At 71.6% G+C, this 56,369-nt stretch carries 51 protein-coding genes and 1 tRNA gene (2 of these 52 cut by a window edge); 36 read left to right on the top strand and 16 right to left on the bottom strand.

Annotated elements, in window-relative coordinates; all coding sequences use genetic code 11:
* The 11 genes from cysD to CGQ25_RS12460 form a co-directional block, all read left to right on the top strand.
* Window positions 1-45, top strand: the end of a protein-coding gene (cysD, locus tag CGQ25_RS12510; RefSeq protein WP_208710178.1) for a sulfate adenylyltransferase subunit CysD. 921 nt of this gene lie to the left of the window's left edge; 45 of the gene's 966 nt are visible here — the last part of the coding sequence; its start codon lies off the left edge, out of view; the stop codon is at window positions 43-45.
* Window positions 45-1,451, top strand: a complete 1,407-nt coding sequence (locus CGQ25_RS12505; RefSeq protein WP_208710176.1) for a sulfate adenylyltransferase subunit 1 — start codon at window positions 45-47, stop codon at window positions 1,449-1,451. Before cysD ends, CGQ25_RS12505 begins: the two co-directional genes overlap by 1 nt.
* A 782-nt stretch (window positions 1,452-2,233) precedes the next feature.
* Window positions 2,234-2,815, top strand: a complete 582-nt coding sequence (locus CGQ25_RS12500; RefSeq protein ID WP_208710174.1) for a DUF4190 domain-containing protein — start codon at window positions 2,234-2,236, stop codon at window positions 2,813-2,815.
* A 141-nt stretch (window positions 2,816-2,956) separates the two neighbouring features.
* Window positions 2,957-3,760: a DUF4097 family beta strand repeat-containing protein gene (locus CGQ25_RS12495; protein ID WP_208710172.1), complete on the top strand. Its 804-nt coding sequence runs from the start codon at window positions 2,957-2,959 to the stop codon at window positions 3,758-3,760.
* A gap of 20 nt (window positions 3,761-3,780) precedes the next feature.
* Window positions 3,781-4,713, top strand: a complete 933-nt coding sequence (mmuM, locus tag CGQ25_RS12490) for a homocysteine S-methyltransferase (protein WP_208710170.1) — start codon at window positions 3,781-3,783, stop codon at window positions 4,711-4,713.
* A 188-nt stretch (window positions 4,714-4,901) separates the two neighbouring features.
* On the top strand, window positions 4,902-7,142 hold the full coding sequence (gene katG / locus CGQ25_RS12485; RefSeq protein WP_208710168.1) for a catalase/peroxidase HPI: 2,241 nt from the start codon (window positions 4,902-4,904) through the stop codon (window positions 7,140-7,142).
* A gap of 276 nt (window positions 7,143-7,418) precedes the next feature.
* Window positions 7,419-8,570, top strand: coding sequence for an ABC transporter substrate-binding protein (locus tag CGQ25_RS12480; protein ID WP_208710166.1), 1,152 nt, complete (start codon window positions 7,419-7,421; stop codon window positions 8,568-8,570).
* Window positions 8,567-9,292 (top strand): ABC transporter ATP-binding protein, encoded by a 726-nt coding sequence (locus tag CGQ25_RS12475; RefSeq protein WP_208710164.1) that lies wholly within the window; start codon window positions 8,567-8,569, stop codon window positions 9,290-9,292. The genes CGQ25_RS12480 and CGQ25_RS12475 overlap by 4 nt, the downstream gene beginning before the upstream one ends.
* Window positions 9,282-10,202 carry an ABC transporter permease gene (locus CGQ25_RS12470; RefSeq protein ID WP_208710162.1) on the top strand — a complete coding sequence of 307 codons (921 nt, stop codon included), beginning with the start codon at window positions 9,282-9,284 and terminating at the stop codon, window positions 10,200-10,202. Before CGQ25_RS12475 ends, CGQ25_RS12470 begins: the two co-directional genes overlap by 11 nt.
* Window positions 10,199-11,446: a uroporphyrinogen-III C-methyltransferase gene (cobA, locus tag CGQ25_RS12465; protein WP_208710160.1), complete on the top strand. Its 1,248-nt coding sequence runs from the start codon at window positions 10,199-10,201 to the stop codon at window positions 11,444-11,446. Before CGQ25_RS12470 ends, cobA begins: the two co-directional genes overlap by 4 nt.
* A gap of 67 nt (window positions 11,447-11,513) precedes the next feature.
* Window positions 11,514-12,980, top strand: coding sequence for an FAD-dependent oxidoreductase (locus tag CGQ25_RS12460; RefSeq protein WP_208710158.1), 1,467 nt, complete (start codon window positions 11,514-11,516; stop codon window positions 12,978-12,980).
* A 145-nt stretch (window positions 12,981-13,125) separates the two neighbouring features.
* On the opposite strand, the gene CGQ25_RS12455 is transcribed toward CGQ25_RS12460, so the two are convergent.
* Window positions 13,126-14,559: a PucR family transcriptional regulator gene (locus tag CGQ25_RS12455; RefSeq protein ID WP_208710156.1), complete on the bottom strand. Its 1,434-nt coding sequence runs from the start codon at window positions 14,557-14,559 to the stop codon at window positions 13,126-13,128.
* Window positions 14,560-14,683: 124 nt separating this feature from the next.
* Here CGQ25_RS12455 and gabT point away from each other — a divergent pair, with 124 nt between their 5' ends.
* The 4 genes from gabT to CGQ25_RS12435 all read left to right on the top strand — a co-directional run bounded on the left by gabT (window position 14,684) and on the right by CGQ25_RS12435 (window position 18,331).
* Window positions 14,684-16,045 carry a 4-aminobutyrate--2-oxoglutarate transaminase gene (gene gabT, locus CGQ25_RS12450; RefSeq protein WP_208710154.1) on the top strand — a complete coding sequence of 454 codons (1,362 nt, stop codon included), beginning with the start codon at window positions 14,684-14,686 and terminating at the stop codon, window positions 16,043-16,045.
* Window positions 16,046-16,153: 108 nt separating this feature from the next.
* A complete protein-coding gene (locus tag CGQ25_RS12445) occupies window positions 16,154-17,029 on the top strand; it encodes a universal stress protein (RefSeq protein ID WP_208710152.1) in 876 nt (291 codons plus the stop codon).
* Window positions 17,030-17,039: 10 nt separating this feature from the next.
* Window positions 17,040-17,474: an OsmC family protein gene (locus tag CGQ25_RS12440; protein ID WP_208710150.1), complete on the top strand. Its 435-nt coding sequence runs from the start codon at window positions 17,040-17,042 to the stop codon at window positions 17,472-17,474.
* Window positions 17,475-17,563: 89 nt separating this feature from the next.
* The gene (locus tag CGQ25_RS12435; RefSeq protein ID WP_208710148.1) at window positions 17,564-18,331 is read left to right on the top strand and encodes a hypothetical protein; all 768 of its coding nucleotides are present in this window, start codon (window positions 17,564-17,566) and stop codon (window positions 18,329-18,331) included.
* Between the two features lie 39 nt (window positions 18,332-18,370).
* Here CGQ25_RS12435 and rarD read toward each other — a convergent pair whose 3' ends face one another.
* Entirely contained in the window at window positions 18,371-19,348 is a 978-nt protein-coding gene (rarD, locus tag CGQ25_RS12430) for an EamA family transporter RarD (RefSeq protein ID WP_369802219.1), read from the bottom strand.
* 129 nt (window positions 19,349-19,477) lie between these two features.
* Between rarD and CGQ25_RS12425 the strand changes: the two genes are divergently transcribed.
* The 4 genes from CGQ25_RS12425 (at window position 19,478) to CGQ25_RS12410 (ending at window position 24,318) form a co-directional block, all read left to right on the top strand.
* Complete coding sequence (locus CGQ25_RS12425) at window positions 19,478-20,926, top strand: FAD-dependent oxidoreductase (protein ID WP_208710146.1); 1,449 nt, start codon at window positions 19,478-19,480, stop codon at window positions 20,924-20,926.
* A gap of 112 nt (window positions 20,927-21,038) precedes the next feature.
* Complete coding sequence (locus CGQ25_RS12420; RefSeq protein ID WP_208710144.1) at window positions 21,039-22,007, top strand: hypothetical protein; 969 nt, start codon at window positions 21,039-21,041, stop codon at window positions 22,005-22,007.
* 105 nt (window positions 22,008-22,112) lie between these two features.
* Window positions 22,113-23,627 (top strand): APC family permease, encoded by a 1,515-nt coding sequence (locus tag CGQ25_RS12415; RefSeq protein ID WP_208710142.1) that lies wholly within the window; start codon window positions 22,113-22,115, stop codon window positions 23,625-23,627.
* A 91-nt stretch (window positions 23,628-23,718) separates the two neighbouring features.
* On the top strand, window positions 23,719-24,318 hold the full coding sequence (locus tag CGQ25_RS12410; protein ID WP_208710140.1) for a TetR/AcrR family transcriptional regulator: 600 nt from the start codon (window positions 23,719-23,721) through the stop codon (window positions 24,316-24,318).
* Window positions 24,319-24,411: 93 nt separating this feature from the next.
* On the opposite strand, the gene CGQ25_RS12405 is transcribed toward CGQ25_RS12410, so the two are convergent.
* Together CGQ25_RS12405 and CGQ25_RS12400 are read right to left on the bottom strand one after the other, a co-directional pair.
* Complete coding sequence (locus CGQ25_RS12405; protein WP_208710139.1) at window positions 24,412-25,902, bottom strand: catalase; 1,491 nt, start codon at window positions 25,900-25,902, stop codon at window positions 24,412-24,414.
* Window positions 25,903-25,968: 66 nt separating this feature from the next.
* Complete coding sequence (locus tag CGQ25_RS12400) at window positions 25,969-26,421, bottom strand: Fur family transcriptional regulator (RefSeq protein WP_208710137.1); 453 nt, start codon at window positions 26,419-26,421, stop codon at window positions 25,969-25,971.
* Window positions 26,422-26,549: 128 nt separating this feature from the next.
* Here CGQ25_RS12400 and CGQ25_RS12395 point away from each other — a divergent pair, with 128 nt between their 5' ends.
* From CGQ25_RS12395 to CGQ25_RS12380, 4 genes are read left to right on the top strand one after another with little or no spacing between them, the layout of a single operon-like run.
* Entirely contained in the window at window positions 26,550-27,302 is a 753-nt protein-coding gene (locus CGQ25_RS12395; protein ID WP_208710136.1) for an alpha/beta fold hydrolase, read from the top strand.
* On the top strand, window positions 27,299-28,072 hold the full coding sequence (locus CGQ25_RS12390; protein ID WP_208710134.1) for a triacylglycerol lipase: 774 nt from the start codon (window positions 27,299-27,301) through the stop codon (window positions 28,070-28,072). The genes CGQ25_RS12395 and CGQ25_RS12390 overlap by 4 nt, the downstream gene beginning before the upstream one ends.
* Before the next feature lie 17 nt (window positions 28,073-28,089).
* Window positions 28,090-28,968, top strand: coding sequence for a zinc metalloprotease HtpX (htpX, locus tag CGQ25_RS12385; protein ID WP_208710132.1), 879 nt, complete (start codon window positions 28,090-28,092; stop codon window positions 28,966-28,968).
* Window positions 28,969-28,970: 2 nt separating this feature from the next.
* Window positions 28,971-29,978, top strand: a complete 1,008-nt coding sequence (locus CGQ25_RS12380) for a ketopantoate reductase family protein (RefSeq protein WP_208710130.1) — start codon at window positions 28,971-28,973, stop codon at window positions 29,976-29,978.
* Between the two features lie 23 nt (window positions 29,979-30,001).
* Here CGQ25_RS12380 and efeB read toward each other — a convergent pair whose 3' ends face one another.
* The gene (gene efeB, locus CGQ25_RS12375; RefSeq protein ID WP_208710128.1) at window positions 30,002-31,285 is read right to left on the bottom strand and encodes an iron uptake transporter deferrochelatase/peroxidase subunit; all 1,284 of its coding nucleotides are present in this window, start codon (window positions 31,283-31,285) and stop codon (window positions 30,002-30,004) included.
* A 13-nt stretch (window positions 31,286-31,298) separates the two neighbouring features.
* Entirely contained in the window at window positions 31,299-32,219 is a 921-nt protein-coding gene (gene efeO, locus CGQ25_RS12370) for an iron uptake system protein EfeO (RefSeq protein WP_208710126.1), read from the bottom strand.
* Between the two features lie 246 nt (window positions 32,220-32,465).
* Between efeO and CGQ25_RS12365 the strand changes: the two genes are divergently transcribed.
* Window positions 32,466-33,809 carry a hypothetical protein gene (locus CGQ25_RS12365; protein ID WP_208710123.1) on the top strand — a complete coding sequence of 448 codons (1,344 nt, stop codon included), beginning with the start codon at window positions 32,466-32,468 and terminating at the stop codon, window positions 33,807-33,809.
* A gap of 92 nt (window positions 33,810-33,901) precedes the next feature.
* Here CGQ25_RS12365 and CGQ25_RS12360 read toward each other — a convergent pair whose 3' ends face one another.
* Window positions 33,902-34,387, bottom strand: coding sequence for a YajQ family cyclic di-GMP-binding protein (locus CGQ25_RS12360; RefSeq protein WP_208710121.1), 486 nt, complete (start codon window positions 34,385-34,387; stop codon window positions 33,902-33,904).
* A 179-nt stretch (window positions 34,388-34,566) separates the two neighbouring features.
* Between CGQ25_RS12360 and CGQ25_RS12355 the strand changes: the two genes are divergently transcribed.
* Complete coding sequence (locus CGQ25_RS12355) at window positions 34,567-34,863, top strand: hypothetical protein (RefSeq protein WP_255405295.1); 297 nt, start codon at window positions 34,567-34,569, stop codon at window positions 34,861-34,863.
* Between the two features lie 115 nt (window positions 34,864-34,978).
* A tRNA-Tyr gene (locus CGQ25_RS12350) sits at window positions 34,979-35,060 on the top strand.
* A 69-nt stretch (window positions 35,061-35,129) separates the two neighbouring features.
* Here the strand turns inward: CGQ25_RS12350 and CGQ25_RS12345 are convergent.
* Together CGQ25_RS12345 and CGQ25_RS12340 are read right to left on the bottom strand one after the other, a co-directional pair.
* Window positions 35,130-35,627: a hypothetical protein gene (locus tag CGQ25_RS12345; protein ID WP_208710118.1), complete on the bottom strand. Its 498-nt coding sequence runs from the start codon at window positions 35,625-35,627 to the stop codon at window positions 35,130-35,132.
* A gap of 52 nt (window positions 35,628-35,679) precedes the next feature.
* The gene (locus tag CGQ25_RS12340; protein WP_208710115.1) at window positions 35,680-36,741 is read right to left on the bottom strand and encodes a glycosyltransferase; all 1,062 of its coding nucleotides are present in this window, start codon (window positions 36,739-36,741) and stop codon (window positions 35,680-35,682) included.
* Between the two features lie 87 nt (window positions 36,742-36,828).
* On the opposite strand from CGQ25_RS12340, the gene CGQ25_RS12335 reads away from it, so the two are divergent.
* The 3 genes from CGQ25_RS12335 (at window position 36,829) to trxA (ending at window position 39,055) form a co-directional block, all read left to right on the top strand.
* Window positions 36,829-37,281 carry a MarR family winged helix-turn-helix transcriptional regulator gene (locus CGQ25_RS12335; protein WP_208710113.1) on the top strand — a complete coding sequence of 151 codons (453 nt, stop codon included), beginning with the start codon at window positions 36,829-36,831 and terminating at the stop codon, window positions 37,279-37,281.
* A complete protein-coding gene (locus CGQ25_RS12330) occupies window positions 37,278-38,546 on the top strand; it encodes an MFS transporter (protein WP_208710111.1) in 1,269 nt (422 codons plus the stop codon). The genes CGQ25_RS12335 and CGQ25_RS12330 overlap by 4 nt, the downstream gene beginning before the upstream one ends.
* A 131-nt stretch (window positions 38,547-38,677) precedes the next feature.
* On the top strand, window positions 38,678-39,055 hold the full coding sequence (trxA, locus tag CGQ25_RS12325; protein ID WP_208710109.1) for a thioredoxin: 378 nt from the start codon (window positions 38,678-38,680) through the stop codon (window positions 39,053-39,055).
* A 111-nt stretch (window positions 39,056-39,166) separates the two neighbouring features.
* Here trxA and CGQ25_RS12320 read toward each other — a convergent pair whose 3' ends face one another.
* Window positions 39,167-39,445, bottom strand: a complete 279-nt coding sequence (locus tag CGQ25_RS12320) for a putative quinol monooxygenase (RefSeq protein ID WP_208710107.1) — start codon at window positions 39,443-39,445, stop codon at window positions 39,167-39,169.
* A 34-nt stretch (window positions 39,446-39,479) separates the two neighbouring features.
* Here CGQ25_RS12320 and CGQ25_RS12315 point away from each other — a divergent pair, with 34 nt between their 5' ends.
* Window positions 39,480-41,171, top strand: a complete 1,692-nt coding sequence (locus tag CGQ25_RS12315) for an AMP-binding protein (protein ID WP_208710105.1) — start codon at window positions 39,480-39,482, stop codon at window positions 41,169-41,171.
* Between the two features lie 45 nt (window positions 41,172-41,216).
* Here the strand turns inward: CGQ25_RS12315 and CGQ25_RS12310 are convergent, their stop codons facing one another.
* On the bottom strand, window positions 41,217-42,395 hold the full coding sequence (locus tag CGQ25_RS12310; RefSeq protein WP_208710103.1) for an SLC13 family permease: 1,179 nt from the start codon (window positions 42,393-42,395) through the stop codon (window positions 41,217-41,219).
* 106 nt (window positions 42,396-42,501) lie between these two features.
* Complete coding sequence (locus tag CGQ25_RS12305; protein WP_369802330.1) at window positions 42,502-43,482, bottom strand: DNA-3-methyladenine glycosylase; 981 nt, start codon at window positions 43,480-43,482, stop codon at window positions 42,502-42,504.
* A gap of 137 nt (window positions 43,483-43,619) precedes the next feature.
* Between CGQ25_RS12305 and CGQ25_RS12300 the strand changes: the two genes are divergently transcribed.
* On the top strand, window positions 43,620-44,015 hold the full coding sequence (locus CGQ25_RS12300; RefSeq protein WP_208710099.1) for a VOC family protein: 396 nt from the start codon (window positions 43,620-43,622) through the stop codon (window positions 44,013-44,015).
* Between the two features lie 15 nt (window positions 44,016-44,030).
* Here the strand turns inward: CGQ25_RS12300 and CGQ25_RS12295 are convergent, their stop codons facing one another.
* From CGQ25_RS12295 to CGQ25_RS12285, 3 genes are read right to left on the bottom strand one after another with little or no spacing between them, the layout of a single operon-like run.
* Window positions 44,031-47,627, bottom strand: coding sequence for an error-prone DNA polymerase (locus tag CGQ25_RS12295; RefSeq protein WP_369802218.1), 3,597 nt, complete (start codon window positions 47,625-47,627; stop codon window positions 44,031-44,033).
* Between the two features lie 22 nt (window positions 47,628-47,649).
* Complete coding sequence (locus tag CGQ25_RS12290) at window positions 47,650-49,257, bottom strand: DNA polymerase Y family protein (RefSeq protein WP_208710097.1); 1,608 nt, start codon at window positions 49,255-49,257, stop codon at window positions 47,650-47,652.
* Complete coding sequence (locus CGQ25_RS12285; protein ID WP_208710095.1) at window positions 49,254-49,940, bottom strand: hypothetical protein; 687 nt, start codon at window positions 49,938-49,940, stop codon at window positions 49,254-49,256. The genes CGQ25_RS12290 and CGQ25_RS12285 overlap by 4 nt, the downstream gene beginning before the upstream one ends.
* 62 nt (window positions 49,941-50,002) lie before the next feature.
* Between CGQ25_RS12285 and CGQ25_RS12280 the strand changes: the two genes are divergently transcribed.
* From CGQ25_RS12280 to CGQ25_RS12260, 5 genes are read left to right on the top strand one after another with little or no spacing between them, the layout of a single operon-like run.
* The gene (locus CGQ25_RS12280) at window positions 50,003-51,388 is read left to right on the top strand and encodes a cystathionine beta-synthase (protein WP_208710091.1); all 1,386 of its coding nucleotides are present in this window, start codon (window positions 50,003-50,005) and stop codon (window positions 51,386-51,388) included.
* Window positions 51,389-51,401: 13 nt separating this feature from the next.
* On the top strand, window positions 51,402-52,583 hold the full coding sequence (locus CGQ25_RS12275) for a cystathionine gamma-synthase (protein WP_208710088.1): 1,182 nt from the start codon (window positions 51,402-51,404) through the stop codon (window positions 52,581-52,583).
* 22 nt (window positions 52,584-52,605) lie between these two features.
* On the top strand, window positions 52,606-53,550 hold the full coding sequence (locus CGQ25_RS12270) for a cytochrome b/b6 domain-containing protein (RefSeq protein ID WP_208710085.1): 945 nt from the start codon (window positions 52,606-52,608) through the stop codon (window positions 53,548-53,550).
* Window positions 53,551-53,594: 44 nt separating this feature from the next.
* On the top strand, window positions 53,595-55,073 hold the full coding sequence (locus tag CGQ25_RS12265) for an ATP-binding protein (protein ID WP_208710082.1): 1,479 nt from the start codon (window positions 53,595-53,597) through the stop codon (window positions 55,071-55,073).
* Complete coding sequence (locus CGQ25_RS12260; RefSeq protein ID WP_208710080.1) at window positions 55,070-55,753, top strand: response regulator; 684 nt, start codon at window positions 55,070-55,072, stop codon at window positions 55,751-55,753. The genes CGQ25_RS12265 and CGQ25_RS12260 overlap by 4 nt, the downstream gene beginning before the upstream one ends.
* 25 nt (window positions 55,754-55,778) lie before the next feature.
* Here the strand turns inward: CGQ25_RS12260 and CGQ25_RS12255 are convergent, their stop codons facing one another.
* Window positions 55,779-56,369 carry the 3' portion of a hypothetical protein gene (locus tag CGQ25_RS12255; RefSeq protein ID WP_208710077.1) on the bottom strand. 228 nt of this gene lie beyond the right edge of the window, so the window shows 591 of its 819 coding nt (coding positions 229-819); its start codon lies beyond the right edge, outside the window; its stop codon occupies window positions 55,779-55,781.

Here is a 56,369-nt window from a genome sequence, read left to right as displayed (position 1 = left end):
TCCGAGGCGGCGATGGAAGACCGCAAGAAGGACGGGTACTTCTGATGAACACGCCGATTCCGCCGGCTGAGCTCGCCGAAACCAAGGCTGCCGAGACCACCCTGACCGAGGGCACCCTCTTCCGCTTCGCGACCGCCGGGAGCGTCGACGACGGCAAGTCCACTCTGGTCGGAAGGCTCCTGCACGACTCCAAGGCGATCCTCGCCGACCAGCTCGACGCCGTCGCGCGGACTTCCGAGGCGCGCGGCTTCGGCGGGGAGAAGGCCGAAGGAACTCGCCGTCTGGACCTCGCGCTGCTGACTGACGGCCTGCGCGCCGAGCGCGAGCAGGGCATCACGATCGACGTCGCCTACCGCTACTTCGCGACCGACCGCCGCACCTTCATCCTCGCGGACTGCCCCGGCCACGTGCAGTACACGAAGAACACGGTCACCGGCGCTTCCACCGCCGACGCCGTCGTGCTGCTCATCGACGCGCGCAAGGGCGTCCTCGAGCAGACCCGGCGGCACCTCTCCGTCGCGGCGCTCCTGCGGGTGCCGCACGTCGTGGTCGCGGTGAACAAGATCGACCTCGTCGACTTCTCCGAGTCCGTCTACACCGAGATCGCGGCCGACGTCGCGCGGCTGGCTTCCGAGCTCGGCCTCCGCGAGGCCGTGGCGGTGCCGGTGTCCGCGCTCGACGGCGACAACGTCGTGGACCGCTCCGACCGCACCCCGTGGTACTCGGGGCCGACGCTCATCGAGCTGCTCGAGTCGCTGCCGAGCACGGACGAGCTCGACGACGAGCATGAGGCGTTCCGCTTCCCCGTCCAGACGGTGATCCGGCCGCAGGGCGCGCTCGCGCCGGGCCTGGACGAGGAGGCGTTCCGCGACTACCGCGCGTACGCAGGCCAGGTGACCGAGGGCGTCGTGCGCGTGGGCGACCGCGTCGCCGTGGTGACCCCGGGCCAGGCCGCCCGCGAGACCACGGTGGTGGGGATCGACGTCGCCGGTCAGACGCTGACTGAGGCCGCCGCGCCGCAGTCCGTCGCGCTGCGCCTCGCCGACGAGTTCGACGTCTCCCGCGGCGACACGATCGCCGCCGCCGGGACGCTCCCCGAGAGCACGGCGGACCTGTACGGGTCGCTCGCGTGGCTGTCCTCGAAGCCGCTGCGCGAGGGCGCGAAGGTGCTCGTGAAGCACGGGACCTCGACCGTCCGCGGGCTCGTGCGGGCCGTCAGCGGCAAGCTGGACCTCGACACGTTCGCGGTCGCGCCAGCCTCCGAGCTCGCGCTCAACGACATCGGCGAGGTCCAGATCCGTCTGGCCGCCCCGCTGCCGCTCGAGCCGTACGCGACCCATCGCCGCACCGGGGCGTTCCTCGTGGTCGACCCGCAGGACGGCAACACCCTTGCCGCCGGCATGGTCCGGCAGCACCCCGGGGACACCGAGGACGAGCGGTACTGGATCTAGGGTTTCGGCTCCGCTCAACCGCCGCTGGTTGAGCGGAGCGAAGCGGAGTGGGAACCACACCACGGCTCAACCGCCGCTGGTTGAGCGAAGCGGAGTCGAAACCACACCACGACTCAACCGCGCCGCTGGTTGAGCGGAGCGAAGCGGAGTCGAAACCACACCACGACTCAACCGCGCCGCTGGTTGAGCGGAGCGGAGCGGAGTCGAAACCACACCACGACTCAACCGCGCCGCTGGTTGAGCGGAGCGAAGCGGAGTCGAAACCACACCACGACTCAACCGCGCCGCTGGTTGAGCGGAGCGAAGCGGAGTCGAAACCACACCACGGCTCAACCGCCGCTGGTTGAGCGGAGCGAAGCGGAGTCGAAACCACACCACGGCTCAACCGCCGCTGGTTGAGCGCAGCGAAGCGGAGTCGAAACCACACCACGACGGCGCCCGCCCACCTTCGCCGGTGGCGGCGGCGTCTGCATCTGCGAGTTGGTACGACCCGGGCGGATCTCCGGACGGGACCCCATAACCATCTCTGTAACGCTGGCCTAGGGCATCCCGACTAGTCCACTTCAGTCGTTGATAACAGCGGCCATGTTGAAAAGTTGTTGTGTCGTCCCAGACGCCGGAGCACCATAGTTGTGATACAGCCGACCGCCGGCGTGGGGCCGTCGGCGGCGTATCCATAAGGTTCCTAGGGGGAAGACATGTCCACGACTCCGACGCCTCCAGTCAGCGGACCCGGTAACTACGGAATGCCCGCCGGTCCTGGACCCTCATACGGGCCGCCAGTGTCCCGCCCCACCTCGACGCTCGCAATCATCGCTTTGGTCCTCGGCGCGCTCGCTCTGATCTTCAGCTTCATTCCGCTGGTGAATTTCGTGGCGTTTGCCTTGGCCATCGCCAGCATTGTCTGCGCGGTCGTGTCCCTTATCCGCCGCAGCGGCGGTAAGTCAATGGCGATCATCGGGCTGGCGCTTTCGGTAGTTGCCTTCATCTCCGCAATCGTTGTCAACATCGTGGTGGCTACTGCCATTTCTTCGGCGTCGCAGGCCATCTCGAAAGGCCTTGAGACGTATTCGGCTCAGGCCAGTGCGAAGCACACCATTGAGTACAAGGTCACTACGAATGCTCCCGCGACGGTTCACTATTGGGCGCCGGACGGAACGGGCCAGACAGATGTTTCGGCCGACTGGACGAAGGATATTTCTTCTACCGGGTTCACGTCCGCGCTAGTGTCCGTGAATTCCTCTGACTATAAGAACACGGCTGCCGCGGTCTCTTGCGAGATCATCATCGATGGGAAGAGCGTTGCCAAGAACACCGGTAGCGGTGCTAGCGCGTCAGCTTCCTGCAACGCGACGGCAGACTAGGCGAGGGGCGAGCGGCGGCCCAGACGGAACCCAGGGATTTGTAGCTATCGCTGGATGCTGAGGTGAGGGGCGCCGTCTGCATGGGCGAAACGGGACTTGCGGCCGTGGTGCCGCGACGCCGGCGGCACCTACCGTCGGAGCATGAGCACAGCGCCTCAGCCCGCGCCCCCGCGGCCCCGGCCGTGGTGGCCCTGGCTTGCCCTCGGCCTCGGCGCAACCCTGATCCTTGCCGGCGCCGCGGGCTTCCTCGCCCTGAGCTCCGGCGGAGGCGTCTTCGGGCAGTCGGCCACGACGAACCGGACCTTCACCGAGCAGATCTCGAGGGTCGAAGTCCGCGGCGGCTCCGGGACCATCGACATCCGCGCCGGCGGCACGCCCGGCCGGATCGAGGTGACCCGCGAGGCCCACTGGGGCCCCTTCAACGCCCAGCCCGCGCCCGAGGAATCGGTCGACGCACAGACACTGCGGCTCGCCGCGGGCTGCTCCGGCTTCCTGTCCTGGTGCTCGATCGACTACATCCTCTCCGTGCCAGACGGGACCGCGGTCTCGATCGACCAGGGCTCGGGCTCGGTCACGCTAACCGGACGGCTCGGGGGCACGGACGCCAAGACCGGTTCCGGCACCGTCACGGCCCGCGGGATCGCGGACTCCCTGCGCCTCGAGACGGGGTCCGGCAGCATCACCGCCTCGGACCTCCAGTCCTCCCAGGTCACCGCGCACACCGGAAGCGGCAGCATCACCCTCGACCTCGCCCGTGCCGCGAGCTCCCTCGCCGCCGAGACCGGGTCCGGCAGCATCACGCTCCGCGTCCCGCAGGGCTCCTACGCGGTGGACGTGGACACCGGCTCGGGCAGCCGTCAGGTCAACGTGACCTCCGACCCGAAGGCGCCCAACCGCATCCAGGCCAAGACCGGCTCGGGGAGCGTCAGCGTCCACTACCGCTGACCGCGCACTAGCCTCGTTCCATGGAGGCCACGCCGAACCCAGTCGCCGCCGCGCTCGCCGCGGGGGAGACCCTCGTGCTCGACGGCGGGCTCGCGACCGAGCTCGAGACCCGCGGCTTCGACCTCGCGGACCCGCTGTGGTCCGCGAAGGTCCTCCTCGAGGCGCCCGAGACCATCGAGGCCGTCCACCTCGACTACTTCCGCGCCGGCGCCCGCGTCGCGACCACCGCGAGCTACCAGGCCGCGCCGGCCGGCCTCAGGAGGCGAGGGCTCAGCGGCCAGGAGGCCCTCGACGTCGTGCGCCTGAGCGTCCGCCTCGCCGACAGCGCACGACGGCGGCGCCTCGCCGAGCGGCTTGGCTCGCCGGAGCTCTTCATCGCCGGGTCGGTGGGCCCCTACGGCGCGTACCTCGCCGACGGCTCCGAGTACCGCGGCGACTACCGGCTCACGCGTGGGCAGTTCCTCGCCTTCCACCGCCCGCGGGCGGAGGCGCTGCTCGAGGCCGGCGCAGACGTCCTCGCGTGCGAGACGATCCCCTCCGGTGAGGAGGCCCTCGCGCTCGCGGACCTCGTCGGGGACCTCGGCGCCACGGCGTGGCTCAGCGTGACCCTCCGCGACGCCGAGCACCTCAGCGACGGCACGCCAGTGAGCAGGCTCGCCGGCGAGCTGACCGGCCGACCCGGGCTGGCCGCCGTCGGCATCAACTGCGTCCCGCCCACCCTGGCGAGCCGCGGGCTCGCGCACTTGGCCCGGTCCACGGACCTCCCCTTGGCGGTGTACCCGAACGCCGGGGAGCCCTATGACCCGGACACCAAGGCCTGGGGCGCTCAGCACGACGCCGCCACGCTCGCCTCGTGCGCCGGGGAGTGGCTCGGCCTCGGTGCGCGTCTCGTGGGAGGGTGCTGCCGCACGACACCGGCGGACATCGCGGCGCTCGCCCGGGCCGTCCAATGAATGGACACCTAACAAGACGACGTGCGCCCCTCACTGCTAGCGTCAGAGGTGCACAGTACGGCGCCGCGGCCGCACCTTCTCCGAGAGCGTCCTCCGGCCGCCGTGCTCGTACCAGACGTGCTCCAAGGGGCCAGAATTCGTGACGGTTGCCCGAGTCCCGAGGCGGGCCCGGGGGAGGGAAGGAAGCAATGACTGAGAGCCAGCAGGGCGGATGCCCTGTCGCGCATGACAGCGTGACCTCGCACGGCAGCGAGAGCGAGAACCCGGCGATTGACTCGCCGAAGCCCAAGGCGCACCGCCCGCGCAAGAACTCGGACTGGTGGCCCAACCAGCTCGACCTGACGGTGCTCCACGCGCACAACCCGGCGGGCAACCCCCTCGGTGAGGACTTCAGCTACCGCGAAGAGTTCGCCAAGCTGGACGTCGAGGCGCTCAAGCAGGACATCGCGACGGCGCTCACGACGTCCCAGGACTGGTGGCCCGCCGACTTCGGCCACTACGGCGGGCTCATGATCCGCCTGAGCTGGCACGCCGCGGGCACCTACCGCGTCTTCGACGGCCGTGGCGGGGCCGGCGACGGCTCCCAGCGGTTCGCGCCGCTGAACAGCTGGCCGGACAACGCCAACCTGGACAAGGCCCGGCGCCTCCTGTGGCCCGTGAAGCAGAAGTACGGCCAGAAGATCTCGTGGGCCGACCTCATCGTCCTCGCTGGCAACGTCGCGCTCGAGTCGATGGGCTTCGAGACCTTCGGGTTCGCCTTCGGCCGCGAGGACGTGTGGGAGCCCGAGGAGATCTTCTGGGGCACCGAGGACACCTGGCTGAGCCCGGACCGCTACGTCGGCGAGAAGGAGATGGTCCCGGTGGTCGGCGCCACCGAGATGGGCCTCATCTACGTCAACCCGGAGGGCCCCCAGGGCAACCCTGACCCTGCGGCGGCCGCGGTGTTCATCCGCGAGACGTTCGGGCGCATGGCGATGAACGACGAGGAGACCTTCGCGCTCATCGCCGGCGGCCACACGTTCGGCAAGACCCATGGCGCGGCTCCCGCCGACACCCATGTCGGCCCCGAGCCGGAAGGCGCGAACCTCGAGAACCAGGGGCTGGGCTGGCTCAGCAACTACGGCACGGGCAAGGGCGGGGACACGATCACGTCGGGCCTCGAGGTCACCTGGACTGACCGCCCGACCCAGTGGAGCAATCGCTTCCTCGAGATCCTCTTCGGGTACGAATGGGAGCTCACCAAGAGCCCCGCGGGCGCCCACCAGTGGGTGGCCAAGGACGCCCCGGAGATCATCCCGGACCCGTTCGACCGCGAGAAGAAGCACCGTCCCACGATGCTCACGACCGACCTCTCGCTGCGCGTCGACCCCACGTACGAGAAGATCGGCCGCCGCTTCCTGGAGAACCCGGACGAGTTCGCGCTCGCGTTCGGCAAGGCCTGGTACAAGCTCCTCCACCGCGACATGGGCCCGGTCGGCCCGCACATGCTCGGCCCGTGGGTCCCGGAGCCCCAGCTGTGGCAGGACCCGGTCCCGGCCGTGGACCACGAGCTCGTGGACGAGGCGGACGTCGCCGCCCTCAAGTCTCGGCTCCTCGACTCCGGCCTCACGCCCGAGCAGCTCATCGCGACGGCGTGGGCCTCGGCGTCGACATACCGCAAGACGGACCGGCGCGGCGGGGCCAACGGCGCCCGCGTCCGGCTCGAGCCGCAGCGCGCCTGGGAGGTCAACGAGCCCGAGCAGCTCGCTACCGCGCTGCAGACCCTCGAGGGCGTGCAGCGGCAGTTCAACGACGAGCAGACGGGCGGGAAGAAGATCTCCCTCGCGGACCTGATCGTCCTCGGCGGCTGTGCCGCGGTCGAGAAGGGGGCCCGTGACGCCGGCTTCGACGTGACGGTTCCCTTCCGGCCGGGCCGCACGGACGCGACCCAGGAGCAGACCGACGTCCAGTCGGTGGCGTACCTCGAGCCGCGCGCCGATGGGTTCCGCAACTACCTCCGTCAGGGCGAGAAGACCCCCGCGGAGGTGCTGCTCGTGGACAAGGCCTACATGCTGGGCCTGTCCGCCCCGGAGATGACGGCCCTCGTGGGCGGCATGCGCGCGCTCGGCGGCAACATCGGCGGCTCCGCGCACGGCGTCCTCACCGACCGGCCGGGGATCCTGACGAACGACTTCTTCGTCAACCTCCTCTCGCCGGGCACCCAGTGGAAGGCCTCGGAGAGCGAGGAGAACGTCTACGAGATCCACGATCTGTCCACCGGTGAGCTGAAGTGGACGGCCACCGCGGTCGACCTCATCTTCGGCTCCAACTCCCAGCTCCGCGCCCTCTCCGAGGTCTACGCGAGCGAGGACGCGAAGGAGAAGTTCGTCAACGACTTCATCGCCGCGTGGACCAAGGTCATGGAGGCGGACCGCTTCGACCTGCGCTGATCCCCGCAGCCTGCGAGAGGCGCGGTCCCTTCGGGGGCCGCGCCTTTCGCATTCCCGCCGCACGGCGCGGACACCGCCCGGCGGTCTGTGACGCCGCGTGACGCAGCGTGAACGCCCGTGACCGGACCCTTGGCCGGCGGAACCCGCCGCGTCCATGCTTGAACGCATGATCCCGCAGGACCGCACCCGCACGGTGGCCGGCACGCCCCGATGTCGGGCTCGTCGATAGGCCCCACCCGAGACCTGCCGACCCTGCGAGAGACCGAGGACCACCTCATGACCCAGAGCACCGAGACGCCCGCCAGCCGCCCCGACACCATCCGCATCACCGCCGACTCCGCCGAGAGGGAGGCGACGCGGGGGCGAGGGTTCAAGCTCGGGCTCGCCGCCGCCGTCGTCCTCCTGCTGGGCGCGGCCGCCGCGATCGCGACCGCCGTGAATCCGGGCGAGAAGCCGACCGCGTCCGCGGCCGCCGCCGGGACGCCCGCGCCGCAGCTGCGGCTCGGCTACTTCGGCAACGTCACGCACGCGCCGGCCCTCGTCGGCGTCCAGAACGGGCTCGTCGCCGACGCGCTCAAGGCCGCCGGGACCGACACCATGGCCACCCAGGTGTTCAACGCCGGCCCCGCGGCGATCGAGGCCCTCAACGCCGGGGCGATCGACGCGGCCTACGTCGGTCCGAACCCGGCCATCAACTCCTTCGTCAAGAGCAACGGACAGTCCATCGCCGTCATCGCCGGGGCTGCCGCCGGCGGCGCCCAGCTGGTGGTGAGGCCGGAGATCACGTCCCCGGACCAGCTCAGGGGCAAGGTCCTGGCCACGCCGCAGCTCGGCGGCACGCAGGACGTGGCCCTGCGCGCCTACCTCGCCTCGAAGGGCCTGGCCACGACCCCGAACGGCGGCGGAGACGTCACCGTCAACCCCACCGAGAACGCCCAGACCCTCAAGCTCTTCCAGGACGGGAAGCTCGACGGCGCGTGGCTGCCCGAGCCGTGGGCGTCCCGCCTCGTGCTGCAGGCCGGGGCCAAGGTCCTGGTCGACGAGAAGGACCTCTGGGACGGGACGGGCACCGGCAAGCCGGGGCTGTTCCCGACCACCGTCCTCATCGTCAACAGGACGTTCGCCGCCGAGCACCCCCAGACTGTGGAGGCGCTCCTGAAGGGGCACGTCGCCGCCGTCGACTGGCTCAGCAGGGCCAGCGCGGCCGAGAAGGCGAGCACCGTCAACGCCGGCCTCAAGGCCGCCTCCGGCTCCGAGCTCCCCGCCGACGTGATCGAGCGGGCCCTGGCCAACATCACCTTCACGACCGATCCGCTCGCCGGCGCGTACCCGAAGCTCCTCCACGACGGCGTCACCGCCGGCGTCACGAAGGAGGCCGACCTCACCGGCCTGTTCGACCTGCACTGGCTCGAGGAGGCCACCCGATGACCGTACTTCTCGAAAACCTCGGCAAGCGCTTCGGCGATGGCGCCCCCGTCCTCGACGGCGTCAACGCGAGCATCGCCCAAGGCGAGTTCGTCGCGCTGCTGGGCGCCTCCGGCTGCGGCAAGTCCACGCTGCTGAACATCATCGCCGGCCTCGAGCGGCCCACCGCGGGCGCGCTCGAGGTGCCGGCCGACGGCGCGGCGTTCATGTTCCAGGACGCCGCCCTCTACCCGTGGCTCACCGCACGCGGGAACATCGAGCTCGCGCTCAGGCTCCGCGGCGTCCCAAAGGCCGAGCGGCGGGCACGGGCCGTCGAGCTCCTCGACCTGGTCCACCTCGGCGAGGCCGGCGACAAGCGGCCGCATGAGCTCTCAGGGGGCATGCGCCAGCGCGTCGCCCTCGCCCGGGCCCTCTCGCAGGACCGGCAGGTCCTCCTCATGGACGAGCCGTTCGCGGCCCTCGACGCCATCACCCGCGACCTCCTCCACGAGGAGCTCAGCCGGATCTGGCGTGAGACCGGCCGGACCATCATCTTCGTCACCCACAACGTCCGCGAGGCCGTCCGCCTCGGCCAGCGGGTCCTGCTCCTCTCGTCCCGGCCAGGCCGGGTCGTCGCCGAGTGGGCGGTGCCCGAGGCGACGAAGCACGACGCCGCCGCTGCCGCCGCCCTCACCGGGCAGCTCACCTCACGACTGCGCGAGGAGATCGCACGCCATGGCAAGTAACTCAACCCTCGAGAAGGAGCCCACGGGCGTTTCCGTCCACGCCGCCGGCTCCGTCGACGCGGCCGAGCTGCGTGCCCTCGAAGCCGGCCTCGACGAGCTCCAGTCCGACACCGTCAGGCGGCGCCGCGACTGGAGCCGGGCGCTCCTGCCCCTCGCGGCCGTCGTCGTGCTGCTGCTCGCGTGGCAGCTGTACGTCGGCCTCGGCCTCAAGCGCCGGGACCTCGTCCCCGGCCCGCTCGACGTCCTCGGCTCCCTCGCCCAGCTCTGGGCCGAGGGCACGGTGCAGGAGGCGGTCTGGACGTCGCTGCAGCGCGGCCTCCTCGGCTTCGCCGTGAGCGTCGTCGTCGCCACCCCGCTCGGCCTGCTGCTCGGCCAGGTCAAGACCCTGCGCCGCGCGTTCGGGCCGCTCATCTCGGGCCTGCAGGTGCTCCCGTCGGTCGCGTGGGTCCCGGCGGCGATCATCTGGTTCGGCCTCACCGACGCGACGGTGTACTTCGTGGTGCTCATGGGCGCGATCCCCTCGATCGTCAACGGGCTCGTCTCGGGCATCGACCAGGTGCCGCCGCAGTACCGGCGGGTCGCGACGGTCCTCGGGGCATCGCGCACCGAGCTTGCGCTCCAGGTCATCCTCCCCGCGGCCCTGCCCGGCTACGTCGCGGGGCTCAAGCAGGGCTGGGCCTTCTCGTGGCGCTCCCTCATGGCCGCGGAGATCATCGCCGTGGGCGGCACGATGGGCTTCGGACTCGGCTCCCTGCTCGACCAGGGCCGGACCCTGAGCGACATGGGCGTGGTCATGAGCGCCATCCTCATCATCCTCGGCGTCGGTGTCCTCATCGAGCTCGCCGTGTTCGGACCCGTCGAGCGGCGCCTGCTGACGCGCCGCGGACTCCTGGCAGGAGGCACGCGATGAGCGGCATCGACCTGTACCCCACCTCGCTGCGCCTCCTCGGGCGGGACGTGCTCGTCGTCGGCGGCGGCAAGGTCGCCGCGCGACGCGCGCAGGGCCTGCTCGACGCCGGCGCGAAGGTGACCGTCGTGGCGCCCGAGGCGGGGCACGACGTCGTGCGCCTGGCCGAGGCGGGACTCGTCGCGTGGGTGCGCCGCGGGTACGAGACGCGCGACCTCGACGGCGTGTGGTTCGTCCAGACCGCGACCGGCGTGCCCGGCGTGGATGCCCGCGTGGCCGCCGAGGCGGAGGAGCGCCGCATCTGGTGCGTCAACGCCGCGGACCACGAAGCCTCCGCGGCGTGGACCCCTGCGACGGCCCGGGTGGACGACGTCACCGTCGCCGTGAACGCCGGGGGAGACCCGCGGCGGGCCAAGGCGCTCAAGGACGCGATCGTTTCCGCGCTCCGCGAGGGCAAGCTGCCGCTGCGGCGCCACCGCGCGCCCTCCCCGGCCGGACGCGTGTCCCTCGTGGGCGGCGGCCCCGGCGCCGAGGGGCTCATCACCGTCCGCGGCCGCCAGCTCCTGGCCGAGGCCGACGTCGTCGTGGCCGACAGGCTCGGCCCGCGCGGCCTCCTGGCCGAGCTCTCCGACTCCGTGCGCGTCATCGAGGTCGGCAAGGCCCCCGGCGCGCACCAGGCCACGCAGCACGAGATCAACGAGATCCTCGTGCGCGAGGCGACGGCCGGGAACGTCGTCGTGCGGCTCAAGGGCGGCGACCCGTACGTCCTGGGCCGCGGGGGCGAGGAGGCCGAGTACTGCCGGCGCCATGGCGTCGACGTCGAGGTGGTGCCCGGCGTCACGAGCGCCGTCTCCGTCCCCGCCGCCGCCGGGATCCCGGTCACGCACCGGGGCCTCGCCACCGGCTTCTCGGTCGCGACCGGCCACGACGAGCTCGCCGAGCTGCCCGCCCGGCCCGACCACACGATCGTCCTGCTCATGGGCGTGCGCCGGCTGGCCGACTCCGTCGCCGTCCTGCGCTCCCGCGGCCTGGCCGGCACGACGCCGGTCGCGATCGTCGAGCGCGGCTGGACACCGGAGCAGCGCGTCACCATCGCGACACTGGGTACGATCGTAGATCGGGCCCGCGCCGTCGGAGTCGCGAACCCGGCCGTGATCGTCATTGGCGACGTCGTGCGCGTGAGCCCGTACGCGCCCTCGGACCTTCGCCGCGCCCGCGCCCCCCACCTGTCATCGACTGCTCCGTAGATGTCGTTCTGAGCACCCATAACGACATCTGCTCAGCAATGGATCACCACACCGAAGGAACCACCTAGTGTCGAACACCGCCCCTGACCCCCGCGGCACCGCCGCCCGCCCGCTCCGCATCGCCGTCATCGGGTCCGGCCCCGCCGGCGTGTACGCCGCGGACCTCCTGACCAAGAGCGCTCCGGTCTCCTCGGGGGAGCTCACGCTGAGCATCGACCTGTTCGACCGCTACCCGGCGCCGTACGGGCTGATCCGCTACGGCGTGGCGCCGGACCATCCCCGGATCAAGGGGATCGTCAACGCCCTGCACAAGGTGCTCGACAGGGGCGACATCCGCTTCTTCGGCAACGTCGACTACGGCACGGACCTGACGCTCGCGGACCTCCAGCGCCACTACGACGCCGTGATCTTCGCGACCGGTGCCATCAAGGACGCGGACCTGAACATCCCCGGCGTCGAGCTCGAGGGCTCCTTCGGAGCTGCCGACTTCGTCTCGTGGTACGACGGGCACCCCGACGTGCCGCGCGAGTGGCCGCTGGAGGCGAAGGAGATCGCCGTCATCGGCAACGGCAACGTGGCGCTCGACGTCGCGCGCGTGCTCTCGAAGCACGCCGACGAGCTGCTCGTCACCGAGATCCCGGACAACGTCTACCGGATCCTCAAGGAGTCCCCGGTTACCGACGTGCACGTGTTCGGCCGCCGCGGCCCCGCGCAGGTCAAGTTCACCCCGCTCGAGCTGCGCGAGCTCTCCCACTCGCACGACGTCGACATCGTGCTGTACCCGGAGGACTTCGAGTTCGACGAGGCCTCGGACCGCGAGATCCAGAGCAACAACCAGGTCAAGACCATGGTCGGCACCCTGACCAACTGGATCGCGGAGCAGCCCGAGGACCTCTCCGAGCTGACCGCGTCCCGCCGCCTGCACCTGCACTTCCTGCAGAGTCCGGTCGAGATCGTCGACTCGCCCGAGGCCCCGGGGAAGGTCGCCGGGATCCGCTTCGAGCGCCAGGAGCTCGACGGCACCGGGAACGTCCGTGGCACCGGCGAGTTCACCGACTACCCCGTCCAGGCCGTCTACCGCGCCATCGGCTACTTCGGCTCGTCCCTGCCGGACCTCGAGTTCGACCACCGTCGCGGCGTCGTCCCGAACGACGGCGGCCGCGTCCTGGGTGCCGACGGCGCGTTCGTCCCGGGCGTCTACACGACGGGCTGGATCAAGCGCGGCCCGGTGGGCCTCATCGGCCACACCAAGGGCGATGCCCTCGAGACGATCGGGCACCTGCTCGAGGCGCGCGAGGAGCTTCCCGTCGCTGACGAGCCCGCTGAGGACTCCGTGACCGAGCTGCTCGCGTCGCGCGGCGTGGAGTTCACGACGTGGGAGGGCTGGATCGCCCTCGACGCCCACGAGAAGGCCCTCGGCTCCGCCGCTGCCCCGGCCGTGACGCACAAGGGCGAGGTGGCGCGCGAGCGCGTCAAGGTCGTCTCCCGCGAGGAGATGGTGCAGATCTCCAACGGGGCAGCCATCCCCAGCTGACCCCACCACCTCCGCCGACATCACCCCGTGTGGGCGCGAGGTCACCCCGGTGCCAGTTCTGGGCGCTCGACAAGGGGTGACTTCGGCGCCACACGGGGTGACTTCGGCGCCAGAGGGGGTGACCTCGGCGCAGGGGGCGGAGAGGTCAGGCCCTGGCGATCTTCCGCACCGCGAGGGCCAGGTACAGCTGGACGCGGTCGGCGGTGACGGCCGGGTCGTACCCGGTGAGCTCGGCGATCTGCCCGAGCCGGTAGCGCACGGTGTTGCGGTGCAGGTTGAGCTCCTCCGCCACCTGGGCCACGGACCCGTTGTGCGCCAAGTACGTCTCGAGCGTGTGCACGAGCTCCGCCCCATGCTGCGTGTCGAAGCGCACGAGCGGCCCGATCGCCTCCCCGGCCATGTCGGCGAGCGGCACGTCCTCGCTCGCGAGCAGCAGCGACGTGAGGCTGAGCCGTTCCGGCTCGTTGACGTCGAGCCCACGCCCGGTGGCCTCCTTCGCCTCGAAGTAGCTCCAGCGCAGCCCGTTGGGCTTGGTGTACGCCCCGCCGATCCCGGTCGTGGCGTGGATCCCGGCCTCGGTGAGGTGGTCGGCGAGGAGGCGGGCGAGCTTCGGTGCGCGCGCGCCGTCGTCCTCCACGATGACCACGAGGTCCCGGTCCACCATCGCGCTCACGGCGCCATCGAGGGCGGCCGGGAGCGTGGTCCCGCGCAGGTTCCTGTGGTGCGCTGCGGACTCCGCGAGCAGGACCACGTTCCGCTTGGTCGAGTTCACGCCCACGCCGGCGAGGCGCCGCGAGGCCTCGTCCGGCTCGAGGGTCCCGCGCACGACGTCGTTCATCACCTGCCCGGCGAGGGCCCGCTGGGCCTCGCGCTGCTTCGTGAGGTTGTTCAGCTCGAGGCTGATCAGGTTCTGGGCGTAGGAGACGATCCCGGTGTCCTCGAACGGCTTCTTGGCCCACAGCGTGCACGCGTCGCGGCGGCCGGTCGGGATCGGGTAGGCGACCCAACGGTCCATCGAGGGCACGCCGGCGTCCGGGCTCGAGGAGTACAGCTGGGCCGTGAACTGGGTGAGCACGAGGTCCGTGCCGAGCATCGACCCGAGCCGCTTGAGCAGGTCCTCGAGGCCGCCGCCGGTCAGGAGCGAGCGGGCCAGGACCTGGTGGCCTGCGATGAGGCGCTCGAGGCTCGCGTAGTGGTCCGCCGAGTGGGAGTCAGCGACGAGCTTGCCGATCGCCATGAACGGGGTCTGGTAGGGCACCTCGATCACGGGCAGGCCCCACCGGTTCGCCTCCGCGATGAGCGCCGGGGGGATCTCGTCGTGCCCGAGGCGCACGCCGAACCCGATGCCGAGCGCCCCCGCCCGCTGCAGGACGCGCACGAACCTCCGCTGGTCGACGGCCGTGCGCTGCCTGACTCCGGTGGTGAGGACCAGCTCGCCGCCGGTCAGGAACGGCGCCGGATTCTCGAGCTCGGTGACGGCGACCCACTGGATCTCCCGCTCGAGCGTCGCGGTCGCGGAGCCGGCGAGGCGGAGCCCCAGGCTGGGGCGTGCGAGGAGGTCGGCGAGGGTCAGGGCCATGCTCACAACTATAGGGTTTCGTGCTGGCCGATCGCACTACAGCTCTTCGATCAACTGGTGCGATCGGCCATTCACTCTGTGGCGCCGCTCGCATACTTTTGAACGGACGAAAGGAACTGCACCCATGGATATCCAGTACCGCCTCGAGCAGAAGCGCAAGGTCCTCGCCGACTTCCCCGGCCCGAAGTCGCTCGAGCTCGCGGCCCGCCGCGCCAACGCTGTCGCCGCCGGTGTCGCCTCGTCCGTCCCGGTCTACGTCGCCGATGCCGACGGCGGCATCATCCACGACGTCGACGGCAACTCCTTCATCGACCTCGGCTCGGGCATCGCGGTGACGACGGTGGGCGCGTCCGACGCCGCCGTCGTGGGTGCGGTGAAGGAGCAGGTCGAGCACTTCACGCACACCTGCTTCATGGTCTCCCCCTACGAGGGCTACGTCGCGGTGGCCGAGAAGCTCAACGAGCTCACCCCGGGCGACCACGCCAAGCGCACCGTCCTGTTCAACTCCGGCGCCGAGGCCGTCGAGAACGCGATCAAGATCGCCCGTGTCGCCACGGGCCGCAACGCGGTCGTCGCGTTCGACCACGCCTACCACGGCCGCACCAACCTCACGATGGGCCTGACGGCCAAGGCCATGCCCTACAAGCACGGCTTCGGCCCGTTCGCCCCCGAGGTCTACCGCGCCCCGATGAGCTACCCGTTCCGCGAGGAGAACGCCCAGATCACGGGCAAGGAGGCCGCCGAGCGCGCCATCCTCATGATCAGCAAGCAGATCGGCGCGGACCAGGTCGCCGCGATCATCATCGAGCCCATCCAGGGCGAGGGCGGCTTCATCGTCCCGGCGGACGGCTTCCTGCCGCGCCTCGCCGAGTTCGCCAAGGAGAACGGCATCGTCTTCATCGCGGACGAGGTCCAGTCGGGCTTCGCCCGCACCGGAGAGTGGTTCGCGGTGCAGCACGAGGGCGTGGTCCCTGACCTCATCACCACCGCCAAGGGGATCGCGGGCGGCATGCCGCTCTCGGCCGTCACGGGCCGCGCGGAGCTGCTCGACGCCGTGCACGCCGGCGGCCTGGGCGGCACCTACGGCGGCAATCCGGTCGCCTGCGCCGCCGCGCTCGCGGCCATCGAGACGATGGACACCCAGGACCTGCGCGGCCGCGCCCGCGAGATCGAGGCCATCGTCAAGGAGCGCTTCGGCAGGCTCCAGGCCGAGCTCGGCGAGAAGAACATCATCGGCGAGCTGCGCGGCCGCGGCGCCATGCTCGCCCTCGAGTTCGTGAAGGCCGGCAGCGCCTCGGGCGACAAGCAGCCGGACGCCGAGACGACCAAGAAGATCGCCGAGTACTGCCTCAAGGAGGGTGTCATCATCCTCACCTGCGGCACCTACGGCAACGTGATCCGCCTCCTGCCGCCTCTCGTCATCAACGACGAGCTGCTCAACGACGGGCTCGACGTGCTCGAGGCAGCGATCCGCTCCGTCGCCTGAGCCGCGATCACCGGTAGAGTCTGCGGTATCAGCCGCAGGCCGGACGAGGGCGCCCGGGCATCCGGGCGCCCTCGCCGTCTGCCGTGACTCGACCACGGAGGGTGGCCCATGCGTTACGTTGTCGGATACCAGCCGGACCATCGCGGCGCAGACGCGGTGGCCCTGGGCGTCGCGGTCGCCCGCGCGCAGGGCGCCTCGCTGGACCTCATGCTCGTGCTCGGCGAGGACGTGCCCTTCGCCGAGGTGAACGAGGACGGCAAGAAGCTCAGCGCCCAGCAGCAGCAGGCGCTCCAGGCCCAGACCGAGGGGCTGGCCCTCGTGCCGGCCGATGTCGAGGCCCGCTTCCACATCCGGCAGGGCCACTCCTTCGCCGCGACCCTCATCGAGGCCGCGGTCGAGTTCGAGGCCGCGCTCATTGTCATCGGCGCCGCGAGCAACGGCCTCTTCAAGCGCTACACCGTGGGCTCGGTCGCGAACGCGCTCCTCCACGCCTCGCCCGTCCCGGTCGCGCTGGCACCCCGCGGGTTCCACCACACCGACCCCCTCGAGCGGATCACCGCGTTCATCGGGCGCCGTGAAGGCGCGGAGGCCGCGGTCGAGGTCGCCCTCATCGCCGCCGGACGCCGCAACGTCCCCCTGCGCTTCGTCTCCCTCGTCGAGCTGGACGCGCGGGCGGACGACTTCGGGGAGAACATCAACGCCGCCCACCGCCACGCCAACACCGTGCTCACCGAGGCCGCGCACCGGCTCCCCGAAGGCCACGAGGCCACAGTGGAGGTGGCGCACGGGCGCACCTTCGAGGACGCCGTGGACAGCATCGACTGGCTCGACGGCGAGATCGTCATCGTCGGCTCGAGCCGGCTCGCGCAGAAGAACCAGCTGTTCCTCGGCTCCACCGCGAACAAGGTCCTCCGCTCGCTGCCTGTCCCGATGGTCGTGGTGCCCCGCGACTACGAGCGCGTCGAGTCCCACCCGCTCGGCTAGGGCGGGCGCGATGGACTTCGCGGCGCGGATCACGACGGCGGCGCCCGGCACCGGCGGCGAAGCCGCCCCCACCGACCCCCTGCTCATCCGGCACCACCGGACGGGCGCTGCCGAGGTGGCCTTCGCCGTGCCGTCCGGGGGGCACCTCCTGCACCTCGCCCTCGCGACCTGCGTCTTCAATGACCTCCACGGCGCTGCGGCCGCCCGCGGGATCCTGCTCGGGCGGGTCGAGGTGCGGGCGGACGGGTCCTTCGACGATGCCCTGACGCGCTCCACCGGCATCGTCCTGGACGTCGAGGCGGAGGCGGAGGGAACCGCGACCGGGGACCTCGACCGCCTGGTCCGCGAGGTCGTCGATGCCGCGGTCATCGTCCGCATCGTCCGCGCCTCGGCAGATGTCCGGCTCGCCTCCGTGGTGGTGCGCACGACGCCGCCCGCCGCCTGACGCGCTCGGCTCGCCGCCGCCGTCGTGCGCCCGGGGAGGGCGCGCGGCCCGGGCTTTACGGGGTCCGGGTCACGGGACGACCATGGAGCATGAGCGCTGAACCCCGCGCCGTCGCCCCTCCTCCGGGTCCCCTTCCCGCCGTCCGGTCCGAGCAGCCCGCCGCGCAGACCCCGGACGCAGCCCAGACACCGAGCGCAGCCCAGGCCCCGCCGGCGGTGGTTGCCCAGATCCTCGCCACGGAGCACTGGAGCCTGCTCGGCACGCGGAGCATGCTCTGGAGCGAGCTCATGAGCCGCATCAGCATCCACCTCACCGTTTCCTCGGCGGCCCTCGTGGTGCTCGCGCTCGTAGCGCAGGGGACGGGCTTCGGCGGAGGCTTCTGGGTCATGGCGATCGGGCTCGCCTCGGTGATCCTGGTCCTCGGCACGCTGACCCTGCTCCGGGTCACCATCGGCAGCCAGGAGGACCACCTGCTGATCGCGGGGATGAACCGCCTGCGCGCAGCGTACCGGGACCTGGCTCCCGGCATCGAGGAGGCGTTCGTGACGTCCGCCTCGGACGACCACGAGGGCGTGTTTGCGACCTACACGCTCGGCGCACGGCGGCCGGTGGTGCTGCACGCCGTGTCCAGCACCGCGTTCTTCCTGCTGTGCTTCAACACCATGGTCACCGCGGTCCTCGCTGCGCTCATCACCTTCGTGGCCGGCGGAGCCACGCTCGCGGTGGCGCTGGTCGGCTCAGGGGCAGCGGCCGTGTACCTCGCGGCGCACACGGTCATCTCGATGCTGCTGTTCCGGGAGCTGAGCGCGGGTCACCGGGACCTCGGTCCGGTGCGCAGGCGCCACACGCAGGGCTGATGCTCGGGGCCGGCCGTCGAGGGTCCGTCCTGCGCCGGCTCAGGCCGCGCGGGAGCGAAGGGCCGTCCGGCGCCGACGGGACACGAGGAGCATGTCCGCGGTGAGGGCCGCAAGGGCGAGCCACACGATCCCGAAGCCAACCCACCGCTCTGCCGGCATGTGCTCGCCGAGGACGGTCACCGCGAGGACGAACTGGGTCAGGGGCGCGATGTACTGCAGGAGGCCGACCGTGGTCATGGGCAGCCGGCGGGCTGCGGCGCCGAAGAAGAGGAGCGGGGTCGCGGTGATGATGCCGCTCGCCGCGAGCAGCCAGAAGTGTCCGGCCCCGTTCCCCGTGAGCGTGAGCGTACCGGCGGCGGCGAGCCACACGACGACGCCTGCCGCGAGGGGCGCGAGCACGACCGTCTCGACAGTGAGGCTCGTGACGGCGTCGACCTTCGAGCCGACGCGGTTCTTCACGAGCCCGTAGAAGCCGAAGCTGAAGGCGAGGATCAGCGCGATCCAGGGCACCTGCCCGTAGGCGACGGTGAGCACGACGACGGCGAGCGTGCCGATTCCGACGGCCGCCCACTGGAGGGGCCGCAGCCGCTCCTTGAGGATGAGCACGCCGAGCAGCACGGAGACGAGCGGGTTAATGAAGTACCCGAGGGCCGCCTCGATCGCCTGGCCGTTGAGCACCCCGAACGTGTAGGTGAGCCAGTTGACGGCGATGAGTGCCGCCGCGAGCGCCAGCGGACCGAACACGCGGCCATTGCCGAACGCGGCCGCGAGCGCGCGCCACGAGCGCATGACCGCGATGAGCGCGAAGCAGACGACGAGGGAGAAGAGCACCCGGTCAGCGACGATCTCCACCGGTCCGGCGGGTGCGAGGGTGATGAAGTAGAGCGGAAGCAGGCCCCAGAGGCCATAGGCTCCGATGCCGAAGAGCAGGCCGGCTGACTTCGCTGGGCGGGACCCCACTGCGGCGTCAGAGGGCCTGGTGGGCGCGGGGGAGTCGGCGATCTGCTTTTCGGTCACTCGCGCGACAACATCCAGGGTCCCTCGCCTATTCCCTGCTACGTGTGAAGCGCCGGTGAACGCTGGGAACTAGACTGGGGCGTTGTGCGCGGTCCGCCGCCGCCTGCATCCCGTCCGGAAGGAACTGAAGTGCCTGAGGCTCCCGCTTCCCGCCCGCTGCGCGTCGCCATCATCGGCGCCGGCCCAGCCGGGGTGTACGCGGCGGACATCCTGACCAAGTCGAACGAGGTCAAGGACGGCGACGTCGAGGTCAGCATCGACCTGTTCGACCAGTACCCCGCGCCGTACGGGCTGATCCGCTACGGCGTGGCGCCGGACCACCCCCGCATCAAGGGCATCGTGAACGCGCTGCACAAGGTCCTGGACCGGGGCGACATCCGCTTCATCGGCAACGTCACCTACGGGCGGGACCTCACGCTTAAGGACTTCCGCGGCTTCTACGACGCCGTGATCTTCGCGACGGGCGCCCTCAAGGACGCACCGCTCGAGATCCCGGGCGTCGAGCTCGAGGGCTCCTTCGGCGGCGCGGACTTCGTCTCCTGGTACGACGGCCACCCGGACGTCCCCCGCGACTGGCCGCTGACGGCGAAGGAGGTCGCGGTCATCGGCAACGGCAACGTGGCCCTCGACGTCGCCCGGATGCTCTCGAAGCACGCCGACGACCTGCTCGTGACCGAGATCCCGGACAACGTCTACCGCGCCCTCAAGGCCAGCCCGGTCACCGACGTGCACGTGTTCGGCCGCCGCGGTCCGGCCCAGGTGAAGTTCACCCCCCTCGAGCTGCGCGAGCTCTCGCACTCGCGCGACGTGGACATCGTCCTCTACCCCGAGGACTTCGAGTTCGACGACGCCTCCGACGAGGCGATCAAGACGAACAACCAGGTCAAGACCATGGTCAACACGCTCGCCAACTGGATCGCGGAGGACCAGGACACGGGGGCGTCCCGCCGCCTGCACCTTCACTTCCTGCAGAGCCCGGTGGAGATCTACGACTCGCCCGAGACGCCGGGGAAGGTCGCAGGGATCCGCTTCGAGCGCATGGAGCTTGACGGCACCGGCAACGTCCGCGGGACCGGAACGTACGAGGACTACCCGGTGCAGGCGGTGTACCGGGCCATCGGGTACCGTGGGTCCGAGCTCGCCGAGATCCATTTCGACGAGCGCCGCGGCGTGATCCCCAACGAGGGCGGGCGCGTCCTCGACGAGGAGGGCAACCCCTTGGTGGGCATCTACACGACCGGGTGGATCAAGCGCGGTCCCGTGGGCCTCATCGGCCACACCAAGGGCGACGCGCTCGAGACCATCGGCTGCCTCCTCGAGGACCGGGACTCCCTGCCGCCGGCCGAGAACCCCGACGAGCATGCGATCATCGCGCTGCTCGAGGAACGGGGCATCGAGTACACCACGTGGGCCGGCTGGAACGAGCTCGACGCCCATGAGCGGGCCCTCGGCCAGGCCTGGGCCGGACAGGCGGCCGACGGCCAGGCCGGGGCCGAGGGCGAGCGGATCACCCGGGAGCGGGTCAAGGTCGTGCCGCGCGAGGACATGGTGCGCATCTCGCGCAAGAACGTCGGCTGACCTGCCCTCCGAACGGTCCTGCACCGGGAGGTAACGCCCGCGCCGCCCGGGCTTAGAATCGGCGCTAACCTCTGCCGCAGTCCGCGGGAGGGACCGGGGGAAGGACGCGCCGATGGCAGTGACCGCCCGGCACGGAAGCGGCGCAGCGGCGGCGTCCCCCGCGGCAGGCGCCTCGGGGGCCCGCGCGCGGTTGGGCCGCGTCCGCTGGGGGGCCGGGGTCGGCAACGCCGTCCTCGCCGGCGCAGTGGGGGCAGCCGTGGTCGCCGTCGCCCTGGCCACTGGGCCGCGTCAGGGGAGCCCGACGCCGCAGGCCGTCCCCGCGGTCGACGCGCCGACCATCGTGGGAGCCCCCGTGCCTGCCGTGGCACCGACCATCGTCCCCGATCCCTCCAGCACGATGGCGCCTGAGGCGCTCCCTGGGATCTCCCTGCCCGAACTGCCGGCCAAGGCAGCGTCCCCTGCCCCCGTGCTGCCCACCACGCCGCCCGCCGTGGCTGCCACCCCCGCGGCCGCCGCGGAGGCCGCTGCATCACCATCGTCCACGCCCACCCAGACGGGCGCGCCGTCGTCGCCCGCTGAGGCCGCCGGACCGCCGTCGGCCGGAGGAACGCCCGCACCCCCACCTGCCTCTGCCGCGCCGACCCCGACGACGACGGACTCCGGTGCGTCCCCGCCGAGCACGGCGCCGTCACCGACCCCGACCGCCAGCCCCTCCTACGTCCTCTCCGGCGTCCTCGTGCAGGCCTGGGACGCCGCCGCCGGGACCCGGACGGACACCTTCAGCGTCTCCGCCGATCCGGCCGGGGACCAGCGGCCGCCCGCCACGGTGACGCTCTCCATCGTGTACCCTTCGGGAGCGATCGGGTCCATGGCGGTGAGCGCCGAGGGCTGGACCTGCCAGGCCGAGAGGCCGGGGGACGTGGAGTGCAGGCGCGCCGGCGTGCCGAACGGCGGCGCGCTGCCGCCGGTCAGTCTGGTGTGGAGCGCTGCGGGGCAGTCGCAGGACGGCATCACCGCGACGGCCGGCATGGCCGGCGCCGCCGCGCCGGTGACCTTCGGGTCTCCGTCCGCCGGGGACTGACCACGCCCGCTATGTCTCGCATGCTGAGACGTTCTGAAGGTCTCGCGTGCTGGACGCGTACAGTTGACGGGTTTGTGTCATCCCCCTGAACACCAGGAGTCTGGTATGCAGATCCTCCGAACGAAGCCGATCGAGACCACGATCGCCGATTCGCACGAGCCCGGCCGCCGACTCAAGCGGTCCCTGAGCACGTGGGACCTTATGATCCTGGGCGTCGCCGTCGCCGTCGGCGCCGGGATCTTCTCCGTAGGCGCCAAGGCCGCCGCGAACTTCGCCGGTCCCGCCGTGACGCTGTCCTTCGCCATCGCCGCCGTCACCTGCGCCCTGGCCATCATGTGCTACGCCGAGTTCGCCACCGCGATCCCGGTAGCGGGATCGGCGTACGTCTTCACCTACGCCACCATGGGCGAGCTCCTCGCCTGGATCATCGGGTGGAACCTCATCCTCGAGCTCTTCACGGCGGCCGCGGTGATCGCCAAGTACTGGGGCATCTACCTCAGCAAGGTGTTCTCGCTCGCCGGACTCGACGTGCCCCCGAGCATCCAGCTCGGGCCGGTCGAGCTCGTGTGGGGCCCCTTCCTCATCGTTGCGATCTTCACGGTCCTCCTCGTGCTCGGCACCAAGCTCTCGGCCCGCGTCGGCAACGTGTTCACCGTGATCAAGGTCGCCGTCGTGCTGTTCGTGATCGTGGTCGGCTTCTTCTACGTCAAGGCCGAGAACTACGCCCCGTTCATCCCCGACGCCGTCGCCACGAAGGGCACTGGCGGGACAGAGGTCCTCCAGCAGTCCCTCTTCTCCTTCCTCACCGGCTCCGCGCCCGCCCAGTACGGGCTCTTCGGCGTGTTCGGCGGCGCCGCGCTCGTCTTCTTCGCGTTCATCGGCTTCGACGTCGTGGCCACGAGCGCCGAAGAGGTCAAGAACCCCCAGAAGACCCTGCCGCGCGGCATCTTCGGCGGCCTCGCGCTCGTGACGCTCCTGTACATCCTCGTCTCGCTCGCGCTCACCGGCATGGTGCCCTACACCACGCTCGCCGAGGCGAAGGCGCCGACTCTGACCACCGCCTTCGAGGCCGTCGGCAACACCGACGCCGCCAAGGTCATCGCCTTCGGCTCGCTCGTGGGCCTCACGACCGTCATCATGGTCCTCCTCATGGGCCTGGCGCGGGTGATCCTGGCGATGAGTCGCGACGGACTGCTTCCCCGTGCCCTCTCGGTGACGAGCGAGAAGCGCGCGACCCCGGCCCGCCTGCAGGTCATCTGCGGTGCGGCGGTCGCCCTGGTCGCCGGCCTGACGAACGTGGACGTGCTCGAGGAGATGATCAACATCGGGACGCTCTCGGCGTTCGTCGTCGTCAGCCTCGGCATCCTCGTGCTGCGCCGGAAGCGCCCCGACCTCAAGCCCGCGTTCCGGGTTCCGTTCGGCAAGGTCGTCCCGGTGGTCTCGGCGATCCTGTGCCTCTACCTCATGACGAACCTCGCGGTGGAGACCTGGATCTACTTCGCGGTCTGGCTTGTCGCGGGGCTGGCGATCTACTTCCTCTACGGGCAGCGGCACTCGCGGCTGAACGAGCGCTTCGCGCACGAGAGGGACGCCGTTGCCCAGCCCGAGGCCCGGCGCTAGCCGTCGGGCGTGGCCCTTGGGTATGAACTGAACGACGACTCGTTTTGCAGGATCTGTCACAAAGGTGAGCGTTCCTGTCTAGGATAGAGGCATGGCACGACCTCCACGGCCGGAACGCAAGCAGGAGCTCCTCGAGCAGATCCTTGACTATCTGCTGGATTCGACGCTCGCTGACTTGACGTTCCGTCGACTCGCCGAGGGACTCGGCATCAGCAGCTACGTCCTCGTCTACCACTTCGGCAACCGCGACCAGCTCGTGGGTGAGATCATCCGCGGGATCGCCCAGCGGTTCCAGAGCATCGAGGCCGACGGCATCCCCCGGACGGGCCGGGCGGATCTCGTCGCGTGGGCGCGCCGCGCGTTCGAGCTCTCGCTCGACCACCGTGGGCGGCACCTCCAGCGCCTCGAGTTCGAGGCGTCGGTGCAGGATGTCGTGGCCGAGAACCCGCGGAGGGCAGGCGTGGACGCCTACGAGCACTGGCGGGCCTTCCTGGCGGGCTGGCTCGTGTCGCAGGGAGTGCCCGCGGCGCAGGCTGCGTCGGTTGCCCGCGCCTACGTCGGCGCGATCATGGGGCTCCTGTACGACTTCGTCATCACCGGGGAGCGCCGGGCCGTCCTGGAGTCCTTCGACCTCATCGCCGAGGCGTTCGTGCAGCAGCTCTCCGCGCCTGCCCGTAGCGCCGCGTCCTGAGCGCCGCCGCCGGAGCGCCGCTCCGCCGGGCCGCCCACGGACGCGAAAGGGGCCCCGTTCACAGCGAACGGGGCCCCTTCAGCGTCTGAGGGGTCAGCCGATCTTGTTGGCCGCCTCGGCCTGGGAGACGTCCTGGCGACCGAGCTCCACCCGGAGCTTGGCGCCCAGCTCGGAGTCGACGTTCGTCCAGTACTGGATCGCGCGCTCCTTGATCTCCGGGCTCTTCACGCCCCCGACCGCCCCGGCGATGGTGGAGAGGAAGCGGGCGCGCTCGCCGTCGTCGAACACCTCGCGGTAGAGGATGCCCGGCTGGACGAAGTCGCCGTCCTCGGCGTGGAGCGAGTGCGCGGAGAGGGTCAGCGCGCCGTCGTTCTCCCAGCCGCCGCCCACGGTGCCGGCAGCGGGCTCGATCGCCGCGGGGCCGCCCACGGAGTTCGGCGCGTACACCGGGGTGCTCGGGGAGTTGAAGGTGATGCGCCCCGCACCGTCCTGGCTGTAGTTGCGGACCTCGCTCTTCGGGGCATTGACCGGCAGCTGCGCGTGGTTCGTGCCCACGCGGTAGCGGTGCGCGTCCGCGTAGGAGAAGATGCGCGCCTGGAGCATCTTGTCCGGCGAGGCGGCGATGCCCGGGACGAAGTTCGACGGCGCGAAGGCAGCCTGCTCGATCTGCGCGAAGTAGTTCTCCGGGTTCCGGTTGAGCTCCATCGTGCCGACCTTGATGAGCGGGTAGTCCTTCTTGGACCAGACCTTGGTCAGGTCGAACGGGTTGTAGCGGTACGTCTTGGCGTCCTCGTACGGCATGACCTGGACGAAGAGGTCCCAGCTGGGGAAGTTGCCCTCCGCGATGTTCTCGTAGAGGTCCTGGATGTAGTAGTCGGCGTTCTCGCCGGCCAGGCGCTCGGCCTCCTCGCCGGTGAGGTTCTCGACGCCCTGGTTCGTGTGGAAGTGGTACTTCACCCAGAAGCGCTCGCCCTCGGCGTTGATCCACTGGTAGGTGTGCGAGCCGTAGCCCTGCATGTGCCGCCAGGTCTTCGGGAGGCCGCGGTCGCCCATGAGCCAGGTGACCTGGTGCGCGGACTCGGGGGAGAGGGTCCAGAAGTCCCACTGCATGTCGGCGTCGCGCAGGTGGCTGCCCGGGAGGCGCTTCTGGGAGTGGATGAAGTCGGGGAACTTGATGCCGTCGCGGATGAAGAACACCGGGGTGTTGTTGCCGACGAGGTCGTAGTTGCCCTCGCTCGTGTAGAACTTCACCGCGAAGCCGCGCGGGTCGCGCCAGGTGTCGGGGGAGCCGTTCTCGCCGGCCACCGAGGAGAAGCGGATGAGCATCTCGGTCTCTTCGCCCGGCTGCAGGAACGCGGCCTTCGTGTACGCCGAGACGTCCTCAGTGGTCTTGAAGACGCCGAATGCCCCGCCGCCCTTGGCGTGGACGACGCGCTCCGGGACGCGCTCGCGGTTGAACTGCGCGAGCTTCTCGACCAGGTAGTGGTCGGTGAGGATGATCGCACCGTCGGCGCCGACGGACTGCGCGTGGGCGTCCGAGACGACCGGGGCCCCGGACTGGGTGGTGGAGTAGTTGAGCGTCATGTCTCTCCTTCTCGAGGCGCTGCGCGCCTGTACTGGTTGTCGTGTGGCTGGAAAGCTCGTGGCGGCTCAGGCCGTGGGGGCGGGAGCCCCTTTCGCGGCGCAGTCCGCGCAGATGCCCACGTACGTGACGTCGGCGATCATGATCGTCATCCCGTGCGTGTCGCTCGGGGTCAGGCAGGGGGCATGGCCCACTGCGCAGTCCACGTCCTCGACCCGGCCGCAGGCCGAGCAGATCGCGTGGTGGTGGTTGTCCCCGACGCGCGTCTCGTACAGCGCGGGGGAGTGCGGGGGCTCGAAGCGGCGCAGCATGCCGAGGTCGGTGAGGTCGCCGAGCACCACGTACACGGACTGCGGGGTGATGTCCGGAAGCTCGTCGCGTGCGGCGGCGAGGATGGCGTCGGCCGGCGAGTGCGGGTGGGCCTCGACGGCGTCGAGCACGGCGAGACGCTGCTTGGTCACGCGTCGGCCGTGAGCGCGCAGGGCCGAAGCCCATTCGGTGTGCTCTGAGCTCGGATGCATGGCTCCATTCAAGCACTTATTTTGACAAGTTCACAATAAGGCGAGCCTTACCGATCCTGTGGGGTGGCTGGGAGCCCGGGCCGCCAGCGGTGGCTAGTCTTGGGAGACGGCCAGAGAGAGGGAGGCGCATGCGCCGGTTCGGCGAACGGCAGGTGGTCGAGGGCGGCCGCGAGCTCTGGGTCTACTCGGGCGGCGCGGGCAGCCGCGACTACGTCCTCGTGCACGGCATCGGGGTCTCATCGCTCTACTACCGTCCGCTCGCCGAGGTGCTCGCGGCGCACGGCAGGGTCCACGTGGTCGAGCTCCCCGGCTTCGGCAAGTCGCTCACGCCCCGCAGGCCGCTCTCCATCGAAGACTTCGCAGAGACGGCATGGGAGGCCCTGGACACGCTCGGGATCCGCGACCCCGTCCTCATCGGCCACTCGATGGGCGCCCAAGTGGTCGTCGAGATGGCCATCGACCGGCCCAGCCCCCGCCCGATTGTGCTGCTGGGGCCCACCGTCAACGTCCGCGAGCGCACGGTCCCGCGCCAGGCCCTCCGGCTGACGTGGGACAGCATCATCGAGCCCTTCGGCGTGACGCCGATCGTCTTCGGCGACTACATCCGCTGCGGCGTCCCCTGGTACGTGCGGACGCTGCGCGAGATGATGCGGCACCGGATCGAGCAGCGGATCCCGCTCGTCGAGGCACCCATCCTGCTCATGTCCGGCCGCCGCGATCCGATCAGCCCGCCCTCCTGGCTTCGCACCCTCGCCGGCCTCGCCCGGTCGGCGCGGACCGCGGTCCTGGACCGGGAGGCCCATGTCCTGATGTTCCGCGGCGCCCGGGAAGTCGCCCGCAGCATCGTGCAGGAGGCGGACCGCGCCGAGGAGAAGGCGTGAGCCCATCGAACCGGAAGCCGCGGGAGCGGCTCGGCCGGGCCGCATGGCTGGCCGAGGGACTGGCCCGCGACGCGGCCTACGTGACCGTCCGCCAGTTGGGCGCGCTCGGAGCACGACGCCGCGGGGCGGCTGCGCTTGGACCCGACGGCTCGCGCGTGGTGCGCACGACGCCGGCGCCTCCCAGCGTGCGCCGCCCACCCGCCGTCGTGCTCATCCCGGGGATCTACGAGCCGGCCGCGTTCATGGACCCCCTGCGACTGTGGCTCGAGCGGCGCGGCCACGAGGTGGCCATCGTCGAGGAGCTGGGCTGGAACCTGCGCCCGCTGAAGGAATCGGCTGACCTCGTGGCGGCCCGCCTCGAGGAGCTCGGGATCGCGGACGCGCTCGTCGTCGCGCACTCGAAGGGCGGCCTCATCGGCAAGGAGCTGATGGTGTCGCACCCCGGCCTCGCGGCGGGGATGGTGGCGGCCTCCACGCCGTTCGCGGGCCACCCGTACTCGCGCTTCGCGCCGACCCCCTCGCTGCGGGCCTTCAACCCGGCGCTGCCGGCGCTCGCGGCCCTCGCCAGGGAGCAGTCGGTCAACAGCAGGATCGTCTCCGTGGCCGGCGCGGTGGACCCGATCGTCTCGCGCGGCACCGAACTCGAGGGTGCCCGGAACGTGCGCCTGCCGGTGGTGGGGCACTTCCGCATCCTCGGCCACCCCGCCTTCCTGGAACTCCTGGAGGGTGTGCTCGGGGAATGGAACTGCTGGCCCGTGCCGGATCGTTGAGACAGCAGGAGGTCAGGGTGCACAACCACAACAACGGACTCAAGACCGCGGCGCTCTTCGGCGTGCTCTGGGCGGTCCTTCTCGGCATCGGGGCGCTCGTGGGAGTCGGGACGCGCAGCGCCGCCCCGATCTGGATCTTTGCGGCGATCGGCCTCGCGATGACGTTCTACAGCTACTGGAACAGCGACAAGATCGCGCTCCGCTCGATGCATGCCTACCCGGTGACCGAGGCGGAGGCGCCCGGGCTCTACCAGATCGTGCGGGAGCTCTCGCAGCGTGCCGACCAGCCCATGCCCCGCATCTACGTCTCGCCCACGCAGTCCCCGAACGCGTTCGCGACCGGCCGCAACCCGCAGAACGCTGCCGTGTGCTGCACCGAGGGCATCCTGCAGCTGCTCGACGCCCGCGAGCTGCGCGGCGTCCTGGGCCACGAGCTCATGCACGTCTACAACCGCGACATCCTCACCTCGTCGATCGCCGCGGCGGTGGCCGGCGTCATCACCTCCGTCGCCCAGTTCGCCATGTTCTTCGGCGGCGGCAGCGACCGGGACCGGAACGTCAACCCGATCGCCCTGCTGGCCCTGAGCCTCCTCGCGCCGTTCGCGGCCTCGCTCATCCAGCTCGCGATCTCCCGCACCCGGGAGTACGACGCCGACGAGGACGGCTCCCAGCTCACCGGCGACCCGCTCGCGCTGGCCTCTGCGCTGCGCAAGATCGAGGGCGGCGTGCGGATGGCGCCGCTCCCGCAGGACCAGAAGCTTGTCAACACCTCCCACCTCATGATCGCGAACCCGTTCCGGGGCGCCGGGATGGCCAAGCTCTTCGCGACGCATCCGCCCATGGCCGAGCGCATCGCCCGGCTGGAGGGGATGGCCGGCCGGCCGCTGGGACGCTGACGATGCGGATCGCTGTCATCGGAGCGGGGGCGATCGGTGCGACCCTTGCGGCCCTGCTGGACAGGGCCGGGCACACGGTGGAGGCGACGGCCCGTGGCGAGCGGCTCGCTGCGATGCAGTCCGACGGGATCCGGCTGTCGGGGGCGTGGGGCAAGCATGTCGCCCGCGTCGCGGTCGCGGAACGGCTCGCGATGCGGCCCGACCTCGCACTGCTCTGCGTCAAGGCCCAGGACGAGGAGGAGGCGATCCGTGCGAATGCCGCGCTCCTCGATGGCGTTCCGCTCGTGGTCGTGCAGAACGGGCTCGACGGCGTGGTCCGCGCGGAGTCCGTCCGGCACGGCGCGTTGACGACCGGCGCGCCCACCGTCGGGGCCATCGCCTTCTTCAGCGCGGACTGTCCGGCCGCCGGCGAGGTGCGTGTCCTGGTCCCCGGTCCGCTGTACCTCGGCGCCGGCGACGGCGAGCCCAGCCCCGACGCCGTCGCCGCCGCCCGCACGCTGGCCGATGCGATCCCGGCCCGTGCCGTGCGGAACTTCGCCGGCTGCCAGTGGACCAAGCTCGTCGTCAACCAGATCAACGCCATGCCCGCCGTCACCGGGATGAGCGTTCAGGCCACCCTCGGGGACCGGACACTGCGGGCGGTCGTCCTCGAGAGCATCCGGGAGGCCATCCGCGTGGGCCGGAAGCAGGGGCTCGCGTTCGGCTCCCTCGAAGGCATGACCCCGCTCACGCTCGCCGTGCTCGGGTCCGCGCCACGCGCCGTCGGACGCGTCCTCCTCGGCATCATGGCCCGGCGGCTCGGCACGGAGCCCGTCCTCGGCTCGACCCTGCAGAGCGTCCAGCGCGGCGCGCCGACCGAGATCGACCACCTCAACGGCGCCGTGGTGGAGCGGGCGCGCGCGGTCGGCGTGGAGGCGCCGGTCAACGCCGCCCTCACCGAGCTCGTCCACGAGGTCGAGCGGACGCGCCGCTTCTTCACGCCCGCGGAGGTCGCGGCGCGCCTCGGCTGAGCCGCGCCCCCGCTGTCCGGGGGTCAGGCGAAGAGTCCCTCACCGATGAAGCCGTCAGGCCGCACGCCCGGCGGCACCGCGAAGAGGCCCGAGCCGGTGTGCTTGAGGTACTCGAGCGCGAGGCGGTCGGACTTCGCCATCGCCATCTGCATCGGCACGTAGTGGGTACGGGGATCCCTGACGAATGCGAGGAAGAACAGCCCGGCGTCGAGGTGCCCCAGACCGTCGCTGCCGTCGGTGTAGTTGTAGCCGCGACGGAGCATGTGCACGCCCTTGTTCTGCCCAGGGTGCGCGAGGCGGACGTGGGCGTCCCTCGCGATAGCCGGTCGCCCGTTGGCTCCCTTTGCCGCGAAGTCCGGCGCCTCGAATTCGCCGCCGCCCGAGAGTGGACCGCCGGCGGCCTTCGTCCGGCCGATGAGGGCCTCCTGCTCGCCCAGGCTCGTGCGGTCCCAGATCTCGATGTGCATCCGGATGCGCCGCGCTACCAGATAGGAGCCGCCCTCCATCCACGCCTCGCCCGCCGTCTCCCCAGAGCCGGCCCAGACGTGGTCGCGCAGCAGGTCGGAGTCCTCGGCACGCAGGCTCGCCGTTCCGTCCTTGAACCCGAAGAGGTTGCGCGGGGTCTCCTGCGAGCGCGTCGTCGAAGAGGTGCGGCCGAAGCCGAGCTGGGACCAGCGCACGCGCACCGTCCCGAAGCCGATCCGCGCGAGGTTGCGGATCGCATGCACGGCCACCTGCGGGTCGTCCGCACAGGCCTGCACCATGAGGTCCCCGCCGGTACGGGCCGGCTCGAGGGCGTCGCCGGGGAAATGCGGCAGCTCGGCCAGAGCCGCGGGCCGGCGGCCCTCGAGGCCGAAGCGCGGTGCGCCGTCCTTGACGAAGAGGCTCGGGCCGAAGCCGAACGTGAGGGTCAGCCGGGACGCGGACAGGCCGAGGGCCTCGCCCGTGTCCTCGGGCGGGGCCGCCGGGTGCCCGCCGGCCGCGCCGGTAGCGCCCGTCTCGCGGCCGGCCGTCAGCACCTCCGCGGCAGCGGTCCAGTCCTGGAGCAGCTTCACGAGCGCGGCGCGGTCGTCGGTGACGACGTCGAAGGCCGCGAAGTGCAGCCGGTCCTGGGCGGGCGTGACGATGCCGGCCTGGTGCTCCCCGTGGAAGGGGATGACGTCCCCGACCGCGCTCGCGGGCGTCGCGAGGGCAGCGCCGTGCCCCGCCCAGCCGAGGGCGAGGCCCGCTGCCCCCGCCCCGGTCGCACCCGCCGCGGCGAGCAGGCCGCGGCGGGAGAGCGGCGGCGTCGTGCGTCCCTGCGTCATGCCGAGGCCTCCGTCACGCCGCGACGGCCGCGGTGAGCTTCGAGAGCGGCTCGCCGAGCGCGTCGACGAGGCCGGCCAGCTCGTGGACCTGGGCGGGCGTGAGGTCGGTGTAGGCCACGAAGCCCTCGCCCGCGGCATGCTTCGCGAGCCCCGAATCGACCGCGGCAAACTTCGCGTCGAGGTCCGCGACGAGGGCGGCGTCGGTGCGGGCGAGGGCCGGCCTGAGGGCCTCGTAGGCGGCCTTCGCGCCGTCCACGTTGGCCCTGAAGTCCCACAGGTCCGTGTGCGAGAAGGCCTCCTCCTCGCCCGTGACCTTGCCGCGGGCCACCTCGTCGAGGAGTTCCTTCGCGCCGGCGCCGAGCTCAGCGGACTCGAACGTCACCGTCTCGATGTTCCTGTGGAGGCCCTCGGTGTCCGCGACGAGCGCATCGGCGATCTTCTCGCGCTCGGCCTTCGTCATGGCCGTGTAGCCGGCCGGCGGGAAGAGGTCCTTCTCGGCGCGGTGCCAGCCGGTCCACTCCTCGCCCGGCTCGAGGTCCGCCTCGCGGGTGTCAAGCTTCGCGTCGAACTCCGTGAACTTCTCGGCAGCGGGCTCGATCCGCTCCCAGTGCATGCGGGTGCTCGCGTAGAGCGCGCGGGCCTTGTCGGCATCGCCCTCCTCGAACTCGGCGGCGAAGGCCTTGGTGCCTTCAAGGAGCCTCTCCGATTCGGCCTTGATGAACGCGGTGAAGGTCCCCTCGCCCTTCTCGAGCAGCGCGGCGGTCTCGGTGTCGAGCGCCTTGGTGGCGGAGGGGGACGCTGCCGGCGAGGCCGTCGTGTCGCCGCCGCACGCGGCGAGGGCGAGCGTCGCGGCGACGGCGGTGGCGAGGGCTGCGGTACGGAGGGCTGTGTGGCGCGCACGACGGCGTGCGGCCGGCTGGGCGGTCGAGGGCATGGCTGTCCTTCGGTCAGGGGGTGCATTTCTTTGGTGAGGCTTGCCTAACTCGGACAGTAGTGGCGCATGGCTCGATTACGCAACTGTTTCGTGCGCTATTGCGTGAGGGTGCATCCACGTGACGCGCCGGGCTGCAGGGGAGCTGCCCGCCCGCGTGGTCTAATGGAGCGATTTCACATCGAGATGCCGATGGGCTCGCCCGTGAGGGCCGCGCTCCCGAAGGCAGATGACCCGAGGGGAGCGCGCATGGCGTTCACTGTGGCGACGGCGAAGGTCGACATCACGCCCACGCTGAGTTCCAACCCCTACATGGCCGGCTACGGGACGCCGGACGGCGGCCGGCTCGCCACGAGCAGCACTCCGTACCAGCCGCTGTGGGTCCGCGCGGTGGTGATCCGTGAGAACGGGGCCCCGCGCCTGATCCTGAGTGTCGACGTCCTCGCGATCCCGCGGACGATGCACCAGCGCATCCGGCCGCGGCTCCTCGCGCTCGCGAACTGGGCAACCTCGGACATCCTGCTGCAGGCCACCCACACGCACAACGGTCCGACGCTTGTGGACGCGCTGCACCCGTTCACGACGTATGGGATGGTCCAGCTCGACCAGATCCGGGCCTATTCGTCGTGGCTCGAGGACCGGATCGTCGAGGCCGCGCAGAGCGCGCTCAACGCCGGGCAGACCAACGTGACCCTGGACTACCAGGTCATCCAGCAGACCTGGTCGGTGAACCGCGTGGGCCTGAAGTACGTCGAGACCGATGTGCCCGTACTGGTCTGCCGGCGGTCGAACGGCACGCCAGCCGTGGTTGTCTTCGGCTATGGCACGCACCCCGTCGCCGCGGGCGACCGCTCCCTCTTCGACGGCGACTACCCCGCCGGGGCCTGCAACTACATCGAGAACCGCTCCGACGCCTTCGCGCTCTTCCTCCTCGGCCCGGCAGGCGACCAGAACCCCTCAGGATCCCCGAGCTGGACCCTGCGCGACCAATGGGGAGACTCGCTGGGCTCCGCCGTCCTCAACGCCGCCCAGAGCGCCGGCCGCGCCCTCACCGGCCCCATCACCACCAAGTACCAGGAAGTCAACCTCCCCCTCGAGATCGACACCTCGGACGCCAACCTCGCGGCCCTCCGCGCGGCATATGCGGCCAGGCTCCCCAACCTCGGAGGCTTCCCGGCGTACTACGTGCGCCACGCCGCGGTGATGATGGCCAGGATCGACTCCGGCAACGTCGCCACCAGCGTCCCCTCCCCCTTCCAGGTCTGGACCATCGGCGGCGGCACCCCGCTGCGGATGGCCTTCGTCGGCGGGGAGATGGTCAGCGGCTACGCCGCCTACTTCCGCTCCAAGTACGGCGGATCGGCAGGGATCTGGATCGGCGGCTACGCCAACGAATCCTGCTGCTACATCCCGACCAACGAGTTCTTCTCCCCCTACATGACCGCCGGCAGCTACGAGGGCGGCTGGGACACCGACGCCCCCGGCATCGCCGGCGGCTCCATGACCGTCTACGGCCACATCGCCCACTTCCGCGCCGGCACCAACGGCGTCGAAACCACCCTCATCAACGCCCTCACCGCCATGCTCGGCTGACTCCGCCCGCCGGGCGGGCGCGCCGTGTGCAGGGAGGCCCGGAACGCGTCAGGCCCCGGCTCGCGGAGCCGGGGCCTGACGCGGGGGAGCGGTCAGCGGAAGTTGACGAACTGGAGGTCCACGTCCTCATAGCCCTTGAGCAGGGCGATCGTGGACTGCAGGTCGTCGCGGGACTTCGAGGAGACGCGGAGCTCGTCGCCCTGGATCTGCGCCTTGACGCTCTTGGGTGCCTCGTCGCGGATGAGCTTGGAGATCTTCTTCGCGTGCTCCTGGGAGATGCCCTCCTTGATGGAGGCTTCGATGCGGTACTCCTTGCCGGAGGCGAAGGGCTCGCCGGCGTCGAGGGACTTCAGCGAGATGCCGCGCTTGATGAGCTTCGACTCGAACACGTCCAGAACGGCCTTGACGCGCTCCTCAGCGTTGGCCTTCATGAGGATCTTCTCGCCCGAGAAGTCGATCTCCGCCCCGACGCCCTTGAAGTCGTAGCGCTGGGCGATCTCCTTCTGCGCCTGGTTGAGGGCGTTGGCGACCTCCTGCTTGTCGACCTTGCTCACAACGTCGAATGTCGAATCTGCCATGGCTGCCTCCGGAACTGTTCGTGGTCAGATGCTGGCCACCAGACTAGCCTCCTGCGCCCTTCCGGCGACCCTGTGAGCGTGGGTTGCGGCGCACAGTTCACTCTCAGCCGAAGCCCAGTGGGATCGCAACCTCCGCTGGGATCGTTGGATCCATCGAAAGGCTGGCAAGGGAGGAATCCGTGTCTTCGACAGACGCGCGCCCCGGAGGCGCTGAGGGACCGACGACGGCGAAGCGCACCTTCGCGGGGAGGGCGGCCGCCGCCGCGGGCGGCGTCGTGGCGGCGGCGACGCTCGCAGCCGGCGTCGTGATGTCCCCGGCCCCGGCGCCCACGGTCCGGCTCGACGGCGTCCACGCGGACCTCCAGCGCGCTGTGGCGCTCCGTCAGATCACCGGAGAGCAGGCGGCGTTCCTCGAGGCCCAGCTGAGGCAGCAGATCCTCTCGGACGCCGCAGCCAGCGGCGCCGGAACTGCCTGAAACTTGGCCACAGCCCCTGCCCGAGCCCCGATTCGACGCGTGGCCGAATGTTCTGTAAGGTTGTCTTGCTCGCACCGCAGGACACCGGATGGCCGGTGAACCGTGTGTGGATCTTGGCAGATTACCCGAGCGGCCAAAGGGGGCTGACTGTAAATCAGCTGGCATTGCCTACGGGGGTTCGAATCCCTCATCTGCCACGTTGTGAGAGAACACCCCCGGTCTTCGGACCGGGGGTGTTCTGCTTTCCTGCCACGCGGGCTGACCGCTCAGTCCAGTGAATCCGAGATGCGCGCCGACCGCTCCGCCAGAGAGCTTCCCCGCGGGAGCCGCGCCGTCTGGCCTTCGGGATCCACGTACAGGTGGTGGCAGAGGGTGGTGATCAGGCCGGCGACCGCCACGGACCAGTAGATCAGCCGCGCATTCTCCGCCCCGAGCACCGCCAGCGCCCAGGCGTCGGCCTCGCTGTGGCCCAGCGCCGTCCGCTGGCCCAGCAGTCTGTGATCGGTCCTCATCGATACGGTGTAGAGGTCCCCGGTCAGCGACGGATCGGAGGCGAACCACGAGTAGGTGCTCACCCGGGCATCGAGCGTGACGCTCAGGGACCGGTCCTCCACGGACCTGACGGGCCCCATGGAGGGTCGCCGCCAATCCGGCCCCCGGTCGGGGCCGTCGCGTCCGGAGGGGGACCATAGGCTGGCGCGCAGGTGGGCCAGACCCTCCGAGTGGTGTTCCTGGATCAGCGCCAGGAGTTCATCTGTACCCATCAGTACATTTTAGTCCCCTCCGTCTAGGCGCGGGATCACTGGCAGCGCCCTCTCACAGGCTTCCGGCCGCCACCGACTCGAGGAGGTCCGCCCCGCGCGTCCGCCCGTCCAGGGCCCTCGCGCGCTCGCCCATGCTTGCGGCCGCGGCGCGGTGCGGGCCGTCGCCGAGGAGCTGCTCGACCGCCGCGCGGATCCTCCTCGGCGGCGAGGTGCGGCGGAGCCTCCTGCCCACCCCGGCGCGTTCGACGGCGCGCCCCACCCAGGGCTGGTCCGTCGTCGGGTTGAGGGGGAGGACCAGGAGCGGGACGCCGTGGGTGAGCGCCGCCATCGCGGTCCCGTGCCCGCCGTGCGAGACCACGAGCGACACGTGCGGAAGGACTTCCTCATGCGGGAGCCACCGGTGCACCTCGACCCCGTCGGGGATGCGGAGCGCCGCCGGGTCCAGCGAGGGCCCCGTGGTGGCGATCAGGCGCGCCGCAACGCCGTCGACCGCGTCGAGGACGCGCTGGAACGTCGCGGCCAGGCCTGGGAAGCCGGCCGTGCTGAGGCTGATCAGCACGGTGGGCGTCTCCGGGCGCGCGGGGACGCCGCGGACCATCGGCCCGACGTGGACTACGTTGCCGTGGCCGCGGTCGAACTCCGGGATCGACGCCGTCATGACCGGCCGGCCGGCGTCGAGCAGGTCCATCGGGCGCAGGCCCACGGGGAGCAGGGCGGCCTGCGCCACGGGGAGCATCCTGCGGAGCATGCCGTCCAGGGTGTGCTCGAGGACCACGTACTCCCGGCCGACGCGGCGCAGGGCGTCCATGACCCCGAACAGGACCACGTCCACGACGACGACGTCCGCCGGCCGCGCGGCCACCTCGGCGAGGACGTCCTGCTGCATGCCCGGGCTCGTGATGACCTTCAGGAGCGCGAGCGGCGACGTGCCGGCCAGCGCCGCGGCGCCCGGCGACCCGAGGAACGGAACCCCCGCGGCAGCGAAGGCCGCGGCCTGGGAGGGATGGCCCATCACCGTGACTTCATGCCCGCGGGCCACGAGCTCCTGCCCGAGGGCGAGGAAGGGCACCGCGTTGCCGCCGCCCTCCCACGTGACGAACAGGAAACTGCTCACGGGACCCCCTCCTGCCGGTGCACCGAGTGTACGGGGCGGCGGGCCAGGGCTTGATTTTAGGTAACCTAACAATTAGGGTACCTAAATATGAGTTCCGGTGACCAGGTGACTGCCCTCGCAGGCGCCTTCCGCGAAGCCCTCCGGCACGGCGTATGGGTCGCGCGGAGGCTCGATGAGGTCTCGACCCTCCCCGCCGCCCAGCTGAGCGTGCTGAACATGGCCGAGGGCGAGGGGCTCCGCATGGGCGTCATCGCCAAGAACCTCGGCGTGAAGGTGCCTTCCGCGACCGAGCAGGTGGCTCGGCTGGAACGGGCCGGGCTCCTCGAAAGGCGCGCCGACCCGCTCGACGCGCGCGCCGTCGTCGTGCGCCGCACCCCGGCCGGCGACCGGGCCGCGGCCGAGGCCAACGGCGGGCGCAATGAGCTCATGGCAGCAGCCATCGCCACCCTGACCGAGGCGGAGCGCGCAGCCCTCGCCGCCGCGCTGCCGGTCATGGACAAGATCAACCAGTACTTCACAGAGACGGAGAAGCCCGCATGACCGCCGAACCCGGCGTCCGCTCCCACCAGACCAGTGCCCCGGCGTCACCCCAGACGGGTCACCCGGCGGGCCACGAGGTCCTCGCCGCGGAGAAGGCCTCGTTCTTCCGCCAGCCGAAGGCCGTCTGGGCCACGGCCGCGGCCTCGGTGTTCGCCTTCATGGGGATCGGCCTCGTGGACCCGATCCTCCCCGCCATCGCGGCGAACCTGGATGCCAGCCCAAGCCAGGTCTCCCTCCTGTTCACGAGCTACTTCCTCGTCACGGCCGTCATGATGCTCGTGACCGGATGGGTCTCCTCGCGGATCGGCGGGAAGAAGACCCTCCTCATCGGCCTCGCCCTCATCGTCGTCTTCTCGAGCCTGGCCGGCACGAGCCAGAGCGTGGGCGAGCTCATCGGGTGGCGCGCGGGCTGGGGCCTGGGCAACTCGCTCTTCGTGGCCACGGCGCTGGCCGTGATCGTGGGCGTGGCCTCGGGCGGGACGGCGACCGCGATCATCCTCTACGAGGCCGCACTGGGCCTCGGGCTCTCCCTCGGCCCGCTCGCGGGCGCCCTCCTCGGCGGATGGCAGTGGCGCATGCCCTTCTTCGGCACCGCCACCCTCATGGCCGTGGCGTTCATCGCCATCCTGGCCACGCTCCCGAAGACCCCGGCCGCTGCCCGGAAGACCAGGTTCCGCGACCCGCTCAAGGCCCTCGGCCACGCAGGGCTCCGCTCGGTGGCGGGCAGCGCGTTCTTCTACAACTTCGGCTTCTACACCGTCCTCGCCTTCGTCCCGTTCATCCTCGGCATGGATGCGTACGGGATCGGCGCCGTGTTCTTCGGCTGGGGCGTCGCCCTCGCGGTCTGCTCGGTGTTCCTCGCCCCGCCGCTCCAGGCCCGGTTCGGCGACGTCACCGTCCTCGCCGGAACCCTGTCAGGCCTCGCGCTCGTCCTCGTGGGCCTCGCGGTAGCGGCCGCGGTCCACGCGGTCCCGGCCGTCGTCGTGCTGACCATCGTGGCCGGCGCGCTGCTGGGCGTGAACAACACGGTCTACACCGAGCTCGCGATGGGCATCTCCGACGCTCCGCGCCCGGTGGCCAGTGCGGGCTACAACTTCGTGCGCTGGATGGGCGGGGCGCTCGCCCCCTTCATCGCCACGTGGCTCGGGGAGACCTTCGGCGCCCCCGTCCCGTTCTACGCCTCGGCGGCCGCGCTCGTGGTGTCGATCGCGATCGCGCTGGCGGGCCGGCGCTACGTCACCGCCCACGAGCCTTCCGCCGTTTGAGCGGCAGCTGCGGGGGAAGGTAACCACGACGGGTCCGGTGCGTCCGCGACCGGGTGGGCCGCGTGGGAATGAAACCCCCACGGGTATCGTTGAGACTTCCAAGACCGCAGAAACACGTGAGGAGCGCGGGAATGGCAACCAAGAACATCACCGGCGAGCAGTTCGCCGACGTCATCGAGAACAACGACATCGTCCTGGTCGACTGGTGGGCGTCCTGGTGCGGCCCGTGCCGCCAGTTCGCGCCGACCTACGAGGCCGCTTCCGAGAAGCACTCCGACGTGGTCTTCGCGAAGGTGGACACCGAGGCCGAGCAGATGCTGGCGGCCCAGGCGAACATCACCTCCATCCCGACCCTGATGGCGTTCCGCGAAAAGGTCCTCGTCTTCTCCCAGCCCGGCGCCCTCCCGCCGGCCGCCCTCGAGCAGGTCATCGAGGCGGTCAAGGGCCTCGACATGGAGGACGTCCACAAGAAGGTCGCCGAGGCGCAGGCCAAGGGCTCGGACAACTGAGCCTGCAGCGCTGACCCCTGCAGCACTGACCACAGCGCGACGGCGCCGCTCCCCGCTGGAGGGGGAGCGGCGCCGTCGTCGTTAAGCCCTGGTCAGGGCGCGTGCAGGCGGTCAGACGCGCTCGACCTTGACGGGCTCCGCCAGGAGGGCGCTGAGCGACTCGTTGAGGTCCTGGACAGCGGCGCCCTTCGAGTGAGCGTCCAGCTCCTCCTCGGAGGCCCACAGCTCGGACAGGATGATCCGGTCCTCGGACTCCTCGGTGATCTCGTACTGGAGGCAGCCCGGCTCGCGCTGGACCTCCTCGATCGCGATGTCCAGGGCCAGCTTCACACGGAAGAACTCGCCCTCGTTCGGGATGAAGGTCGCCTTCAGGCGCACGGGATCAGTCATGGTGGCCAGCCTACCGAGTTGGTAGCTTTCGATCATGCAGACGTCCTACACGGCAGGCGAGACGACGACGCCCCTGCTCGAGGAGACCATCGGCGCCAACTTCGCCCGCATCGCCGAGCGCTTCGCGGACCGCGAGGCCCTCGTGGAAGCCGCACCCGACGCCGGCGCTGACGCCGCCCGCCGCTGGACCTACGCCGAGCTCGCGCACGACGTCGATGCCGCCGCCCGCGGCCTGCTCGCCGCGGGCGTGGGGAAGGGCGAGCGGGTGGGCATCTGGAGCCCGAACTGCGCCGAATGGACCATCCTCCAGTACGCCACCGCGGCGATCGGCGCGATCCTCGTCAACGTCAACCCCGCGTACCGCAGCCATGAGCTGCAGTTCGTGGTGAAGCAGAACGGCATGCGCATGCTGGTCGTCGCCCCGAGCGACCGCACGAGCGAGTATGTCGCGATGGCCCGCGACGCCCTCGCCGAGTGCCCGGACCTGCGCGAACTCGTGTTCCTGCCCGCGCCCCATGCCCCGGGCGGGGCGGTGTACGAGGCGGGCGCGCCGGCGTCGCCCGAGGAGACCACGTGGGAGGCGCTCGTCGGGCGGGCGGGGGAGGTGCCGGCGTCGGCCGTCGCCGAGCGCGCGGCGACCCTGGCGCCCGAGGACCCCATCAACATCCAGTACACCTCCGGCACCACCGGGTTCCCGAAGGGCGCGACGCTCACGCACCGGAACATCCTCAACAACGGGTTCTCGATCGGAGAGCTCCTGCGGTACACGGAGGAGGACCGTGTGGTGATCCCGGTGCCCTTCTACCACTGCTTCGGCATGGTCATCGGCAACCTGGCAGCCTACTCGCACGGGTGCGCCACCATCCTCCCCGCGCGCGGCTTCGCCCCCGCCGCGACGCTGCGCGCTGTCCAGGACTTCGGCGGCACGTCCCTCTACGGGGTGCCCACGATGTTCATCGCCGAACTCGCGCTGCCCGACTTCCCCTCGTACCGGCTCGGCACGCTGCGGACAGGGGTCATGGCGGGCTCGCTGTGCCCGATCGAGGTCATGAAGCGCGTCATCGCCGACATGCACATGACGGACGTCGCGATCTGCTACGGCATGACGGAGACCTCGCCGGTCTCCACGATGACGCGCGACGGCGACACGCTCGCCCAGCGCACCGAGACCGTCGGGCGGACCATGCCGCACCTCGAGTCGAAGGTCGTGGATCCCGCGGGGGAGACGGTGGACCGCGGCCAGATCGGCGAGCTGTGCACGCGCGGCTACGCCGTCATGGCCGGGTACTGGGACCAGCCCGACAAGACCGCCCAGGCCGTCGACGCGGACGGGTGGATGCACACCGGCGACCTCGCCCGCATGGACCAGGAGGGGTATCTGGTGATCGAGGGCCGGATCAAGGACATGGTGATCCGCGGCGGCGAGAACGTCTACCCGCGCGAGATCGAGGAGTTCCTCTACCAGCACCCGTCCGTCCAGGACGTCCAGGTCATCGGCGTCCCGGACGCGAAGTACGGCGAGGAGCTCATGGCCTGCATCATCCTCAAGCCCGGCGTGGACCCGCTGACCGCCGAGGACATCGCCGACTTCTGCCGCGGCCGGCTCGCCCACTACAAGGTCCCGCGGTACGTGGACATCCGCGAGTCGTTCCCGATGACCGTGTCGGGGAAGATCCGCAAGGTCGAGATGCGCGAGGAGGCCATCGCCCGGCTCGGGCTCGGCTGAACCTGCGGCGGTTCGCCCGGGCCTGCAGGGTGCTCCTGGACCCGTTCACGGGATGGCCGCGAGGAGCGCGGCCGGAACGACCATGAGCGGGACGAGCACGGCCCCCGCCGCCGCGTACCCCCACCACGAGATCGAGACGCCCAGCCGCCGCAGCTGCTCGTGCCAGATCAGCGTGGCGAGCGAGGCCCAGGGCGTGATGAGTGGCCCGGCGTTGACGCCCACGAGCAGGGCGGCCAGGCGCGCCGGACCCCCCGCGGCCTGCTCGAAGGCGAGGTACGCGGGAAGGTTGTTGACGAGGTTGGACCCGGCCGCGCCGACGGCTGCGACCCGGACGAGGTCCAGCGGCCCGCTCCCCGAGCCGAGCAGCGCCGCCGCGAGGTCTCCGCCGCCGAGGTGCTGGAGCGCCTCCATGAGCAGGAACAGGCCCGCCGCGAACACCACCAGCTGCCAGGGCAAGAGCGCCCAGCGCAGGACCCGCGGCCGCCGTGCCGCGAAGGCGAGGACGAGCACTGCTGCCGCGGCCGCCGAGGGGATCCAGGGGGCCACGCCTGAAACGAGGCCCGGCAGCAGGGACGCGAGGACCACGGCGCTGGTTCCCAGCAGGACCCGATCGGCCCGGGCGCCGCCGTCCCCCTCGGCCGGCGTCCGGGACGTGCGGAGCGGGTCGTAGCGGGCGCGCAGGTCCTTCCGGAACAGCACGGCGACCGCGAGCACCGGCACGAGCGCGCACCACAGGGCGGGCAGCGCCATCCGGGCGGCGAATTCCGCCGGCGACACGTTGCCCAGGGAGTGCAGGGCCAGGAGGTTCGTCAGGTTGGAGACCGGGAGCAGCAGGGACCCGGTGTTGGCGAGCCACACGGCCGTGAGCGCGAACGGGAGCGGCGGGAGCCCGCAGCTCCGGGCGAGCACCACGACGATCGGGGTCAGCAGCACCGCTGTCGTGTCCAGCGAGAGGAAGACCGTGGCCGCGAGGGAGAGGACCGTGACGAGGGACCACAGCAGCCACGCGCGGCCGCCTCCCCAGCGGCGGAAGCGTGCGGCGATCCACTCGAAGAGGCCCGCCGCGTTGAACAGCTCGGTGACGACCGTGATGGCCGCGACGAAGGCGAGGATCGGGACCACCCGATCGGCGAGGGTGCCGACGTCCTCCCACGCCAGGACGCCGGCAGCGACGGCCGCGCCGCCGAGGACAAGGAGGACGGCGCCCACAGCGGCCAGAGGCATGGCGTCAAGTCTAGGGGTCACGCAGCGCGGGTCCGGACCGCCGCAGGGGTGACGTCGGCGTCAGTGGGGGTGATCTCGGCGTCAGGAGGGGTGATCTCGGCGGGAGTCAGTGGAAGCGGTGGTCCTGCACCGTCATCCGTGCCCCGTACCGCGGCGCCCGGACGCCCGAGATGTACAGCATGCGCACGATCCGCTGCCGGTGCCCGCGCCACGGCTCGAGGAGGCGCAGCATCCCGGCGTCGTCGGTGCGCTCGCCGGTGAGCGCATAGCCGACGAAGTGGGCGAGGTGGTAGTCCCCGACCGAGATCGAGTCCGGGTCCGCGTGCGTGCGCTGCGTGACCTCGGCGGCCGTCCAGATGCCGATCCCGGGGATGGACTGCAGCGCGGCCGCGGCCTCCTGCGCCGTCCGGGACGCGAGCCGCTCGAGCCCCGCCGCCGACCGCAGCGCGCGCATCACCGTGTCGGAGCGCTGGGGGCCCACCCCTGCGCGGTGCCACTCCCACGAAGGGATGCGCAGCCAGCCCTCCGCGCTCGGGGCGACCATGAGCCCCGCGGGCGCCACGGTTCCCGCGCCGGGCGCCTGGGAGCCGTGGCGGCGCACGAGGTACCGGTAGGCGCGCCGGGCCTCGAGGGTGGTGACCTTCTGCTCGAGGATCGTGGGAACGAGCGCGTCGACCACGCGCCCGGTCGAGGGCAGGCGCAGCGCCGGGTTGCGGCGTCGTGCCTCGCGGACCAGGCGGGGCAGGCGCGCGAGGTACGCCTCGTCGTCGAACGCGGACCAGTCGTCGGTGAGGCCGAGCAGCGCGGGCGCTGATGCGACGGCCGACGCCGCGCCGTCGCCCCAGGCGCGGGCCCTCAGCGCCCCGGCCGCGTGGGTCAGCAGGAGCGAGGCGGGCCCGTCGGGGGTCCGGAAGGCCGCCCAGACGCCGGCGGGGTGGGGCGCGAAGCAGGGGTCCCCGTCGCCCCGTTGGAGGGGGAAGCACGTGGCGGGGAGGGAGTAGTGGTCGGGCGCAGGCCACGAGCCGTCGGCATCCGCCGTTCCCGCGGCGGGAACGGCAGCCCGGGGGAGGGGGTCGGCGAGCGTCACCGCATCATCCTGCCACGCGGCGACGACAAACGTGCGGCCGTGGCCGCGCGAACCCTTGACGTGCGCCACGCGGTCCAAAACCATGCTGGTGGTGGCGCTGGAAGCGGCGCCATGGCGCTGACGAGGAAGGCGATGCCATGTCAGGGAAAGTCGTTCACTTCGAGATTCCCACGGACGATTCGGGGCGCGCGGAGAAGTTCTATTCCGAGGCCTTCGGGTGGAGCCTCACGCCCGTTCCCGGGATGGACTACACGATGGTCGGCACCACGCCCAGCGACGAGAATGGCACGCCGACCGAATCGGGCAGCATCAACGGCGGCATGTTCGTGCGCAGCGAGGAGTTCCCGCCCAAGAGCCCCATCATCACCGTGGACGTCGAGGACATCGACGCCGCCCTGGCCACGATCGGGAAGCTGGGCGGATCGACCGTGTCCCCGAAGCTGCCCGTGGGGGAGATGGGCTTCGCCGCGTACTTCAAGGACACGGAGGGCAACATCCTCGGACTCTGGCAGAACGCGCCGCAGCAGGGGTAGCGCCCGAGCGGCGGCTCAGCGGAAGTCCCGGCTCGACGTCTTCGCCCGCAGGGGCAGTGCCTCGAGCCGGTCCGCAACCAGGTTCGTGACGCCCTCCTTGGACCGTTCGAGCATGCCCCGGATCACCATGGCCGGCGCCTGCTGCGCCACCCGCCGGTACCGGGTCCAGACCCCGACGCTGCAGACCACGTTGAGGATGCCCGTCTCGTCCTCCAGATTGAGGAACGTGATGCCCTGGGCCGTCCCGGGCCGCTGCCGGTGGGTCACGACACCGGCGGCCTCGATGCGGCTGCCCGGTTCCGCGGTGCGCAGCTGGTCGATGCGGAGCACGCCCCGGGCGTCGAGCACGTCCCTGGCATGCCGGAGGGGATGGCCGTCCGTGGCGACCCCCGTAGCCCAGAGGTCGTAGGCCACCACCTCCTCTTGGCTCAGCTCCGGCAGGAGGGGCGGCTGGACGTACGGCTGGGAGCCGGGGAGCTGGCCCGGCCGCTCGAGGGCGGCGGCCCCCGACTGCCACAGCGCCTCGCGCCGCGTGAGCCCCAGGGAGTCCAGCGCCCCCGCCGACGCGAGCGACTCGAGCTGCTCCGCAGTGAGGCCCGTGCGGCGCGACAGCTCCGCGATGCTCCGGTACGCCCCGCCGGACTCCCGCTCGGCGACGATCCGCTCGGCGAGGTCCTTGCCGATCCCCTTGACGCTCGAGAGCCCCAGCCTCACGGCACGGCTGCCGTCGCGCCGGTGCGCGGCGGACTCGTCGGGGGCCTCCGGGTCGAACGGGCCGATCGGCGGCTGGAACCTGTCGAGGCACGCGTCGAGGCCGGCGGGCTCCCCGGCCCACGACGCCGGCGGCCCGGGCACCGCCGGCGGCCCGTCGGCGTCGTGCGCCTCGAGGCACGCGTCCGCGCGGGAGCGGAGGATGTCGGGACGGAGCACGACGACGCCGTGCCGCCTCGCGTCCGCCACGAGCGTCTGCGGGGAGTAGAACCCCATGGGCTGGGCCCGCAGCAGCGCCGCGAGGAACGCCCCGGGGTAGTGCAGCTTGAGCCACGAGCTCGCGTAGACGAGGACGGCGAAGCTGATCGAGTGGGACTCCGCGAAGCCGAAGTCCGCGAACGCCGCGATCTGCGTGTAGATCGCCTTGGACTCCTCGGGCGTCAGCCCGTTCGCGGCCATGCCGGCGAAGAGCTTCTCACGGAGGGTGCCGATCTTCTCCACGCCCCGCTTGGACCCCATGGCCCGGCGCAGGAGGTCCGCGTCCTCGGCGGTGCAGCCCCCGATCGCCATGGCCATCTGCATGAGCTGCTCCTGGAACAGCGGGACGCCGAGCGTGCGCTCGAGCACCGGCCTCAGGAGCGGGTGGGGGTAGGTGATGTCCTCCTCGCCCGCCCGGCGCCGGATGTACGGATGGACCGCCCCGCCCTGGATGGGCCCCGGCCGGATGAGCGCGATCTCGACGACGAGGTCGTAGAACTCCCGCGGACGCAGCCTCGGCAGCGTGCTCATCTGGGCCCTCGACTCCACCTGGAACACCCCGACGGAATCGGCGCGGCACAGCATGTCGTAGACGGCCGGCTCCTCCTTGGGGATGTCCTCGATCCGCCACCGCAGGCCGAAGTGCTCCTCGACCATGTCGAAGCAGTACTGGAGGGCGGCGAGCATGCCCAGGCCGAGCAGGTCGAACTTGACCAGCCCCATCCACTCGCAGTCGTCCTTGTCCCACTGGAGGACAGTGCGGTCCTCCATGCGGGCATGCTCGATCGGCACCACCTCGCCCACGGGCCGCTCTGTGAGCACCATTCCCCCCGAATGGATGCCGAGGTGGCGCGGGTAGCCGAGGAACTGCTCGGCGAGCGCGAGGACCCGTGGCGGGATGCCGTCGGCCTCGGGCGCCCCCCCGGTTCCCGGGCCGGACTGGCTCTTCGCGGCGGAGAGCGCGTCCCAGCGCTCGAGGCGCTTGGACCAGGCGTCCTGCTGGCCCTGGCTGTAGCCGAAGGCCTTCGCGACGTCCCGCACGGCATTCTTGGGCCGGTAGCTCACCACGTTGGCCACCTGGGCCGCGTTCGCCCTGCCGTACTTCGCGTAGACGTGCTGGATGACCTCCTCGCGGCGGTCCGAGTCGAAGTCGACGTCGATGTCCGGCTCCTCCTCCCGCAGGCTCGACAGGAAGCGCTCGAACGGCAGGCGGTAGGCGATGCTGTCCACGGCCGTGATCCCGAGCAGGTAGCACACGGCGGAATTGGCCGCCGACCCGCGCCCCTGGCACAGGATGCCGCGGCTGCGGGCGAACTGCACAATCTCGTGGACGATGAGGAAGTAGCCCGGGAAGTCCTTCTTCTCGATGACCGCGAGCTCCTTCTCGACGCGCTCGCGGACCTCCTCCGGGGGGACCGGCCCCCGCCATCCCGGGCCCGGGGTGCCGTAGCGGTCCACGATGCCGCAGCCCACGAGCCCGCGCAGGTGCGACATGGGCGTGTGCCCCTCGGGCACCTCCTGCTTCGGCAGCCTGGGGCGTGCGGAGCGCAGCGGGAAGGCGAGGCTGTCCGCGAGCCGCACGGTGTTCTCCACGGCCCCCGGGTAGCGGGCGAAGAGCCGGGCCATCTCCTCCCCGCTGCGCAGGTGGGCGCCGTCGCTCGCCGGCAGCCAGCCGTCGAGCTCGTCGAGGCTGCGCCGCGCCCGCACCGCGGCCAGGGCCGTCGCGAGCGGATGCCCGGACGGGCTGGCGTAGTGCACCGCGTTCGTGGCCACGCAGGGCAGCCCGACGCGGTCGGCGACGGCGGCGAGGGCGTCGTTGTGCGCGCTGTCGAGTGGGTTCCCGTGGTCGTAGAGCTCGACGGCCACACCGTCCGCGCCGAACAGGGCGACGAGGTCCTCGACCGCGCGCTCGGCGGCAGCCTCCCCGTGGCCGGCGAGGGCCCGGCGCACGGCTCCCTTCCGGCAGCCGGTCAGCACGAGGCAGTGCCCCCTCAGCCGCTCCGCGAGGTCCTCCAGCGCGTACACGGGCCGGCCCTTCTCGGCGCCCTCGGCGAGCTGGGCGGCGGTGATGGCTGCGGCGAGCCGGTGGTAGCCCTCCTCGCCGCGGGCCAGGACGAGCAGGTGCTCTCCCTCGGGGTCCGGCTCGCCGTTCTGCGGCCCGCCCAGCCCGAGGGAGAGCTCCGCGCCGAACACCGTCGGGAGCCCATAGGCCTCGGCGGCCTCGGCGAGCCTCACGACGCCGTAGAAGCCGTCATGGTCGGTGATCGCCAGGGCATGCAGCCCCAGGCGCACGGCCTCCTCGACGAGCGACTCGGGAGAGGAGGCCCCGTCGAGGAAGCTGTAGTGCGAATGGACGTGCAGTTCCGCGTAGGGGACCGCCTGCCCCGCCGCGCCGGCGGACGACGGCGCGGGCCCGCCGTCGTGCGCGCCCTCCCCGAGGGCGCCCGCCCCGAGCGCAGGGAGCGGGATGTAGGGGCCGCGCTTGCGCGACCAAGCGGGGCTGTCCCCGCCGTCATGCTCGATGGGCGCGCGCCCGGCATCGGTCCGGCTGGGCCGGCCGCGGAGGTCGTCGGCGGAGACCTCCTTGCCCTCGAGGATGTCGTGGAGGTGCTTCCACGGGATCGGCGGATTGTTCCAGCCCACAGGGGCCTCCTTTCAGCCGTCGTCAGTCATAGCGCGCCTCGGCCCACCAGCGGCCGCCTTCCCTGAGCAGGAGCCAGGCCTCGCCGTCGCCGTCGAGGATCTGGAACCGCTCGGCCCTGCGGCTCTCGGCGGTGTCCCACCACCTTTCCCGCAGGGGCCACGGGCCTGCCCAGCTGCGGACAGGGCGACGGGCGGAGCCCGGCGCGGGGGTGAACCAGGCAGGCGCGGCCCTGAGGAGTCCGCGGTCGTCCACGTCCAGGGGCGCCGAGTCATCGCCCAGGAGCACCACGGGAACGGGCTCGGGGAAGACGACTGCGGGCAGGGGAGGGGGGACCGACCCGGGCCACGGGCGCCCCGCGCGGTCCGCCGTGCCCGGCGGCGCGTCCTCGCCCCAGGGCACGAGGAGGCACCGTTCCGCCAGGAGGCGCCCGCCGCCCGAGGCCGCATGGAGCACCGACCCGTGGCCGAGCATGGTCTGAAGACGGTGCAGGCCGTGGTCGAGCCGCTCGTCCACGCCTCCGAAGAGTGCCTGCGCCCGGCGTCCGAGGAGGTCCACGCGTTCGGGGAGCAGCCGGACCTGGACCACAGGAGCGGCCATCGACTCGCCCGACGAGCGCCAGGCGGCACCGCCGTGGCGGCGCGGGTGCCCGTCCTGCCCCGAGGACTGCAGCTGCCAGCGGACCCGGTCCAGGGCGTCGGCCGGGCTGAACTGGTTGGGGTGCCCCCAGGACCGCTCGGAACGGGCCCCCGCGTCGTCGGTGATCACCACCCTCAGCTGGGTGCAGGCGAGGCCGGCGCGCATCAGTCCGCCGATGAAGTCCTCGGCCACCGGGCGCAGGGCGAACGCGATCTGGTCCACCCGGTCGAGCCCGGGCTCGAACTCGGCCGTCCGGTCCAGGGGCGACGGGGGAACGCGGGGCACGACGGCGCGAGGGTCGCGGCCGCTCGCTCGGGCGTGCGCGGCGAGCCCGTCGTCGCCGAACCGGGAGCGGACGTCCGCGGCCGGAAGGGCGGCGAAGTCCCCGAGCGTGCTCAGGCCCAGCCGCTTCAGGAGCGAGGCGAGCCGGGCGTCGCCCAGGGCGGTGACGGGCAGGGGGGCGAGGAACCGGGCGGATCCACCGGGGCCGACGATCCGGAGGGGATGCAGCTCGGCGGCGTCCCGGGCCGCCTGCTCGGCGGCGAAGACAGAGTCCGCGATCCCGGCCCGTGCCTCGAGACCGAGGCTGGCCGCCGAGTCGAGCGCCGCACCCCCGGCGGCCTCCTCGCTCCCGTAGTAGCGGGCGGCGCCGCGGGCCTTCACGGCGCACAGCCCCGGCCGCAGGATCTGCACTCCGGGGACGGCGGTCTCGAGGGCCCGCACGACGGGCTCGAATTCGCGGGCGGAGCGTTCCGGGTCGGCGGGCACCGTGGCGAGCTCGGGGCATCTGACCTGCGCCTCCCTGATCCGCAGCCCCCGCGCGACGCCGGCGGCCCGCGCCTCGGCGGAGCACACGGCGACCAGCCCCTTGTCGATGACGGCCGCCGCCACGCGGTCGGGGACCTCGCCGGCCAGCTGGGCGGCGATGAGCGGCCAGTCGGGGAACCACAGGACCAGGGCCCTCGGGACCCCGGACGGGACGGCCCCGCTCATCGCGGTGCCCCGCTCCGGCCCTGCACCCCGGACAGCCGGGGGAGGGCCCCCGCCTGCGGGGAGGCGAGGTCGACGGCGGCCGTGCGGGTCCGGCCCCGCTGGCTCAGGGCGAGCTCGACCCGGTGGCACCGGAGATGCCCGTGCCCCTGCCCGAGGCCCTCCCAGCTCGAGGCCCTCGCCTCGAGGGCGCCCTCGCTCTGCGGCCAGGGGCCCATGACGAGCAGGACACCGGACCGTTCGCGCAGCCGCGACCCCAGGCGTGACGCCTCGGCCGGGCGGACGGGACCCGCGGGCCGGGCCAGGACCACCGGCAGGACGTCCACGAGGGCACCCACCGCCGTGAGCCACTCGGTCCCCGGCTCGGGAACGAGCACGAGCCGGTCGAGGTCGACGCCGAAGCTGGCCGCCGCCTCGGCCCCGAAGTCCGGGAACCCCACGGCGCCGCACCAGTGGCCCTCGGCCGAGGGGCCCGCGAGGAGGGCCATCGCGACGGAGAGCGGGGTGTCGAGGGAGTAGGCTGTTCCGCCCCTGAGCCCTGCGGGGAAGAGGGGCGAGAAGCAGGGGAGCACCGGATGGGAGCCCTGATGGTTCCGGCGCCCCTGGAGGGTGTGGATGCGTTCCTGGAGCTCGCGCAGCTGCCCGGCCGCGGAGACGGCTTGATCGGAGCTGAGTGCGAGGGACATAGAACTATTTTCGAAAATGTGTTCGAAGAAGTCAATCCGGGCCAGCGGCTACAGTTGGGGTCGTGAAGTATGCCAACTCCGTCGTCGAACTCATCGGGCACACGCCCCTCGTCAAGCTCCAGAAGGTCACTGAGGGCATCAAGGCGACGGTCCTGGTCAAACTCGAGTACCTCAACCCCGGCGGGTCCATCAAGGACCGCATCGCGCTGAAGATGATCGAGCAGGCCGAGGCGGACGGCAAGCTCGCCCCCGGCGGGACGATCGTCGAGCCCACGAGCGGCAACACCGGCGTCGGGCTCGCCCTGGTGGGCCAGCAGAAGGGGTACCGCTGCATCTTCGTCGTCCCCGACAAGGTGGGCGAGGAGAAGCGCGCCGTCCTTGAGGCGTACGGCGCCGAAGTGGTCGTCACGCCCACGGCCGTGGCGCCCGACTCCCCGCAGTCCTACTACGGCGTCTCGGACCGCCTCGTGACCGAGATCCCCGGGGCCTTCAAGCCGGACCAGTTCTCCAACCCCGGCGCCCCCGGCAGCCACTACGAGACCACCGGCCCCGAGATCTGGGCCGACACCGACGGCAAGGTCACCCACGTGGTCATCGGCGCGGGGACCGGCGGGACCATCACCGGCACGGGCCGCTTCCTCAAGGAGGCCAGCCGGGACCGCCCCGAGTCCGAGGGCGGCCAGGTCAAGGTCATCGGCGCCGACCCCGAGGGTTCCGTCTACTCCGGCGGCTCCGGGCGGCCCTACTTCGTCGAGGGCGTGGGCGAGGACATGTGGCCGGCCAACTACGACAAGTCGGTCCCGGACGAGGTGCTCGCCGTGACCGACGCGGAGTCGTTCGCGATGACGCGCCGCCTCGCCCGCGAGGAGGGCCTCCTCGTCGGCGGCTCGTCCGGCATGGCCGTCGTGGCCGCCCTGCGCGTGGCGCAGGACCTGCCCGAGGACGCGGTCGTCGTCGTGATCCTGCCTGACAGCGGCCGCGGCTACCTCGCCAAGATCTTCAACGACGACTGGATGCGCTCCTACGGCTTCCTTCCGGGAGCGGAGGAGAAGACCGTCGGGGAGCTGCTCAAGGGCAAGGGCGACCGGCTCCCCGAGCTCGTCCACACGCACCCCAACGAGACGGTCCGCGACGTCATCGACATCATGAACGAGTACGGCATCAGCCACCTCCCGGTGCTCTCGGCCGAACCGCCCGTGGTCATGGGCGAGGTCCTCGGCGCCGTCGACGAGCGCTCGCTGTCTGCCAAGCTCTTCCGCGGCGAGGCCAAGCTCACGGACAAGATCTCCGAGCACATGGGCGAGCGCCTGCCGGTCATCGGGTCCCTCGAGGGCCAGGCCGAGCTGCGGAAGGCCCTCAGCGAGGAGGACGCCGTCATGGTCACCTTCGTGGGCGCCCCGATCGGCATCCTGACCCGCCACGACCTCCTGGCCAACCTCAACAAGTAAGGGGACGACCACCATGCCACACAGCTCCAGCGGACAGACCGGGCAGGGCGCCGGCTTCAACACCCGCGCGGTCCACGCCGGCCAGGAGTTCGAGCCGCGGACGGGTGCGGTCGTGCCCCCGCTGCACTTCTCCTCGACCTATGCGCAGGAGGGGATCGGCGGCCTCCGCGCGGGCTACGAGTACGGCCGCGGCGGCAACCCGACCCGCGACGCCCTCCAGGAGCAGCTCGCCGCGCTCGAGGGCGGCCGCCACGCCTACTCGTTCGGGTCCGGCCTCGCCGCCGAGGACGCGCTCATCCGCGCCCTCTGCTCCCCCGGGGACCGGATCGTCCTCGGCAACGATGCCTACGGCGGCACCTACCGCCTGATCTCGCGGGTTCTGAAGCCCTGGGGCATCGAGAACAGGCCCATCGACATGTCCCAGCTCGACCGGGTCCGCGCCGTCGTCGAGCAGGGAGCCCGGCTCGTGTGGGTCGAGACCCCGTCGAACCCGATGATGAAGATCACCGACATCACGGCCCTCGCGGACATCGCGCACGACGCCGGCGCCCTCCTCGTCGTCGACAACACCTTCGCCTCGCCGTACCTGCAGAACCCGCTCGCCCTGGGCGCGGACGTCGTCGTGCACTCGACGACCAAGTACATCGGCGGGCATTCCGACGTGGTGGGCGGCGCGGTCGTGCTCGACGACGACGAGCTGGCCGAGAAGGTCGGCTTCGTCCAGTTCGCCGTGGGCGCCGTGTCCGGCCCCATGGACGCGTTCCTGACCACCCGCGGCCTCAAGACCCTCGGCGTGCGGATGGAGCGGCACTCGGAGAACGCCCAGAGGATCGCCGAGTGGCTCGTGGGCCGCCCCGGCGTCGAGAAGGTGCTCTACCCGGGCCTGCCGGACCACCCCGGCCACGAGCTCGCGGCGAAGCAGATGCGCCGCTTCGGCGGCATGATCTCGGTCCAGTTCACGGGCGGGGAGGCCGCGGCGCGCAAGGTCGCGGAGTCCACCCGGCTGTTCACGCTCGCCGAGAGCCTCGGCGGGATCGAGTCGCTCATGAACTACCCCTCGGAGATGACGCACGCGTCCGTCAAGGGCACCGAGCTGGCCGTCCCCGAGAACCTCGTGCGCCTGTCCGTGGGCATCGAGGACGCCGATGACCTCATCGCGGACCTCGACGCGGCCATCGCACAGCTCCAGCCCTGACCCTTCCGGAGGACCGCTTTCCATGCCGCAGACCTCACCTGCGAAGCCTGCCCTGACCCGGGCGCCCTGGTTCCGCCCCACGGCGGTGGGAGTCGGCGCTGTGGTGCTGCTCGCCGTCGTCGTCCTGCTCGCGAAGTGGCTGCGCAGCACCGAGGCCGTCTCGCAGTTCATCGCGACGTACCCCGGCCACGCGCCGCTGCCCTCGTGGGCGCCCGAGGGGCTGCCGGCCTGGCTCAACGTGCAGCACTTCCTGAACATGATGTTCATCGTGCTGATCGTGCGCACGGGCCTGCAGGTGCGGTTCGTGACGAGGCCGCAGGGCTACTGGAAGCGCAACAACAAGGGCCTCATCAAGACCAAGGGCCAGCCCAAGAAGATCAGCCTGGACCTCTGGTTCCACCTCACCCTCGATGCGCTGTGGGTGCTCAACGGGCTCGTGTACTTCATCCTGATGTTCGCGACCGGCCACTGGGTCCGGCTCGTGCCCACCTCGTGGGACGTCTTCCCGCACGCCCTCTCCACGGCGATCCAGTACGCCTCCCTGGACTGGCCGCTCGAGAACGGCTGGGTCAACTACAACGCGCTCCAGCAGCTGACGTACTTCCTCGTGGTGTTCGTGGCCGCTCCGCTGGCGATCGTCACCGGCCTGCGGATGTCGGGCGCGTGGCCCACCAACGCCAAGGCGCCCCGGCTCAACAAGGCCTATCCCATGGAGTGGGCGCGGGCCCTGCACTTCCCCACCATGGCGTTCTTCGTCGTGTTCGTGATCGTGCACGTGACGCTCGTGCTCACCACGGGCGCGCTGCAGAACCTCAACCACATGTTCGCCGCGCACGACGGCGGCGACTGGCTCGGGTTCATCCTCTTCGCCGTCGCGGTGCTCGTCATCGTGGGGCTCTGGTTCCTCGCCCGGCCGCTGTTCCTGCGGCCGGTCGCCTCGACCATGGGGCAGGTCACCCGGAACTAGCGCGGGCAGGCCCGCCAGCGGGGCGGGCCTGCCACAATGGCCGCATGAGCCAGCGCACGCCCTTCTTCCCGGCCCGGGAGCACCGGCTGCGCCTGGCCGAGCTGGGCATCCTGGACCGCCGCCGCCTGTGGGCCGGGTTCGCCCTCGCCGTCGTGCTGCCGGCCGCCGTCGAGTTCGTGGCCGCGACGGCCGGGTACCGGGACGTGTCCCTGGCCATGCTGCTGGCGCTCGCGGCCGCGGTCGTCGTGGCCCTCGTGGGCGGTCTGTGGCCGGCGATCCTCGCCGCGGTCCTCGGGATGCTGGCCCTCAACTGGTTCTCGACCGACCCTGTGGGCAGCTTCGTGATCGCGCGGGGCGAGTCCGTCGTCGAGCTCGTGGTGTTCCTCGCCGTCGCCTGCTCGGTCGCGCTCGCGGTGGGAGCCTCCGCGCGGCGGTACGAGCAGGCGAGGCAGGCCGCGGCGGAGGCTGACGCGATGAGCGAGCTGGCCGTCGGGATCCTCGGCTCGGCGGGGGACACGGGCGAGTTCCTCGAGCGGGTGCGCGCCACGCTCGGGCTGCGCGCCGTGACGCTCGTGGCGAGGAGGACGGACGACGCCGGCCGGGTCGCCTCGGGCTGGGACGTGCTCGCGAGCGCGGGGGAGGCCCCGCCCGTCTCGCATGGTGCCGCCGACGACTCCGTCGCGCCGGACGGCTACTACACGCTCCTGGTCGGCGGCCACGCGCTCGACGCGGGGGAGCGGCGCATGCTCCAGGCGTTCGGCGCCTACCTCGTGGCGATGCGCCAGCGGGACCAGCTCGCGAGGAGCCGCGCGGACAACCGCCGGCTCGAGGAGGGCAACTCGATCCGCACCGCGATCCTCCAGGCCGTCTCCCACGACCTGCGCACGCCGCTGGCCGGGATCAAGCTGAGCGTGAGCAGCCTGCGCCAGCCCACCGTCGAGTTCACCCGCGAGGAGGAGGCTGAGCTGCTCGGCACGATCGAGGACTACACGGACCGGCTCACGGGACTCGTGAGCAACCTCCTGGACATGTCGCGGATCACCGCGGACACCGTCCGGCCGCTCCTGCGCCCCGTCGCGTGGCGCGACGTCCTGCCCGCAGCCGCGCTCGCCGCGGGAGACGCCGTCGACCTCATCCCGGCCAACGAGCCTGTGGTGGCCGCGGACCCCGTGCTCCTCGAGCGCGTGGTGGCCAACCTCGTCGAGAACGCCCTCCGCTACGCGCCGGGCTCCGCGGTCGAGGTCAGGGCCCGCAGCGGAGTGCCGGGTCCGGACGGCCGCCCCTGCGGGGAGCTGCGCGTCATCGACCACGGCGGCGGGGTCCCGCCCGAGGACCTGCTGGCGATCTTCCGGCCCTTCCAGCGTTCCGGCGACGCCTCGGCGCGCGGCGGGGTGGGCCTCGGGCTCGCGGTCGCGAAGGGCTTCACCGAGGCAATGGGCGGGCGCATCGAGGCGGAGGCGACCACGGGCGGCGGCCTCACCATGGTCGTCTCCCTCCCGCTGTGGGAAGGGGGACGGGCATGACCGAGCAGACCACCGTGCTGGTCATCGAGGACGAGGCCCAGATAGCCCGCGCCCTGCAGATCAACCTGCGCGTCCACGGCTACGACGCCGTCACCGCAGGAAGCGGCGAGGACGCGCTCGAGCTCGCCGCCAGCCGGCGCATGGACATCGTGGTGCTCGACCTCGGGCTGCCCGGGATGGACGGCGTCGAGGTCATCCGGCGGCTGCGGGCGTGGACGGAGGTTCCGATCATCGTCCTCTCGGCCAGGCACGGCTCGGAGGACAAGGTGGAGGCCCTCGACGCCGGCGCGGACGACTACGTGACCAAGCCCTTCGGCCTCGAAGAGCTGCTCGCGAGGCTGAGGGCAGCGGCTCGGCGGGGACCGCGCGCCGAGGAGAATCCGCGGGTGCAGACGGGGGAGCTGAGCGTGGACCTCGCCGCCCGCCGCGTGGTCCGCCGGGGCGAGGAGGTGCGCCTGACACCGACGGAGTGGAGCATCCTCGCGCTCCTGGTGCGCCGGGCAGGCGCGCTCGTGACGCAGCGCGAGATCCTCACCCAGGTTTGGGGGCCGGCCTACGCGAAGGAGACCCAGTACCTGCGCGTGTACCTGGCCCAGCTGCGGCGCAAGCTCGAGGACGATCCCGCCCGCCCGCGCCACCTGCACACCGAGGCCGGGATGGGCTACCGCTTCGACCCGTGAGGGCCGGCCGCCCCCCGACGGGTCCTCAGAGCCCGGCGGCCTTGGCGAGCTTCACGAGGGCGTCCCGGCCCGCGGCGGCATCCATGGCGGGCGTGCCCGAGCCGCGCGTGGGCTGGCCGATGCGGAAGCGGAAGACGTCGGCACCGCGGCCGACGAAGAGGTAGTACCCGACCTCGACCGCGGTCTTCTGCGCGACGAAGGCCGCCGAATCGCCCACCCCCGAGACCGAATCAGCCGTGAACCCCTTCGGTGCGACGCCGTAGGAGCGCGCGGCGGCGGCGTCGGGGAAGGAGATCGCGGACACCGACACCGTGTGGCCCGGCTCAGGCCCGAGCTTCATGGTGCACTCCCGCCTCACAGCGCCCGGAAAGCCCTCGACGACGGCATCCTCGCTCGCGAACGGCGTGAGCGAGGCCGGGGCGGCGGATCCGAGGGCAGCGCGCACGGACTCCTCCTTGAGGTTCACGCACGCACCGGCATCCGGGGCCGATCCGCTGGCCCGGGCGGGAGGCTCCGCGACGAAGCTGCCCTGGTCGCCCGAAGCCACCGCATCCTGCCCCGACGGCACGGCGGATCCCGCCTGCGCCGATGCCGATCCGGCCCCGGAGCCCGGCGC

Source organism: Sinomonas sp. R1AF57 (assembly GCF_002224485.1).
In the GTDB taxonomy this organism is placed as follows: domain Bacteria; phylum Actinomycetota; class Actinomycetes; order Actinomycetales; family Micrococcaceae; genus Sinomonas; species Sinomonas flava.
The sequence above is the reverse complement of the archived record's forward strand: the minus strand, read 5'-3'. Positions and strand labels throughout refer to the sequence as shown.

Coding starts and splice junctions, on each gene's coding strand:
- CGQ25_RS12360 (WP_208710121.1), bottom strand. CDS start 34,387: ATGGCAGATTCGACATTCGACGTTGTGAGCAAGGTCGACAAGCAGGAG.
- trxA (WP_208710109.1), top strand. CDS start 38,678: ATGGCAACCAAGAACATCACCGGCGAGCAGTTCGCCGACGTCATCGAG.
- CGQ25_RS12290 (WP_208710097.1), bottom strand. CDS start 49,257: ATGAGCGGGGCCGTCCCGTCCGGGGTCCCGAGGGCCCTGGTCCTGTGG.
- CGQ25_RS12445 (WP_208710152.1), top strand. CDS start 16,154: ATGCGTTACGTTGTCGGATACCAGCCGGACCATCGCGGCGCAGACGCG.
- CGQ25_RS12470 (WP_208710162.1), top strand. CDS start 9,282: ATGGCAAGTAACTCAACCCTCGAGAAGGAGCCCACGGGCGTTTCCGTC.
- CGQ25_RS12440 (WP_208710150.1), top strand. CDS start 17,040: ATGGACTTCGCGGCGCGGATCACGACGGCGGCGCCCGGCACCGGCGGC.
- CGQ25_RS12405 (WP_208710139.1), bottom strand. CDS start 25,902: ATGACGCTCAACTACTCCACCACCCAGTCCGGGGCCCCGGTCGTCTCG.
- efeO (WP_208710126.1), bottom strand. CDS start 32,219: ATGCCCTCGACCGCCCAGCCGGCCGCACGCCGTCGTGCGCGCCACACA.
- CGQ25_RS12275 (WP_208710088.1), top strand. CDS start 51,402: ATGCCACACAGCTCCAGCGGACAGACCGGGCAGGGCGCCGGCTTCAAC.
- CGQ25_RS12330 (WP_208710111.1), top strand. CDS start 37,278: ATGACCGCCGAACCCGGCGTCCGCTCCCACCAGACCAGTGCCCCGGCG.
- gabT (WP_208710154.1), top strand. CDS start 14,684: ATGGATATCCAGTACCGCCTCGAGCAGAAGCGCAAGGTCCTCGCCGAC.
- CGQ25_RS12260 (WP_208710080.1), top strand. CDS start 55,070: ATGACCGAGCAGACCACCGTGCTGGTCATCGAGGACGAGGCCCAGATA.
- CGQ25_RS12320 (WP_208710107.1), bottom strand. CDS start 39,445: ATGACTGATCCCGTGCGCCTGAAGGCGACCTTCATCCCGAACGAGGGC.
- CGQ25_RS12380 (WP_208710130.1), top strand. CDS start 28,971: ATGCGGATCGCTGTCATCGGAGCGGGGGCGATCGGTGCGACCCTTGCG.
- katG (WP_208710168.1), top strand. CDS start 4,902: ATGACTGAGAGCCAGCAGGGCGGATGCCCTGTCGCGCATGACAGCGTG.
- CGQ25_RS12395 (WP_208710136.1), top strand. CDS start 26,550: ATGCGCCGGTTCGGCGAACGGCAGGTGGTCGAGGGCGGCCGCGAGCTC.
- CGQ25_RS12400 (WP_208710137.1), bottom strand. CDS start 26,421: ATGCATCCGAGCTCAGAGCACACCGAATGGGCTTCGGCCCTGCGCGCT.
- CGQ25_RS12265 (WP_208710082.1), top strand. CDS start 53,595: ATGAGCCAGCGCACGCCCTTCTTCCCGGCCCGGGAGCACCGGCTGCGC.
- CGQ25_RS12420 (WP_208710144.1), top strand. CDS start 21,039: ATGGCAGTGACCGCCCGGCACGGAAGCGGCGCAGCGGCGGCGTCCCCC.
- CGQ25_RS12285 (WP_208710095.1), bottom strand. CDS start 49,940: ATGTCCCTCGCACTCAGCTCCGATCAAGCCGTCTCCGCGGCCGGGCAG.
- CGQ25_RS12455 (WP_208710156.1), bottom strand. CDS start 14,559: ATGGCCCTGACCCTCGCCGACCTCCTCGCACGCCCCAGCCTGGGGCTC.
- CGQ25_RS12415 (WP_208710142.1), top strand. CDS start 22,113: ATGCAGATCCTCCGAACGAAGCCGATCGAGACCACGATCGCCGATTCG.
- mmuM (WP_208710170.1), top strand. CDS start 3,781: ATGGAGGCCACGCCGAACCCAGTCGCCGCCGCGCTCGCCGCGGGGGAG.
- CGQ25_RS12335 (WP_208710113.1), top strand. CDS start 36,829: ATGAGTTCCGGTGACCAGGTGACTGCCCTCGCAGGCGCCTTCCGCGAA.
- cobA (WP_208710160.1), top strand. CDS start 10,199: ATGAGCGGCATCGACCTGTACCCCACCTCGCTGCGCCTCCTCGGGCGG.
- efeB (WP_208710128.1), bottom strand. CDS start 31,285: ATGACGCAGGGACGCACGACGCCGCCGCTCTCCCGCCGCGGCCTGCTC.
- CGQ25_RS12505 (WP_208710176.1), top strand. CDS start 45: ATGAACACGCCGATTCCGCCGGCTGAGCTCGCCGAAACCAAGGCTGCC.
- CGQ25_RS12410 (WP_208710140.1), top strand. CDS start 23,719: ATGGCACGACCTCCACGGCCGGAACGCAAGCAGGAGCTCCTCGAGCAG.
- CGQ25_RS12270 (WP_208710085.1), top strand. CDS start 52,606: ATGCCGCAGACCTCACCTGCGAAGCCTGCCCTGACCCGGGCGCCCTGG.
- CGQ25_RS12435 (WP_208710148.1), top strand. CDS start 17,564: ATGAGCGCTGAACCCCGCGCCGTCGCCCCTCCTCCGGGTCCCCTTCCC.
- CGQ25_RS12300 (WP_208710099.1), top strand. CDS start 43,620: ATGTCAGGGAAAGTCGTTCACTTCGAGATTCCCACGGACGATTCGGGG.
- CGQ25_RS12315 (WP_208710105.1), top strand. CDS start 39,480: ATGCAGACGTCCTACACGGCAGGCGAGACGACGACGCCCCTGCTCGAG.
- CGQ25_RS12365 (WP_208710123.1), top strand. CDS start 32,466: ATGGCGTTCACTGTGGCGACGGCGAAGGTCGACATCACGCCCACGCTG.
- CGQ25_RS12475 (WP_208710164.1), top strand. CDS start 8,567: ATGACCGTACTTCTCGAAAACCTCGGCAAGCGCTTCGGCGATGGCGCC.
- CGQ25_RS12310 (WP_208710103.1), bottom strand. CDS start 42,395: ATGCCTCTGGCCGCTGTGGGCGCCGTCCTCCTTGTCCTCGGCGGCGCG.
- CGQ25_RS12345 (WP_208710118.1), bottom strand. CDS start 35,627: ATGGGTACAGATGAACTCCTGGCGCTGATCCAGGAACACCACTCGGAG.
- CGQ25_RS12480 (WP_208710166.1), top strand. CDS start 7,419: ATGACCCAGAGCACCGAGACGCCCGCCAGCCGCCCCGACACCATCCGC.
- CGQ25_RS12495 (WP_208710172.1), top strand. CDS start 2,957: ATGAGCACAGCGCCTCAGCCCGCGCCCCCGCGGCCCCGGCCGTGGTGG.